60 protein-coding genes (2 of these 60 only partly in view) are annotated in these 54,839 nt (G+C 66.0%); 7 read left to right on the plus strand and 53 right to left on the minus strand.

The genetic code is table 11. The features are described from left to right. From mutY to ACTCB7_RS01605, 3 genes are all read right to left on the minus strand, one after another. Nucleotides 1-659: the 5' portion of an A/G-specific adenine glycosylase gene (gene mutY, locus ACTCB7_RS01595; RefSeq protein ID WP_463005310.1), read on the minus strand. It extends 439 nt beyond the left edge of the window; the window shows 659 of its 1,098 coding nt (coding positions 1-659); the start codon lies at nt 657-659; the stop codon falls past the left edge of the window. A 61-nt stretch (nt 660-720) separates the two neighbouring features. After that, on the minus strand, nt 721-3,042 hold the full coding sequence (locus ACTCB7_RS01600; RefSeq protein ID WP_463005311.1) for an AsmA family protein: 2,322 nt from the start codon (nt 3,040-3,042) through the stop codon (nt 721-723). Continuing rightward, a complete protein-coding gene (locus tag ACTCB7_RS01605; protein ID WP_463005312.1) occupies nt 3,039-3,485 on the minus strand; it encodes an acetyl-CoA sensor PanZ family protein in 447 nt (148 codons plus the stop codon). The genes ACTCB7_RS01600 and ACTCB7_RS01605 overlap by 4 nt, the downstream gene beginning before the upstream one ends. A gap of 189 nt (nt 3,486-3,674) precedes the next feature. Between ACTCB7_RS01605 and hisB the strand changes: the two genes are divergently transcribed. The 4 genes from hisB to hisF all read left to right on the plus strand — a co-directional run bounded on the left by hisB (nt 3,675) and on the right by hisF (nt 6,532). Beyond that, on the plus strand, nt 3,675-4,268 hold the full coding sequence (hisB, locus tag ACTCB7_RS01610) for an imidazoleglycerol-phosphate dehydratase HisB (protein WP_463005313.1): 594 nt from the start codon (nt 3,675-3,677) through the stop codon (nt 4,266-4,268). A gap of 22 nt (nt 4,269-4,290) precedes the next feature. Next, nucleotides 4,291-4,932 carry an imidazole glycerol phosphate synthase subunit HisH gene (gene hisH, locus ACTCB7_RS01615; RefSeq protein ID WP_463005314.1) on the plus strand — a complete coding sequence of 214 codons (642 nt, stop codon included), beginning with the start codon at nt 4,291-4,293 and terminating at the stop codon, nt 4,930-4,932. 71 nt (nt 4,933-5,003) lie between these two features. Continuing rightward, nucleotides 5,004-5,753: a 1-(5-phosphoribosyl)-5-[(5-phosphoribosylamino)methylideneamino]imidazole-4-carboxamide isomerase gene (gene hisA / locus ACTCB7_RS01620; protein ID WP_463005315.1), complete on the plus strand. Its 750-nt coding sequence runs from the start codon at nt 5,004-5,006 to the stop codon at nt 5,751-5,753. Between the two features lie 5 nt (nt 5,754-5,758). After that, nucleotides 5,759-6,532, plus strand: coding sequence for an imidazole glycerol phosphate synthase subunit HisF (gene hisF / locus ACTCB7_RS01625; protein ID WP_463005316.1), 774 nt, complete (start codon nt 5,759-5,761; stop codon nt 6,530-6,532). Nucleotides 6,533-6,558: 26 nt separating this feature from the next. Here hisF and ACTCB7_RS01630 read toward each other — a convergent pair whose 3' ends face one another. The 3 genes from ACTCB7_RS01630 to ACTCB7_RS01640 are packed head-to-tail and all read right to left on the minus strand — an operon-like array spanning nt 6,559 to nt 8,291. Beyond that, nucleotides 6,559-7,341, minus strand: coding sequence for a CHAD domain-containing protein (locus ACTCB7_RS01630; RefSeq protein WP_463005317.1), 783 nt, complete (start codon nt 7,339-7,341; stop codon nt 6,559-6,561). A gap of 27 nt (nt 7,342-7,368) precedes the next feature. Next, the gene (locus ACTCB7_RS01635) at nt 7,369-7,968 is read right to left on the minus strand and encodes a YjaG family protein (protein ID WP_463005318.1); all 600 of its coding nucleotides are present in this window, start codon (nt 7,966-7,968) and stop codon (nt 7,369-7,371) included. Between the two features lie 26 nt (nt 7,969-7,994). Further along, a complete protein-coding gene (locus ACTCB7_RS01640) occupies nt 7,995-8,291 on the minus strand; it encodes an MGMT family protein (RefSeq protein ID WP_163648126.1) in 297 nt (98 codons plus the stop codon). Nucleotides 8,292-8,426: 135 nt separating this feature from the next. Here ACTCB7_RS01640 and ACTCB7_RS01645 point away from each other — a divergent pair, with 135 nt between their 5' ends. Continuing rightward, a complete protein-coding gene (locus tag ACTCB7_RS01645) occupies nt 8,427-9,110 on the plus strand; it encodes a type 1 glutamine amidotransferase (RefSeq protein WP_163648125.1) in 684 nt (227 codons plus the stop codon). Between the two features lie 31 nt (nt 9,111-9,141). Here the strand turns inward: ACTCB7_RS01645 and mnmH are convergent, their stop codons facing one another. From mnmH to hmpA, 6 genes are all read right to left on the minus strand, one after another. Then, complete coding sequence (gene mnmH, locus ACTCB7_RS01650; RefSeq protein ID WP_463005319.1) at nt 9,142-10,239, minus strand: tRNA 2-selenouridine(34) synthase MnmH; 1,098 nt, start codon at nt 10,237-10,239, stop codon at nt 9,142-9,144. Further along, nucleotides 10,236-11,273, minus strand: a complete 1,038-nt coding sequence (gene selD, locus ACTCB7_RS01655; RefSeq protein WP_463005320.1) for a selenide, water dikinase SelD — start codon at nt 11,271-11,273, stop codon at nt 10,236-10,238. The genes mnmH and selD overlap by 4 nt, the downstream gene beginning before the upstream one ends. 235 nt (nt 11,274-11,508) lie before the next feature. Continuing rightward, entirely contained in the window at nt 11,509-12,891 is a 1,383-nt protein-coding gene (gene radA / locus ACTCB7_RS01660) for a DNA repair protein RadA (RefSeq protein ID WP_463005321.1), read from the minus strand. A gap of 261 nt (nt 12,892-13,152) precedes the next feature. Then, nucleotides 13,153-13,626 carry a copper resistance protein NlpE N-terminal domain-containing protein gene (locus ACTCB7_RS01665; protein WP_463005322.1) on the minus strand — a complete coding sequence of 158 codons (474 nt, stop codon included), beginning with the start codon at nt 13,624-13,626 and terminating at the stop codon, nt 13,153-13,155. Between the two features lie 98 nt (nt 13,627-13,724). Then, the gene (locus ACTCB7_RS01670; protein WP_463005323.1) at nt 13,725-14,822 is read right to left on the minus strand and encodes an alkene reductase; all 1,098 of its coding nucleotides are present in this window, start codon (nt 14,820-14,822) and stop codon (nt 13,725-13,727) included. A 132-nt stretch (nt 14,823-14,954) separates the two neighbouring features. Continuing rightward, on the minus strand, nt 14,955-16,133 hold the full coding sequence (gene hmpA / locus ACTCB7_RS01675; RefSeq protein WP_463005324.1) for an NO-inducible flavohemoprotein: 1,179 nt from the start codon (nt 16,131-16,133) through the stop codon (nt 14,955-14,957). Nucleotides 16,134-16,367: 234 nt separating this feature from the next. Here hmpA and norR point away from each other — a divergent pair, with 234 nt between their 5' ends. Then, nucleotides 16,368-17,939, plus strand: coding sequence for a nitric oxide reductase transcriptional regulator NorR (gene norR, locus ACTCB7_RS01680; protein ID WP_463005325.1), 1,572 nt, complete (start codon nt 16,368-16,370; stop codon nt 17,937-17,939). An 18-nt stretch (nt 17,940-17,957) separates the two neighbouring features. Here the strand turns inward: norR and ACTCB7_RS01685 are convergent, their stop codons facing one another. The 3 genes from ACTCB7_RS01685 to ACTCB7_RS01695 all read right to left on the minus strand — a co-directional run bounded on the left by ACTCB7_RS01685 (nt 17,958) and on the right by ACTCB7_RS01695 (nt 22,303). After that, nucleotides 17,958-20,069, minus strand: a complete 2,112-nt coding sequence (locus tag ACTCB7_RS01685; RefSeq protein WP_463005326.1) for a sensor domain-containing diguanylate cyclase — start codon at nt 20,067-20,069, stop codon at nt 17,958-17,960. A 259-nt stretch (nt 20,070-20,328) separates the two neighbouring features. After that, nucleotides 20,329-20,895: a single-stranded DNA-binding protein gene (ssb, locus tag ACTCB7_RS01690; RefSeq protein ID WP_463005327.1), complete on the minus strand. Its 567-nt coding sequence runs from the start codon at nt 20,893-20,895 to the stop codon at nt 20,329-20,331. 28 nt (nt 20,896-20,923) lie between these two features. After that, a complete protein-coding gene (locus ACTCB7_RS01695) occupies nt 20,924-22,303 on the minus strand; it encodes an MFS transporter (protein WP_463005328.1) in 1,380 nt (459 codons plus the stop codon). Nucleotides 22,304-22,581: 278 nt separating this feature from the next. Between ACTCB7_RS01695 and uvrA the strand changes: the two genes are divergently transcribed. Then, nucleotides 22,582-25,452, plus strand: coding sequence for an excinuclease ABC subunit UvrA (gene uvrA, locus ACTCB7_RS01700; RefSeq protein WP_463005329.1), 2,871 nt, complete (start codon nt 22,582-22,584; stop codon nt 25,450-25,452). A gap of 140 nt (nt 25,453-25,592) precedes the next feature. Here uvrA and rplQ read toward each other — a convergent pair whose 3' ends face one another. The 38 genes from rplQ to rplK all read right to left on the minus strand — a co-directional run. Next, nucleotides 25,593-25,979: a 50S ribosomal protein L17 gene (gene rplQ, locus ACTCB7_RS01705; RefSeq protein ID WP_163648113.1), complete on the minus strand. Its 387-nt coding sequence runs from the start codon at nt 25,977-25,979 to the stop codon at nt 25,593-25,595. A 34-nt stretch (nt 25,980-26,013) separates the two neighbouring features. Continuing rightward, a complete protein-coding gene (locus ACTCB7_RS01710) occupies nt 26,014-27,012 on the minus strand; it encodes a DNA-directed RNA polymerase subunit alpha (RefSeq protein WP_163648112.1) in 999 nt (332 codons plus the stop codon). 90 nt (nt 27,013-27,102) lie between these two features. After that, nucleotides 27,103-27,723, minus strand: coding sequence for a 30S ribosomal protein S4 (gene rpsD / locus ACTCB7_RS01715; protein ID WP_224415923.1), 621 nt, complete (start codon nt 27,721-27,723; stop codon nt 27,103-27,105). Nucleotides 27,724-27,735: 12 nt separating this feature from the next. Beyond that, complete coding sequence (rpsK, locus tag ACTCB7_RS01720) at nt 27,736-28,122, minus strand: 30S ribosomal protein S11 (RefSeq protein ID WP_011505752.1); 387 nt, start codon at nt 28,120-28,122, stop codon at nt 27,736-27,738. A 37-nt stretch (nt 28,123-28,159) separates the two neighbouring features. Further along, the gene (gene rpsM / locus ACTCB7_RS01725) at nt 28,160-28,516 is read right to left on the minus strand and encodes a 30S ribosomal protein S13 (protein WP_163648110.1); all 357 of its coding nucleotides are present in this window, start codon (nt 28,514-28,516) and stop codon (nt 28,160-28,162) included. 123 nt (nt 28,517-28,639) lie between these two features. Continuing rightward, nucleotides 28,640-28,753 (minus strand): 50S ribosomal protein L36, encoded by a 114-nt coding sequence (gene rpmJ, locus ACTCB7_RS01730; RefSeq protein WP_031384759.1) that lies wholly within the window; start codon nt 28,751-28,753, stop codon nt 28,640-28,642. Between the two features lie 31 nt (nt 28,754-28,784). After that, on the minus strand, nt 28,785-30,116 hold the full coding sequence (gene secY / locus ACTCB7_RS01735; protein ID WP_463005330.1) for a preprotein translocase subunit SecY: 1,332 nt from the start codon (nt 30,114-30,116) through the stop codon (nt 28,785-28,787). Then, nucleotides 30,117-30,551 (minus strand): 50S ribosomal protein L15, encoded by a 435-nt coding sequence (gene rplO, locus ACTCB7_RS01740; protein ID WP_463005331.1) that lies wholly within the window; start codon nt 30,549-30,551, stop codon nt 30,117-30,119. Between the two features lie 3 nt (nt 30,552-30,554). Next, a complete protein-coding gene (gene rpmD, locus ACTCB7_RS01745) occupies nt 30,555-30,737 on the minus strand; it encodes a 50S ribosomal protein L30 (RefSeq protein WP_129141347.1) in 183 nt (60 codons plus the stop codon). Nucleotides 30,738-30,743: 6 nt separating this feature from the next. Next, on the minus strand, nt 30,744-31,244 hold the full coding sequence (gene rpsE, locus ACTCB7_RS01750; protein WP_224415924.1) for a 30S ribosomal protein S5: 501 nt from the start codon (nt 31,242-31,244) through the stop codon (nt 30,744-30,746). An 11-nt stretch (nt 31,245-31,255) separates the two neighbouring features. After that, nucleotides 31,256-31,606 (minus strand): 50S ribosomal protein L18, encoded by a 351-nt coding sequence (gene rplR / locus ACTCB7_RS01755; RefSeq protein WP_224415925.1) that lies wholly within the window; start codon nt 31,604-31,606, stop codon nt 31,256-31,258. A 9-nt stretch (nt 31,607-31,615) separates the two neighbouring features. Next, entirely contained in the window at nt 31,616-32,146 is a 531-nt protein-coding gene (rplF, locus tag ACTCB7_RS01760) for a 50S ribosomal protein L6 (protein WP_163648105.1), read from the minus strand. Nucleotides 32,147-32,155: 9 nt separating this feature from the next. After that, the gene (gene rpsH / locus ACTCB7_RS01765; RefSeq protein ID WP_163648104.1) at nt 32,156-32,548 is read right to left on the minus strand and encodes a 30S ribosomal protein S8; all 393 of its coding nucleotides are present in this window, start codon (nt 32,546-32,548) and stop codon (nt 32,156-32,158) included. 31 nt (nt 32,549-32,579) lie between these two features. Next, nucleotides 32,580-32,885 (minus strand): 30S ribosomal protein S14, encoded by a 306-nt coding sequence (gene rpsN, locus ACTCB7_RS01770; RefSeq protein ID WP_163648103.1) that lies wholly within the window; start codon nt 32,883-32,885, stop codon nt 32,580-32,582. Nucleotides 32,886-32,895: 10 nt separating this feature from the next. Next, the gene (gene rplE, locus ACTCB7_RS01775; RefSeq protein ID WP_163648102.1) at nt 32,896-33,435 is read right to left on the minus strand and encodes a 50S ribosomal protein L5; all 540 of its coding nucleotides are present in this window, start codon (nt 33,433-33,435) and stop codon (nt 32,896-32,898) included. 18 nt (nt 33,436-33,453) lie between these two features. Then, a complete protein-coding gene (gene rplX, locus ACTCB7_RS01780) occupies nt 33,454-33,771 on the minus strand; it encodes a 50S ribosomal protein L24 (RefSeq protein ID WP_163648101.1) in 318 nt (105 codons plus the stop codon). 14 nt (nt 33,772-33,785) lie between these two features. After that, on the minus strand, nt 33,786-34,157 hold the full coding sequence (rplN, locus tag ACTCB7_RS01785; RefSeq protein ID WP_031384770.1) for a 50S ribosomal protein L14: 372 nt from the start codon (nt 34,155-34,157) through the stop codon (nt 33,786-33,788). A gap of 50 nt (nt 34,158-34,207) precedes the next feature. Next, nucleotides 34,208-34,468, minus strand: coding sequence for a 30S ribosomal protein S17 (gene rpsQ / locus ACTCB7_RS01790; RefSeq protein WP_163648313.1), 261 nt, complete (start codon nt 34,466-34,468; stop codon nt 34,208-34,210). Between the two features lies 1 nt (nt 34,469). Further along, the gene (gene rpmC / locus ACTCB7_RS01795) at nt 34,470-34,661 is read right to left on the minus strand and encodes a 50S ribosomal protein L29 (protein WP_019020535.1); all 192 of its coding nucleotides are present in this window, start codon (nt 34,659-34,661) and stop codon (nt 34,470-34,472) included. Next, on the minus strand, nt 34,661-35,074 hold the full coding sequence (gene rplP / locus ACTCB7_RS01800; RefSeq protein WP_163648100.1) for a 50S ribosomal protein L16: 414 nt from the start codon (nt 35,072-35,074) through the stop codon (nt 34,661-34,663). Before rplP ends, rpmC begins: the two co-directional genes overlap by 1 nt. Nucleotides 35,075-35,089: 15 nt before the next feature. Continuing rightward, the gene (rpsC, locus tag ACTCB7_RS01805) at nt 35,090-35,791 is read right to left on the minus strand and encodes a 30S ribosomal protein S3 (protein WP_163648099.1); all 702 of its coding nucleotides are present in this window, start codon (nt 35,789-35,791) and stop codon (nt 35,090-35,092) included. A gap of 11 nt (nt 35,792-35,802) precedes the next feature. After that, nucleotides 35,803-36,135 carry a 50S ribosomal protein L22 gene (gene rplV, locus ACTCB7_RS01810; RefSeq protein WP_163648098.1) on the minus strand — a complete coding sequence of 111 codons (333 nt, stop codon included), beginning with the start codon at nt 36,133-36,135 and terminating at the stop codon, nt 35,803-35,805. A gap of 18 nt (nt 36,136-36,153) precedes the next feature. Then, on the minus strand, nt 36,154-36,429 hold the full coding sequence (gene rpsS, locus ACTCB7_RS01815) for a 30S ribosomal protein S19 (protein ID WP_009098993.1): 276 nt from the start codon (nt 36,427-36,429) through the stop codon (nt 36,154-36,156). Nucleotides 36,430-36,451: 22 nt separating this feature from the next. Further along, entirely contained in the window at nt 36,452-37,279 is an 828-nt protein-coding gene (rplB, locus tag ACTCB7_RS01820; protein WP_163648097.1) for a 50S ribosomal protein L2, read from the minus strand. Nucleotides 37,280-37,296: 17 nt separating this feature from the next. Beyond that, nucleotides 37,297-37,593 carry a 50S ribosomal protein L23 gene (rplW, locus tag ACTCB7_RS01825; protein ID WP_163648096.1) on the minus strand — a complete coding sequence of 99 codons (297 nt, stop codon included), beginning with the start codon at nt 37,591-37,593 and terminating at the stop codon, nt 37,297-37,299. After that, nucleotides 37,590-38,195, minus strand: a complete 606-nt coding sequence (gene rplD, locus ACTCB7_RS01830) for a 50S ribosomal protein L4 (protein ID WP_463005332.1) — start codon at nt 38,193-38,195, stop codon at nt 37,590-37,592. Before rplD ends, rplW begins: the two co-directional genes overlap by 4 nt. Before the next feature lie 13 nt (nt 38,196-38,208). Further along, nucleotides 38,209-38,847 carry a 50S ribosomal protein L3 gene (rplC, locus tag ACTCB7_RS01835; protein WP_163648094.1) on the minus strand — a complete coding sequence of 213 codons (639 nt, stop codon included), beginning with the start codon at nt 38,845-38,847 and terminating at the stop codon, nt 38,209-38,211. 145 nt (nt 38,848-38,992) lie between these two features. After that, nucleotides 38,993-39,304 carry a 30S ribosomal protein S10 gene (gene rpsJ, locus ACTCB7_RS01840; protein ID WP_011505728.1) on the minus strand — a complete coding sequence of 104 codons (312 nt, stop codon included), beginning with the start codon at nt 39,302-39,304 and terminating at the stop codon, nt 38,993-38,995. 160 nt (nt 39,305-39,464) lie between these two features. Further along, nucleotides 39,465-40,658, minus strand: a complete 1,194-nt coding sequence (gene tuf / locus ACTCB7_RS01845; protein ID WP_163648093.1) for an elongation factor Tu — start codon at nt 40,656-40,658, stop codon at nt 39,465-39,467. A gap of 29 nt (nt 40,659-40,687) precedes the next feature. Further along, on the minus strand, nt 40,688-42,808 hold the full coding sequence (gene fusA, locus ACTCB7_RS01850) for an elongation factor G (RefSeq protein WP_224415928.1): 2,121 nt from the start codon (nt 42,806-42,808) through the stop codon (nt 40,688-40,690). 18 nt (nt 42,809-42,826) lie between these two features. Next, entirely contained in the window at nt 42,827-43,297 is a 471-nt protein-coding gene (gene rpsG / locus ACTCB7_RS01855) for a 30S ribosomal protein S7 (protein ID WP_224415929.1), read from the minus strand. Between the two features lie 115 nt (nt 43,298-43,412). Then, nucleotides 43,413-43,787, minus strand: coding sequence for a 30S ribosomal protein S12 (rpsL, locus tag ACTCB7_RS01860; protein WP_026300677.1), 375 nt, complete (start codon nt 43,785-43,787; stop codon nt 43,413-43,415). Nucleotides 43,788-43,926: 139 nt separating this feature from the next. Continuing rightward, a complete protein-coding gene (rpoC, locus tag ACTCB7_RS01865) occupies nt 43,927-48,144 on the minus strand; it encodes a DNA-directed RNA polymerase subunit beta' (RefSeq protein ID WP_463005333.1) in 4,218 nt (1,405 codons plus the stop codon). An 83-nt stretch (nt 48,145-48,227) separates the two neighbouring features. Then, complete coding sequence (gene rpoB, locus ACTCB7_RS01870; protein WP_463005334.1) at nt 48,228-52,304, minus strand: DNA-directed RNA polymerase subunit beta; 4,077 nt, start codon at nt 52,302-52,304, stop codon at nt 48,228-48,230. Nucleotides 52,305-52,551: 247 nt separating this feature from the next. Beyond that, nucleotides 52,552-52,923 carry a 50S ribosomal protein L7/L12 gene (rplL, locus tag ACTCB7_RS01875; RefSeq protein WP_163648088.1) on the minus strand — a complete coding sequence of 124 codons (372 nt, stop codon included), beginning with the start codon at nt 52,921-52,923 and terminating at the stop codon, nt 52,552-52,554. A gap of 90 nt (nt 52,924-53,013) precedes the next feature. Continuing rightward, nucleotides 53,014-53,514: a 50S ribosomal protein L10 gene (gene rplJ, locus ACTCB7_RS01880; RefSeq protein ID WP_463005335.1), complete on the minus strand. Its 501-nt coding sequence runs from the start codon at nt 53,512-53,514 to the stop codon at nt 53,014-53,016. 239 nt (nt 53,515-53,753) lie between these two features. Next, nucleotides 53,754-54,446, minus strand: a complete 693-nt coding sequence (rplA, locus tag ACTCB7_RS01885) for a 50S ribosomal protein L1 (RefSeq protein ID WP_163648086.1) — start codon at nt 54,444-54,446, stop codon at nt 53,754-53,756. A gap of 2 nt (nt 54,447-54,448) precedes the next feature. Continuing rightward, nucleotides 54,449-54,839 carry the 3' portion of a 50S ribosomal protein L11 gene (gene rplK, locus ACTCB7_RS01890; RefSeq protein ID WP_133484167.1) on the minus strand. 41 nt of this gene lie beyond the right edge of the window, so only the last 391 of its 432 coding nucleotides appear in the window; the start codon falls outside the window, past its right edge; it ends in the stop codon at nt 54,449-54,451.

The following is a 54,839-nucleotide window of genomic DNA, read 5'->3' on the forward strand; positions in this document are numbered from 1 at the left end:
TGGGCCGCGCAGGCGTCGGCGAAGGGGCAGATCAGGCAACTGGGCTTGCCCCGGGTACAGACCGTCGCCCCCAGGTCCATCATCGCCTGTGAGTAGTCGGCCAGCCGCGAGTCGGGCGTGTAGCGCTCGGCGAGCCGCCACAGCTCGCGACTCACCGCGGTCCTGCCGGGCCAGCCCTCGACGGCGTGCAGCCGCGCCAGCACCCGCTTGACGTTGCCGTCGAGAATCACCGCCCGGCGCCCGGTACTGATGCTGATGATCGCCCCGGCCGTGGACTGGCCGATACCCGGCAGCGCGGCCATGGCCTCGAGGCTGTGCACCGGGAATTCGCCGCCGTGCTCGTCGACGACACATTGCGCGGCACGATGCAGGTTGCGGGCCCGGGCGTAGTAGCCTAGCCCGGTCCACAGGTGCAGCACCGCGTCGACCTCGGCGCGCGCCAGCGCCTCGACATCCGGAAAGCGCGCCATGAAGCGCTCGTAGTAGGGAAGCACCGTGGCGACCTGGGTCTGCTGGAGCATGATCTCCGACACCCAGACCCGGTAGGGCGTCTTGTCCTGCTGCCAGGGCAGGCTCTTGCGCCCGTGGCGGTCGAACCAGGCGAGCAGGCGCTGCTGGAACGTTTCGGGCGTCAGTTCGGCGGGACGGGGCGACGTCACGACGGCCCTCCATAAAAAAGCGCCGACGCGAAGGTCGGCGCAGGACTGGCTTGCATGATCATCACTTCAAGAGACCACGGATCGCGTTGCGAAGTTCCTCGGAGGACTTGCCACCGAGTTTTTCATCGAGTTTCTCGTTCAGCTTGTCGACGGCCTTTTTCTTGGCTTCGTCCCTGGCAAGGCGGGTCAGCGACTTCTGGAAGGCCTTGCGGTCGAACGCGCACCACTGGCCCGGCTCGCCGGACAGGTCACCTTCACAGTGCACCGGCAGCGGCACTTTCTCGAGGCGCGGATTGACCTTGCAGGCGGCATCCGCGGTATCGACGAAGCGCGCCCGGGCATCGTAGTCGAAGCGCTGGGTGGGCAGGTTGACCTGGCCCTTGCCGGTCATCTCGATGCCGGGCAGCGTGATCAGCAGGTCATCGTTGTGGGCGACACCGTCGACGACCCGGGCACTGCCCTTGAGCTGGTCGAAGCGGGTGTCCGGGCTCCAGTCACGCTGGGTGGCCTCCCCCTCCAGGGCCGCCACGGCGGTACACAGCTCCTTCGAGACGTTGACGTTGAACACCGCCCCGTCGACGACGCGGAAGTCGGCCTTGCCGTTCAGGTTGCGCAGCAGCGTGTCGGCTTGGTTGGTCCGCGAGGTGAAGCTGCCGGACACATTGAGCCGGCCCCGCAGCGGCGAGGGCTTGCCGCTGTAGTCCTCGACCAGCGGCACCAGCTGCACGCCGTCGAGCGCGTCGCTGAAGCGCCAGTGAATCGGTGTCCGGCGCACATCGAGGCCGGCCTCGGCATGCAGCGTGCCGTCGTAGAGGCGGGCATCGAGACGCTGCAGCGTGAACTGCCCGTCACGCCCATGCAGCGCCAGCGAGGACTGCTCGAGGGTCATGCCCTTGACTACCAGCGAATCCAGGGACAGCTTGCCGTCCACTGCCAGCGTGCGCAGCGTGTCCACCGGCACCAGGTCGGCGCCCTGGGCGGCTTCGGTGGCCGCATAGGCCGGCGCCACACCCAGCGCATTCAGCAACGCCGCGGTATCCGCCTGCTTGCCCGGCGTCGTCTCCGGCGGCGGCAGGTAGCGGTCCAGATCGAGCGCGCCCCCCTGCAGATCGGCAGTCAGCGACTGCCCGTCGAGACCGGCGCCCAGCGAGCCGGTGAAGGTGGTGTCGTCAACGACCAGCTTCAGGCTGGTCAGTGTGGCCTGCTGCATATCGCCCTGGATCGGGCTGTTCAGCGCAACCTTGCTCAGTGCCTTGTCATCCGCGGTCGCCGGCGGCAGGCCCATCCGGGTCAGCCAGGGGCGCAGCGACAACGGCGCCAGCTCGATCTTGCCGGTATAGCGCGGTGTCGTGTCGAGCCGGCTGACCGCCAGATTGCCGTTCAGCTCGAGGCCGTCGTCCCCGCTGACGGCCAGGTCGTTCAAGCGCGCGGTCGCGGCGTCGGTATCCGCCTCGGCGGCGAAGGTGGCCTTGAGCGACAGCGGCGACTCCCCTAGCGCCGGATGCGCAAGACTCGCGTCCACCTCGGCGCCGTCGAGCCGGTAACGCCCCTGGCGGGTGTCGGCAATCAGCGAGTCGGCATCCAGGTCGAGCGTCTGCTGGCGATCCGGATAGGCCGGCAGATCGGTGGTGGTCTGCAACGCCAGCCCCTCGAGGACATAGCGCCCGTGCTGAAGCCCCAGCCGGGCCTTGCTCTTGAGCTTCACCTGACTGCGCACCGCCGGCTGGGTGCCGTCGATGACGAAATTGGCTTGCAGCGGGAAGGCACTGGCGGGATTGACATCGCTGGCATCCAGCGCAAAGTCCCGAACCGTGACATCCAGACCACTGCGCCGATCCAGATAGTGGACCTGGCCGTCACGCACCGCGATGCTGGCGATATCCAGCGCCACGCTGGGGGCGCCCGCTCCCTGCATGGCCGGGCCCGACGAGGCCGGCGCCAGCGCTTTGCGCGGCTGGCCCTCGGCATCGCCGAAGCGCTCGAGCAGCTGCTCCCAGTTGCCGTGCCCCTGCGCATCACGTTCCAGCGACAGCCGCAGGCCGTTCAGGGTCAGGCCGTCGATGGCGATCTCGCCCGACAGCAACGGCGCGAAGGCCAGGCTGACCTCGCCGCGGTCGATCGCCGCGAAGGCCTCGTCGTCGCGCTGCTGGTCGGGCAGCCAGGCGCGGGCATCCTCGACGCTGACGCCGATGCGCGGATAGAAGGACCAGTTGAGCGGCCCGTCCAGCGCCAGATCCAGCCCGGTCTGCTCGTGCACGGCCTCGACAAGGCGCGGCTTGAGCTCGTTGGGATCGAAGAACGTGGTGACGTAGACGACCGCTGCCACGACCACCAGCCCCAGCACGCCGACGGCCGCGAGCAGAATCCGCACCAGCCTCTTCATTGGCTTCCTCCTGCAGGGGGTGTCTTGAGTTCGAAAAAGCCGCCGCCCTCCTCGAGCCGATAGCCCATGCGGACCAGCAGCAGCTGGCTTTCCAGCGGCAGGTGGCGGGTCTCTATGCGCAGCGGCGTCTCCCCCGCCGCCGCGGCGACCAGCGTCATCAACCGTGAACCGACACCACGGCGGCGTGTAGGCCGGCGCACGCAGAAGTGCGACAGCCACCAGGCATCGGGCGACTTGCGCACACTGACCGCGCCCAGCAGGCGGTCGTTGAACAGGGCGGCATGAAAGACGCCGCCCGACTCGAGATGGTCGCGGATGAATGCATCGACGGGCAGCGGCAGCCAGTCGGCCTCGGCATCCTGATAGATACGCGCCAGATCGATCCCCACCTGGGGATCCTCGCCCCAGCGCGCGTGATCGACTTCCTCCAGTGTAACCGGCATGCCTGCTCCCTCCCGTGGTGCCACGAATCCCGCCGTCGATGACCCCGCATTGTAGCGGATGGCCATTGCGATTCTCTATAATGACAGGCTCGGCACGGGACGCGCAGGCCGCCACACTCCGGTTTCCGCCACGCGTCCCGCCAACTTACTGTTGCCCGGCGCGCGAGCGCCCGGAAGGGAGAGCGGCCAATGCCCGAGCGAATCGCCACGGTATCGCGAGACACGTCCGAGACTCAGATCACGGTCACCGTCAACCTGGACGGCCAGGGACGCTTCAATGCCGACACCGGCGTGCCGTTTCTCGACCACATGCTCGACCAGATCGCCCGCCACGGGCTGGTCGACCTGGATATCGTCGCCAGGGGCGATCTGCACATCGACGACCACCATACCGTCGAGGACATCGGCATCACGCTCGGCCAGGCCTTCGACAAGGCGATCGGCGACAAGCGCGGCATCCGCCGCTACGGCCATGCCTACGTGCCGCTCGACGAAGCCCTGTCCCGGGTGGTGATCGACTTCTCCGGCCGCCCCGGACTGGCCATGGATGTCGAGTTCACCCGCGCCAGCATCGGTCGCCTGGACACCCAGCTGTTCTGGGAGTTCTTCCAGGGCTTCGTCAACCACGCCCGGGTGACGCTGCATATCGATAACCTCAAGGGGTTCAACGCGCACCACCAGGCCGAGACCATCTTCAAGGCCTTCGGTCGCGCCCTGCGCATGGCCGTCGAACCGGACCCGCGCATGGCCGGGCAGATGCCGTCCACCAAGGGCAGCCTTTGATCAGTAACCGCGAGGAGCGAGCATGACGATCGCCGTCATCGACTATGGCATGGGCAATCTCCACTCCGTGGCCAAGGCCCTGGAGCACGTCACCCACGAACACGTGGTGATCACCCGCGACGCCCGCTCGATCCGTGGCGCCACACGCATCGTGCTGCCCGGCCAGGGCGCCATCCGCGACTGCATGGGCGAGCTGCAGCGCACCGAACTGCAGGGCCTGGTCAAGGAACTGCTGGACGATGAGGGCAAGCCGCTGCTGGGCATCTGCGTCGGCCAGCAGATGCTCATGGAGCACAGCGAGGAGAACGGCGGAGTCACCTGCCTGGGCTACCTGCCGGGCAGCGTGCGCCGTTTCAGCCAGGAGATGCACGACGCAGACGGCCGCCGCCTGAAGATCCCCCACATGGGCTGGAACCAGGTCACTCAGCATCATCCGCACCCGCTCTGGGAAGGCATCAGCGACGGTGCCCGCTTCTACTTCGTGCATGGCTACTACGTCGAGGCCGAGCGCGACGAGGACGTCTTCGGCACCACCCGCTACGGTGATGTCACCGCCCATGTAGCCACCGGCCGCGACAGCGTCTTCGCCGTGCAGTTCCACCCCGAGAAGAGTGCCGACGCAGGACTGCGCCTGCTGGAAAACTTCGTCAACTGGACGCCCTGAGCCCGGCGTTCACCGCCGTCACACTGGATAGATCGCGCTCCGGCCCAGCCGGGCGCTCACGAGGACACGACATGCTGGTTATTCCCGCCATCGATCTCAAGGACGGCCAATGCGTCCGCCTCAAGCAGGGGCGAATGGACGACGCCACCACCTACGGCGACGACCCGGTCGCCATGGCCGCGCGCTGGGTCGAGGCCGGTGCCCGCCGTCTGCACCTGGTCGATCTCAACGGCGCCTTCGAGGGCAAGCCGGTCAACGGCGAGGCGGTCACCGCCATCGCCCGCGCCTACCCCGAGCTGCCGATCCAGATCGGCGGCGGCATACGCAGTGCGCAGACCATCGAGCACTACCTCGAGGCCGGCGTGTCCTACGTGATCATCGGCACCCAGGCGGTCAAGCAGCCGGCCTTCGTCACCGAGATGTGCCGGCTGTTCGAGGGCCACGTGATCGTCGGCCTCGACGCCCGCGACGGCTTCGTCGCCACCGACGGCTGGGCCGAGGTGTCGACGCTCAAGGCCACCGAACTGGCCAAACGCTTCGCCGACGACGGCGTGTCGTCGATCGTCTACACCGACATCGCCCGCGACGGCATGATGCAGGGCGTCAACCTCGACGCCACCGTCGATCTGGCCCGCGAGGGCGGCCTGCCGGTGATCGCCTCGGGCGGGGTCACCAACCTCGACGACATCCGCGGCCTGGCCGAGGTCGCCGACCAGGGCATCCTCGGCGCCATCACCGGCCGTGCCATCTACGAAGGCAGCCTCGACGTCGCCGCGGCCCAGCGCCTGTGCGACAGCCTCGACACAACCCGCAAGGAGTGATCACCATGGGTCTGGCCAAGCGCATCATCCCCTGCCTCGACGTCGACGCCGGCCGTGTGGTCAAGGGCGTCAACTTCGTCGGCATCCGCGACGCCGGCGACCCGGTGGAAATCGCCAAGCGTTACAACCAGCAGGGTGCCGACGAGATCACCTTCCTCGATATCACCGCCAGCCACGAGGACCGCGCAACCACCGTCGAGATGGTCGAGCGCATCGCCGGCGAGGTGTTCATACCGCTGACCGTGGGCGGGGGCATCCGCACCTGCGAGGATATCCGCACCATGCTCAACGCCGGCGCGGACAAGGTCTCGATCAACACCGCCGCGGTGACCAATCCCGAGTTTGTCCGCGAGGCCACCGAGCGCTTCGGCAGCCAGTGCATCGTGGTGGCAATCGACGCCAAGCGTGTCAGCGCCGAGGGCGAGGCGCCGCGCTGGGAGATCTTCACCCACGGCGGACGCAAACCCACCGGGCTCGATGCCATCGACTGGGCGCGCAAGATGGTCAACTACGGCGCCGGCGAGCTGCTGCTGACCAGCATGGATCGCGACGGCACCAAGGCCGGCTTCGACCTGGAGCTGACCCGCGCGATCTCCGAGGCCGTGGCGGTGCCGGTGATCGCCTCCGGCGGGGTCGGCAATCTCGACCACCTGGTGGAAGGCGTGACCCAAGGCGCCGCGGACGCGGTTCTCGCCGCAAGCATCTTCCATTTCGGCGAATACACCATCCCCGATGCCAAGCGCTACATGAACGAACACGGTATCGAGATGCGCCTGTAACGACGATCGCCGCCTTCGTCTCGACCCTATTGCCAGCCGAGGCGCGACGCCTCCTTCAGGGCCTTGTCGAGCTGCGCCTCGGCAAGGCCCTGCAATTCGTCCGCCAGCGCCTCGCGCTGCGCCGACTCCAGTGGCATCGCCTCGCTCTCCGACCCGGCCAGCCACGCCGCCAGATTGATCAGGTCATGCTGACGGCCGAGGCGCTTGGCCAGCCGCTTGAGCCGCCGCGGGTCGACTCGGGGCGGCTCGCCCTTCACTCGTTCACGCAATTCCTGCTGATAGGTCAGATACTTCACCCACTTGCGCCAGCGATGGCAGCGCGCCGGATCGCGTGACGCGGCACACGTCTCGGCCAGACGACGCGCCTTGCGCCGGGTGCGACGGTAGCCCGCCTTGACCTGACTGCCTGTCAGCGGCTCGGCCCGCCAGTTGGCCGCCTCGCGGACGAATTCCGCCTCGAGCACTTGGCGATCCGCACCGGCGGTCTCGTCGAGCGACGCCACCAGGGCGGCACGCAGCCGGGCCACGACGGGGCGCAATTCAGGGCTCAGGCGTGGCAGCGCCCAGCCCAGCATGGCGTGGCGCACCCGCGCCTCGCGAGGGCCTTCCAGGCGCTTGGCAATCGCCCGGGGCGTGGCCTCACGGGCCTTGATCGCCGCTTTCGGGCGCTCGGCGCGCTGCAGCTGGCGGGCGGCGCGCAGACGCTTGCAGGTCAGGCGCAGCTCGTGGACGTCGTCATCGTCAAGCGGCGTGGCCAGTCGCCGGCGCGCCTCATCGATGCATACCAGCGGCCACTGACGGTACTTCATGCTTGCCTCCCGGCGCCCCCGTGGGCGTCACTCCAGGCTCAGGCCGAGGTTGCTGACGCCGTCGTTGCGCCCCAGACGACGCAGCGCCTTGAGCGCCTCGCGGTCGAGCCGCGCCTCGGCGGCTTCCAGCACCGCTTCCTGGAAGTCGCGCTCGTCGGCCATCAGCGGGTGCTCGCGCAGGCGCGTGGCGGCCCGCTCGGCGTCGTCCTCCTCGGCCTCCTCGGTCATCTCGACGACGGCCTGCACCCCGCTCTTCGACAGGCCGCTGATCGTCAGCGGCGCATCGGGCGTCTCGCCCTGCAGCGCGTCGAGCAGGGTCGACAGGGCCATCATCACCTCCACGGCCCGGCGCGCCCCGAAGCTCTCGTCATCCTCGGGGGGCTCCGCCTCGCTCAGCTTGTCCGCCTGACGGGCGAAGTCGATCTTCGCCTCGCGCACCATCAGCGATTCCCAGGCCAGATCGAGCACCACGCGCAGCGTCCCGGGGTCACCCTGCCCGGTCATCTGTGCGTACAGGCCGTAATTGGGCAGCAGCCGTTCGCACAGCGCCGCCATGAACGCGATCTGCTGGCGGCGGCTCAGGGCGCGCAGGCGGGCCTTGAAGCCCTCTCGGGGGGTCGCTGTCATGGGGTCTCCTTGTTATCCGCGGCCGATCATGGCCAGAACAGCTCGGCGCTCACCCGGCCGCCGGCGTCGAAAACGATGCCTTCGGCACGCAACCGCTCGCGCTGGCGCACGGCGCCGCCATGCTCGGTGACGCGTCGCGAGGCATTGATCACCCGGTGCCAGGGCAGGCCGTGGCCATCAGGCAGGTGGCGCATGGCACTGCCGACCATGCGTGCCGTGGCGCCTTCGGTCATCTTCGCCACCCGGCCATAGGTGGTCACCCGGCCTTCGGGAATCTGGGCCACGATGGTGTAGATCTGTTCGAGCAGGTCCGCGCGGGGCATGTCCGACTCCATGGTTCCTCAGGCTGTCGGCCCCATTATGGCACCACCAGCCGGACGCGGGGACCACCAACCACCGCCCCCGCGGGCGACGAGATTCACTGGACGCCGGTGGAGCGCGTATCCGATGATGGCCGCATGCATATCTACTTCCTCCAGCATGCCGCCCACGCCGGGCCCGCCCGTCTCGCCGACTGGCTCGCCGGCATGGGGCACAGCCACAATACCTGCCATCTGTACGCCGACGAGGCCCCGCCACGCCTCGAGGACTGCGACGCGCTGATCCTGCTCGACGGCCCCCAGGCCCACGACGACACCGCGGCCCACCCCTGGCTGAAACGGGAGACCAAGCTGCTCGACCGGGCGCTGAAGAGCGGCAAGCCGGTTCTGGGCATCGGCCTCGGGGCGCGGCTGATCGCCGCCCGGCTCGGTGCCATCATCTCCCGCGGCACCCACGCCGAGGCCGGCTGGCAGACCGTGACCCTGGCTGCGGAGAGCCCCTTCGACCTGCCCGAGCAGTTCGAGGCCTTTCTCTGGCACCGCGACATCTTCGGCCTGCCCGAGGACGCCCTGCCGCTGGGCGGCACCGCGGCCAGCCCGGTGCAGGGCTTCGCCTGGGACGCCGGCCGGGTTGTCGCCCTGCAGTGTCATCTGGAAGCCACCGCCGCCAGCGCCACCGCCCTGCTCGACCATGAACCCCTGCCCGCCGAAGGCCCCTACGTGCAGAGCCGCGAGGCGATTCTCGCCGACCCGCGGCGCTTCGACCGGCTGGCGCCGCTGCTCGACCGGGTGCTGAGTCGCTGGCTCGTCGGCGCCTCCTGAGCGCAGGCCCGCCCGAGCCTCGGCGCTGCCGCTACTGGCGTGTCGGTGCCGCCTGCCATGCCTCGGCGAAGGCCAGGCAGCTGTCCCAGTCGCCGACGTGCAGGAAGTGCTGATCGTCGTGCTTCTCCAGCTGATAGCGGTACATGGGGTCGTAGTATTCGGTCAGCAGCGGCGCCAGCCAGGCCTCGTGGGCCTGGCGGTTGCCGCGCTCGTGCTCGCGGAAGGCCAGTTCCTGCAGCCGCGCCAGCCGCGCCAGCCGGGCGCCGCCGAGACGCTTGCGCAGGCGTCGCAGGGCGCCGGAAAGCTGCTTGCGCATCAGCGCCCAGCCCAGCCATTCACCGTACTGCGTGGCATAGATCGCCCACAGGTCCTCGATGTAGTCCTTGTGGATACGCGCCAGCCGCCAGTCCAGCGGCATCTCGACGCGGATGCGCGGGGCCCGCTCCATCCCGCGCCAGAAGCTCAGCGGAATGTTGGCATTGCCGATGTGGCGCGACTCGTCCTCGACCACGCAGGCGCCGTCCCGCGCCAGCAGCCCGAGGCCCATGGCGTGCTCGAAATCGATCTGGCTCGGCGCCGGCAGCGGGTGCCGGCCGAAGGCCGAGCCCTTGTGGCGGGCACAGCCCTCCAGGTCGAGACCGTGGCTCAGCCGCTGGATCAGTTCGGTCTTGGCGCAGCCGGTCAGCCCGCCGACCACCAGCAGCGGCTGCTCGGCGGCGGCGTCGATGCGCCGGCACAGCGCCTGGCGCATGGCCTTCCAGCCGCCGCGGATGCGCGGGCGCGTGACCCCCGCCTCGGCCAGCCACTGCTGGGCGATCTGCGAACGCAGCCCGCCGCGGAAGCAGTAGAGCAGGGCATCCGGGTGCGCCTCGACCACGCGCCGCCAGGCGGCCACCCGCTCGCGGCGCAGACGCCCGCTGACCAGTTGCTCGCCCAGCGCGATCGCCGCATCCTGACCGTGGGTCTTATAGTGGATGCCGACCCGGTGGCGCTCCGCGTCGTCCATCAGCGGCAGGTTGATCGCGCCGGGCAGCGCGCCCTGGGCGAACTCCACCGGCGCGCGCACGTCGATCAGCACCCGCCCCTCGGCCAGCCAGCCCAGATCGGGCTCGACCGTCGGCAGGGTCATCGCCGGACCTCGATCAGTGCCTCACCCTCGGCCTTCAGGCACTCGCCGAACGGCGCGAGCGTGACCCCGTGGGCCCGGCCGATGCGTTCCACGTCGTAGGCATAGGCCGGGTCCACCGCCAGCAGCAGGCCGCCGGAGGTCTGCGGGTCGCACAGCCACTGCCAGTGGGCGTCGTCCATCGTCGGCAGGCTCGTGCCCAGCGCCTGGCGGTTGCGCGCGCTGCCACCGGGCACCGCGCCCTGGCGGCGGTACGACTCGGCCTCGGCCAGCCGCGGCAGGCGGCGGAAGTCGATGCGCGCCTTGACGCCACTGGCGCTGCACACCTCGCTGAGATGCCCGGCCAGGCCGAAGCCGGTGACGTCGGTCATGGCATGCACGCCGGCCACCTTGGCCAGATCGACGCCCATGTCGTTGGCCTTGAGCATGGTTTCCCGCGCCAGCCCCTGATGCCCGGGCTCGAGCAGGCCGCGCTTTTCCGCCGTGGTCAAAAGCCCCACGCCCAGCGGCTTGGTGAGATACAGCAGGTCCCCCGGCCGGGCACCCTTGTTGAGCTTGAGATGCTCGAGGTCGACCAGGCCGTTGACCGACAGCCCGAAGATCGGCTCCGGCGCGTCGATCGAATGCCCGCCGGCCAGCGCCAGCCCCAGCTCGCGACATACCGCCTGAGCGCCGGCCACCACGTCGCCGGCGACGTCGGCGCCGAGCTTGTCGAGCGGCCAGCCGAGGATACCCAGCGCCATCACCGGGCGCCCACCCATGGCGTAGACGTCGCTGATGGCGTTGGTGGCGGCGATGCGGCCGAAGTCGAAGGGATCATCGACGATCGGCATGAAGAAATCGGTGGTGGCGATCAGCCCGCGGCCGTCGCCCAGATCGTACACCGCCGCGTCCTCGCGACCCTGATTGCCGACGATCAGCCGGGCGTTGCTGGCTCCCGGGCCCGCCTTGGCAAGGATGCCGTCGAGCACGTCGGGGGCGATCTTGCAGCCGCAGCCGGCTCCGTGGCTGTACTGGGTCAGGCGAATGGCGCTCATGCTGTTCTCCTCGTTCGAACCTGTGACAATTCTACGTCAAGCGCGTCGGCGGCGGGATGGCTATAGCAGGGCTATCACAGATAGCTGCAGCATCGCTCGGGCTGACCGGCGGCCGGTCTACGAGGGGCGCTATGAACCCTTCCATGGGCGCTACTTTGGCCATCCATGGCCAAAAACCCCCTCTACGACCTGCCCCCGGCGCCCTCGACATAGCCAACGGTGATTACTCTGATGGCTACAGGGCTTCCAGGGCATCGGCCAGCTTGTCCACGGCGATCACCTCCATCCCCTCGGGCGACTGCCGCGGGGCGTTGCCGCGGGGCACGATGGCCCGGGTGAAGCCGTGCTTGGCGGCCTCGACGATGCGCTCCTGGCCGCTGGGCACCGGGCGAATCTCGCCGGACAGCCCGACCTCGCCGAATACCACCAGCTCGCGCGGCAGCGGGCGGTTCTGCAGGCTCGACACCACCGCCAGCAGCACCGCCAGGTCGGCGCTGGTCTCGAGCACCTTGACCCCGCCGACCACGTTGAGGAAGACGTCCTGATCGCCGGTGAACAGCCCGCCGTGGCGGTGCAGCACGGCCAGCAGCATGGCCAGCCGGTTGGGATCGAGCCCCACCGCGACACGGCGCGGATTGCCCAGCGCCGACTCGTCGAGCAGCGCCTGCACCTCGACCAGGATCGGCCGGGTGCCCTCCCAGACCACCATCACCAGGCTGCCGGCGGCCTGCTCCTCGCCCCGCGAGAGGAAGATCGCGCTGGGATTCTTGACCTCCTTGAGGCCCTGCTCGAGCATCGCGAACACACCCAGCTCATTGACCGCGCCGAAGCGGTTCTTCTGGCCGCGCAGGGTGCGAAAGCGCGAGTCGCTGCCGCCCTCGAGCAGCAGCGAGGCGTCGATCATGTGCTCGAGCACCTTGGGGCCGGCCAGCGAGCCGTCCTTGGTGACATGGCCCACCAGCAGCAGCACGGTGCTCGAGCCCTTGGCGAAGCGCGTCAGCGCCGCCGCCGACTCGCGCACCTGGGCCACGCCGCCCGGCGCCGAGGAAATGTCCTCGAGGTGCATGGTCTGGATCGAGTCGATGATCAGCACGTCGGGCCGTTCGCGCTCGGCGACGCCGAGAATCGTCTCGATGCTGGTCTCGGCGAGCATCTTCAGCCCCTGGGTGGGCAGCTGAAGACGGTGGGCGCGCATCGCCACCTGCGACAGCGACTCCTCGCCGGTGACGTAGAGTACGCTGCGCTGCTGGGCCAACTTGCAGGCGGTCTGCAGCAGCAGGGTCGACTTGCCGGCGCCGGGGTGACCGCCCAGCAGCACCGCCGAGCCGGGCACCAGTCCGCCGCCCAGAACCCGGTCGAACTCGCCGAAGGTGGACGAGAAGCGCGGCACCTCGCTGAGATCGACGCTGCCCAGGTCGACCACCTCGCGGGACAGCGCCCCGGCATAGCCGCCACGGCCGGTCGCCCCGGCGGTACTCGCCGTCGCGCCCGGGCGCGCGGGCGCCAGGCGCACCTCGCTGAGCGTGTTCCACTCGCGGCAGCTCGAGCACTGCCCCTGCCACTTGGTGTATTCGGCACCGCACTCGGTGCACACGAAGGCACTCTTCGCTCTGGCCATGACGACTCTTGATCAGCGGAATGGGCGGGAAACGGGCACGCAACGACAGGGGCGGCCCGCAGGCCGCCCCGTCATGCGCTACCAACCGGGTCTGAAACTCTTTTCACAATTCATCAGGCGGGAGTGGGCTTTCCCGGCTGCAAGGCTTCGCGAGGGCGCTGTAAACCCATCCTTGGGCGCTACCTTTGCCATCCATGGCAAAGGACCCTCGTTCCGCCTTGCCCCCGGCGCCCATCTCCGAAGGAAACTGGGAAAAGGGTGTTACTGGCCGGTCTGGCTGCCCTGGCGCGTCAACCGCAGCGCCTCGCCGTTCTGGAAGCGGCGCTTCTGCGGGTCGATCAACTCCAGGGTGTCGGGGTTGAGCTTGAGGAAGTAGTAGACCTGCCCCTCGCCGTCCGGCGTCAGCTCGTAGACGGTGGCCTCGGGGTCGCTGTCGGTGCCGCTGAGCACGTCCCACTGCCCTTCGTAGTGCTCGGTGGGCGGATTCTGCGGGTGCTCGCGATAGCTGGCATCCAGCTGGAAGGTGCGATCGGCATCGCTGGCCTGCTCGTCACCCTTGAGCGCGACCGTGATGTCGATGCCCGCGCAGTTGCGGCACGGCAGCGTCCCCTCGTAGACGGCCGCCTGTTCGGCTGTGGCCGGCGCGCCCGGCGCCGTGCCCTGCTGGGTACCGGTGGCACACCCTGCCAGCAGCGCCAGCATCGCGGAACCGGCCAGCAACGTCCTGATCTGCATGTGAGTCCTCCTAACCTGTGAGCGTGAGCCGCCGTGGCGACATCCTGCCCACAGGATAGCGGCAAGCCACGCGGCTGGACAGCCCCGTGGCCGCCGGGTCAATCGAGCGTCGGGTAATCGGTATAACCTTCGGCGCCGCCGCCGTAGAAGGTTGCCGGGTCCGGCTCGTTGAGCGGTGCCTCACGGCGGAAGCGCTCGACGAGATCCGGGTTGGCGATGTAGGGCCGACCAAAGGCCGCGGCGTCCCCCAGACCGTCGCCGATCAGCACCTCGGCCCGCTCGGCGGTGTAATGACCGCAGTAGATCAGCACGCCGTGGAAGCGCTCGCGCAGGTCGCGCCGGAAGGCGTCGGTCAGCTGCGGGCCTTCGCCGGTCCAGTCCGGCTCGTTGATGTGCAGATAGGCGATGCCGCGCCGCGAGAGCTGCTCGGCCAGGTAGTGCATCATCGCTTCCGGCTCATCGTCGGACAGGCCGAAGATCTCGATGAACGGCGACAGGCGGATGCCCACCCGGTCGGCGCCCATCACCTCGCTGACCGCGTCGACCACCTCGAGCACCAGCCGCGCGCGATTGACCACGCTGCCGCCGTAACGGTCGGTGCGCCGGTTGGCGCCGGTGGCCAGGAACTGCTGCAGCAGGTAGGCGTTGGCGGCATGCACCTCGACCATGTCGAAGCCGGCGCGCTTGGCGCGTCTGGCCGCCTGACGGTAGTCGTCGATGAGCGCCGGAATCTCGTCGAGTTCCAGCGCCCGCGGAGTGCTCACCGGGTAGCGTCCGGCGCTGCCGTCGGGGAATTCGGCGAAGCATTCGGCCCCTTCGCCGCGCAGGGCGCTCGGCGCCACCGGCTGACGCCCTTCGGGCTGGACAATCTCGTGGGAGACTCGGCCCACGTGCCAGAGCTGCAGCGCCATGCGGCCGCCGGCATCGTGCACGGCCTTGACCACCTTGCGCCAGCCGGCCTCCTGGGCATCGGTATAGATCCCCGGGGTATAGACGTAGCCCCGCGCGGTGGGCGAGATGTTGGTGGCTTCACTGATGATCAGCCCGGCGCCGGCGCGCTGGGCATAGTACTCGGCCTGCAGGTCGCCGGGCACGCTGTCCGGGGTGCGGGCACGGGTCAGCGGCGCCATGATCACCCGGTTGGGCAGGGTCAGGCGGCCGATGTCCAGGGGGGAAAGCAGTGTCTCGTGCGCCATGGTCTCTCCTTGGCCAGTCTCGTCATGAGTGGTGGAGGGAACATGGCGCTCGTTAGAGCCCTAATCAATGGCCGGCCATCATAGTTTTTTCCTATCCCGTGATCGGGTGGCACCATGAGGCCGGCCGGCGCCTTACGCCGCCAACGGCTGGGTCGGGCCGAAGGTCTCGAAGCGACGCTTCGCCTCGGGCACGTCCAGCGCGGCCAGTTCGGCGTTGACGTGGCTCATGAAGCCCTGCGGACCGACGATGTAGCACAGGGTCTGCTGCCCCGGCAGGTAGCGGGCCAGCAGCGCGCGGTCGACGAAACCGGCGTGATCCGGGGCATCGCTCTCGCGCGGCGCCTCGTAGAGGGTGACGGCCTTGAACTGCTGCGGATAGCGCGCCTCGAGGGCGGCCACTTCATCGGCAAAGGCGTGCACGCTGCCGTCGCGGGCGGCATGCAGATAGGTGACCTGGCGACCCTGTGCCAGCGCCTCGTCGGCCAGCGACAGCATCGGTGTCTGGCCCACGCCGCCGCTGATCAGCATCACCGGTTCGGCCCCTGCCTCCAGCGTCAGGTCGCCCGACGGCGGCAGCAGCTCGAGCCGCGCACCCTCGCTCATCGCTTCATGGAAGTGCTGGCTGACCCGGCCGCCCGGCTCGCGCTTGATCGACAGCCGGTAGGTCTTGCCGTTGGGCGGCGCGGACAGGCTGTAGTGGCGGTACACCGGCTCACCGTCGATGGTCAGCTTGACGCCGATGAACTGCCCCGGACGGAAGTCGGCCACCTGGCCGCCGTCCTCGGGCGCCAGAACGAAGGAGCGGATCTCGGCGCTCTCGTCACGGGTCTCGGCGACGCGGAAGGCGCGGGCCCCCTGCCAGCCGCCGGGGCGCGAGGCGAATTCCTGATAGGCTTCCGCCTCCAGCTCGATCAGCAGGCCGGCCAGCTCCTCGTAGACGCCCTGCCAGGCGGCGGCGATCTCGGGCGTGACGGCATCACCCAGCACCTCGCCGATCGCCGCCATCAGGCACTCGCCGACGATCGGGTACTGGTCGGGGCGGATGCCCAGCGAGATGTGCTTGCCGACCACCAGCGACAGTGACGCCTTGGCCTGCTCGCGATCGCCACGCAGCTGCACGTAGCGCAGCACCGAGCCGGCCAGGGCGCGCGGCTGGCCACCGCTGGCCTGGTGGGCGGCGTTGAACAGCGCCTTGACTTCCGGGTAGCGCTCGAACATCAGCGGGTAGAAGCGCGAGGTGATCGCCTCGAGATTGGCGGCGACGACGGGGGCGGTGGCGGCGACCAGCTCTTCCTGTTGCGGGGTCAGCATGCGTGAAACTCCTGAACTGAGGATGATGACGCCCTACCCTTCGCAAGGCACGTGCCATCCCCCAGGCCCCGCGACAGCCTGCCGCAGCCTGCCTTGCAGGCCGCGTGCCAACGGCGCTGGAACGGCGCGAGGGGCCGGGCACCCGGCGGCGCGGGCCACATGCCAGGCTCGTTGCTGTACAAATGACAGCCTTTTTGTTGTCATTCCGACAGAAACACCGCAAGGAGTGTCAGAATGACACGCTTCTATCAGGCACTGCGGGCGCTGCTGACCCGGCTGGCCGACGGCGCCCCGCCCGAGACTCTGCCCGACGGCTGGTCGGATCTGCTCGGCACCCTGGTGGGCGACTACCCGGCCGATGCCAGCACCCTGATGGTCGCCACCGATACGGGACTGCAGCCGGTGGCGGTGCTGGGCCTGCCCGCCGACGTGCGCGGCCGCCACTTCGCCCTCGCCGACCATCCGCGCCTGGCCGCCATCGCCAGCCACGACGCGGTGTGCCGCTTCCCGCCCGACAGCCCCCTGCCCGACCCCTTCGACGGCCTGCTCGACGAGGCGCTGAGCACGGTGCACGACTGCCTGGGTGTGGCGCTGCGCGACGGCGAGCGGTTGCTCGGGGTGCTGACGCTGGATGCCCTCGAGGCCGGACGGCTCGAGACGCTCGACGACGAGGAGCTGCTGGCCAAGGCGCATCTGCTGGCTACCTGCCTGCGCCTGGCCAGCCAGCTCAATCAGACCCGCTCGCGGCTCAGCGAGGCCCTCGACCAGGAGCGTCAGCCGCAGCCGGCCATGCACTGGAACAGCCCGGCCATGCGACGCCTCGACGAGACTATCGATCTGGTGGCGCCCACCGACATGTGCGTGCTGCTGCAGGGCGAGACGGGGGTCGGCAAGGAGCGCGTGGTACGCGCCCTGCACGCCCGCTCGAACCGCCACCAGGGCCCGCTGGTCCAGGTCAACTGTGCCAGCCTGCCGGAGTCGCTGATCGAGAGCGAGCTGTTCGGTCACCGGCGCGGCGCCTTTTCCGGGGCGATTCAGGACCATCGCGGCCACTTCGCCATGGCCGACGGCGGCACGCTGATGCTCGACGAGATCGGGGAACTGCCGCTGGCCCTGCAGCCCAAGTTGCTGCGCGCCCTGCAGGAGGGCGAGATCCAGCCGCTGGGCAGCGAGCGCGTGCAGCGCGTGGATGTGCGGGTGATTGCCGTGACCAACCGCGACCTGGCCGCGGAGGCCGCCGCCGGGCGCTTTCGCGAGGACCTCTACCACCGGCTCAGCGCCTTCCCCCTCCAGGTGCCGCCGCTGCGCGAGCGCCGCGAGGATCTGCCGCTGCTGGCCGGTCACTTCCTCGCCGACAACCGGGTGCGCCTGGGCATCGGCAACCTGCGCCTGTCGGCCGACGCCGAGGCGGCACTGGCGGCCTGGCACTGGCCCGGCAACGTCCGTGAGCTGGAACACACCCTGGGACGTGCCGCGCTGCGGGCGCTGGGCGACAGCCTGGGCGAGGCCGGCGGACGGGACCCCGATACCCGGCGTCAGGCCGTGGTGCGCATCACCCGCGAGCACCTCGACCTGCCCGACACGGCCGCACCGGCACCGGCCGCGCCAACAGCCGCCGAGCGGGGGCCGGCCGGCACGACCGACAGGCCCGACGAGCCACTGCGCCCGGCCACCGAGCGCTTCCAGCGGCGCTACATCGCCGCGGCCCTCGACGCCCACGACGGCAACTGGTCGGCCACTGCCCGCGCACTGGGTGTGGACGGCGGCAACCTGCACCGCCTCGCCCGGCGCCTGGGGCTCAAGTAACCCTTCTCTCCCCCGGGGTCAGGCCCCCGGGCGTGCCGCCTCGTTGACGCGATCGGCCTGGCTCACCACGCGATTGCGCCCCTGGCGCTTGGCCCGGTACATGGCCCGGTCGGCACGGGCGACCAGCGACTTGCGGTCATCCCCCGGACGCCACGCCGCCACCCCCAGGCTGACGGTCACGTGCTCCGGGTAGCCGTCGATCTCGAGCCCGGCGATCAGCGCCCGCAGGCGTTCCGCCAGCCGGCAGGCCTCGCTCAGCGAGGTGCTCGAGGCCACGATCACGAACTCCTCGCCCCCCCAGCGCCCCAGGTAGTCGCAGCCGCGCAGGGCGCCGCTGACGGCCTCGGTGAGCGCGATCAACACCCGGTCGCCCGCCTCGTGCCCGTGGACATCGTTGACCTGCTTGAAGTGGTCGACATCGAACAGCAGCAGCGCGCAATCACGGGCATAGCGCTGTGCGGCACTCAGCTCGGCGTCGATGGTCTGCTCGATGCGGTAGCGGTTGTAGGCGCCGGTCAGCGGGTCGCGCAGCGCCAGCCGCTCGAGCCGCCGGTTGGCCTCGGCCAGCGCGGCCTTCTCCTGGCGCAGCTCACGGTTGAGGCCAGCGATCTCGTGGGCCGAGGCGACGATCGCCAGCACCTCGGCCAGGTCCATGGCGGCCAGCCGTTCGATGCGCTTCCAGACATCGCTGCTGTCCCGCACCGCGCGCTGCCAGGCGGCCAGCGCGGCACGCATCGCCGGGTAGGCCGAGGGGCTGGCGGCGGGCCGGGCGCTGCCCGGCATGCCCGACCAGCTGTGGCTGTCGTCCTGGGCGGCGCGGAACAGCATCAGCCAGTCGCGCCCGCTCTCGGTGGGCAGGGGAATCGCCAGCAGGCCGCAGGCCGGGGCCAGCGGCAGACCCGCGGTCATGGGATGATCGGCCAGGCTGTGGGTGTGCCAGGGGCCGACATGCTGATGCTCGCCGGCCAGCCGCTCGGCGAGGGTGTCGATCAGCGCCGCCGACGGCACCGTGCCGAGGGTGGCCAGTTCGCGGCCGTGAATCAGCACCGCCCCGGCGGCACGGAACAGCCCCAGCCATTCGCGGCCGTGGGCCTCCAGCAGAGCATGGGGCGACTGCGGCTGTCCGCGCTGTTCGGAAAGCAGGTCACGGCTGTCGCGCACCCGTTGCAGGAAGCCCGCCTCGACCCGCGCCTTGAGCAGGAACAGGCGCTGGGTGGCCATCTGCACCAGCGTATGGGTGGCGTCACGCCGCGTCGGGCTCAGCGACACGGCGGTATCGCTGTGGCACACCAGCATGCCCCAGACACCGGCATCACCGGGCATGCTCACCGTCAGCAGCGAGGTGACATCGATGGCATCGAGAAAGCGCCGCAAGGCGGTCGAGGGGGCCCGCAGCGGGCTGGCCTGGGGCTCGAGGCGACCGCCCTGCAGGGGGTCGCGCTGCGGCGTCAGCGATACCGCAGGCGCGGCCGCGTCGGGCAGATAGTAGACCGGGAAATCGCCATCGCAGCCCTGCAGGTGCGGCGGCAGGGCGTCGGCCGCGAAGCGTTGTCCCAGCAGGGCCGGGTATTCAGCATGGCGCGACTCGGCCACCGCGGCGACGTGCCCCAGGCCATCGAAACCGTAGACTACCACCCGCGGATAGCCGGTCATGTCGCGCACGCCGGCCACCAGCACCTCGAGCAGGGCGTCGGGATGATTGGCGCCGGCGACCCGGGTCAGCCACTGGTTGACTCCGCCCAGCAGCCGACGCCGGCCGCTGCCCGTCAGCGGTTCCAGCTCCAGCATCACCCGCTCGCCGTAGCGGTGCGCCATCAGCTGCAGGCGCTGGTTGCGACCGCCAACCCAGCGGCTGAAGGTCAGCGGGGCCGTGAGCCGGGTCTCGCCCTGCAGCTCGAGGCGCAGGCGGTGGGTCAGGCGGGCGCCGATCACCTGCTCCAGCGGCCGGTCCATCGCGTCGTCGGGCACCATGCCCAGCAGCACGGAGAGATTACGGCTGGCCTGCAGAACCCGCCGCGCCTCGGCATCGGCCACCAGCAGGGCGCCGTAGGGCTGAATCGTCAGGCCCGCGTCGGCGTCGGTGGACATCGGCTCGGGAAGGGAGGTGATCATCGGTTGCATCAGGGCCATGCCTCCATGTCCGGGCTGCGAACGAGCACCGGACCGGTCAAGGCCATCATTCGGCAGGAGGGCGGCCCGAGATGACGGCATTTCGCGCCCGGGAGGGGCGCCGCGAAGAATGCGCATAGCCTCGACAAATTCGCCGCCGAGTCAATGCCACCTTGGTTCAACAAAAATGAAATTAGCCGCCCCGCCGACGCCGCCAACGAAAAGACCCCGCCAGGAGGCGGGGCCGATACGGGGCATTCGAGAAACGCGCGACGCGCCCTCAGAACGGGATCTCGTCGTCGAAGTCGTCGAAACCGCCGGGCTGGGGCGCCCCGTAGTTGCCACCGCCCTGCTGCTGACCGCCCTGGGCCGGGGCCTGCTGGGGCGGGCGCTGCTGCGGGGCATTGTTGCCATAGCCGCCCTGGGGCGCACCGCCGGGCTGGCCATAGCCACCGCCCTGCTGACCGCCGAAGTTGCCCGGCTGCTGTTGCGGAGCGAAATCGCCGCCACCGCGCGAGTCGAGCATCTGCATATCGTTGCAGACGATCTCGGTGGAGTAGCGATCCTGGCCGTTCTGGTCCTGCCACTTGCGCGTCTGCAGCCGCCCTTCGATATACACCTTGCCGCCCTTCTTCAGGTACTGCTGGGCGATCTCGGCGAGCTTGTTGAACAGCACCACGCGGTGCCACTCGGTCCGCTCCTGGCGCTGACCGCTCTGGCGATCCATCCAGGTGTCGGTCGTCGCCACGTTGAGGTTGGCCACCGCCGTTCCCGACGGCGTAAAGCGCACTTCAGGGTCCTGACCCAGATTGCCGATCAGGATGACCTTGTTCACACCACGGGCCATGTTTGACTCCTTGCTGTTGGCCGGGCGCTCAGGCGCCCGATGTATCGTGTCGGGTACCGGCCACGCGGGCCAGTGCGTCGGTATCCAGGCGCTGCCGGTCGACCTTGAGATAGGCGACCCGCTCGTCGGGCACCACCATCACGTCCTCGACGCCGGCCACCTCGGCGAACCGGGACATCAGGGTATCCAGCGTATCGGGATGGTCGTCGATCGCCACTACCTCGCTGGACAGATGCCGCGGCGCGGGCATCTTCCAGATTACCGCCAGCCACACGGCCCCCAGCAGGGCGGCGCCGAGGAATACCGCATCATAGCCGAAATGCGACGACAGGGCGCCGCCCAGCACGCCGCCCAGGAAGGCGCCGAGGAACTGGCTGGTCGAATAAACGCCCATGGCGGTGCCCTTGGCGCCGGCCGGGGCCAGCTTGCTGATCATCGACGGCAGGGTGGCCTCGAGCAGATTGAAGACCACGAAGAACGCCCACAGCAGGCCCAGCAGCGTCCAGCGCTGGTGGCCGAGTTCGCCCAGCGCCAGCAGGATCAGGGTCATGCCGGCCACCGCGCCGACGAAGGTGGCCTTCATCCGCCGCTTCTTCTCGGCGATGATCACCAGCGGCACCATGCAGACGAAGGCCAGGCCCATAACGCCCAGGTAGAACCAGCCCTGATGCGAGGCCTGGATGCCCACGTCGACCAGCCGGAAGGGCACGGCGACGAAGGCGGCGGTAAGGATCAGGTGCAGGGAGAAGATCGAGAAGTCCAGCCGCAGCAGGCTGGTGCTGGACAGGGTGCTGCGCAGCTGGTCGCGGTCGAGCCCCACGTCGCGGTGGCGGACCAGCCGCGGCGCGGCGGGGACGAGCTTCCACAGTACCAGCAGGCTGACCACGGCGAGCACCGCGGTCAGCCAGAACACGCTGGTCAGGCCGAAATGGGCGGCGACCAGCGGGCCGACGACCATGGCGATGGCGAAGGCCACGCCGATCGACAGGCCGATGGTAGCCATCGCCGCGGTGCGCACTTCCTCGCGGGTCTGGTCGGCGAGCAGCGCCATGATAGCGCCGGCCACCGCGCCACTACCCTGCAGGCAGCGCCCGAGGATGATCTGATAGATGGTGTCGGCCTCGGCGGCGAGCACACTGCCCAGCATGAACAGCAACAGGCCGCCGGCGATCACCGCCTTGCGGCCGACACGGTCGGAGAGCAGGCCGAAGGGAATCTGCAGCACGGCCTGGGTCAGGCCATAGGCACCGAGCGCCACGCCGACGAGCAGCGGGGTGGCCCCGCTCAGGTCCTTGGCGTAGAGCGCCAGTACCGGCAGCACCATGAAGAGTCCGAGCATGCGCGTGGCATAGAGGCCGGCCAGGCCGGTGATGGCACGGCGCTCGGTCGTGAGTAGTCGAGCAGTCATTGGCAGGTTCGCAGTCTGGGTGAACGGGATGGGGGAACAGCTTGCGAGCGCGGGGCCGCCTCGTGACGACGGCGACACCCGACCCGACCATTCTACCGGTTCGGGCCAGAGAGGGGAAAGCGCCGCTCCCGTGACCGGGCAATCGCAGCTGGCTCTGGTAAGGGGTACCGGGGACAGGTCGAAGAGGGGGTCTAAGCCATAACCGGACAACCCAGGTTGTTAGAGCCCGGGCCGGCCAGCGCGTATACTGGTTCTTTTGCGCTGTGCACGAGGTGGCAATGGACAGGATCCAGGTTAGGGGAGCCCGCACCCACAACCTCCAGAACATCGACGTCGATCTGCCGCGCGACAAGTTGATCGTGGTCACCGGACTGTCGGGCTCCGGCAAGTCCTCGTTGGCCTTCGACACGCTCTACGCCGAGGGCCAGCGACGCTACGTCGAGTCGCTGTCCACCTATGCCCGGCAGTTCCTGTCGATGATGGAAAAGCCCGATGTCGATCACATCGAGGGGCTGTCACCGGCGATCTCCATCGAGCAGAAGTCCACCTCGCACAACCCGCGCTCGACGGTGGGCACCATCACCGAGATCTACGACTACCTGCGCCTGCTGTTCGCCCGTGCCGGCACGCCGCGCTGCCCCGAGCACGGCAACGATCTCGAGGCGCAGACCGTCTCGCAGATGGTCGACCAGGTGCTGGGGCTGCCCGAGGGCAGCCGGCTGATGCTGCTGGCACCGGTCGTCAAGGGCCGCAAGGGCGAGCACCAGCAGCTGATCAGCGAACTGCGCGCCCAGGGCTTCGTGCGGGTGATGGTCGACGGCCGGGTCTGCGAGTTCGACGAGATCCCGCCGCTCGACAAGAACAAGAAGCACGACATCAGCGTGGTGGTGGATCGCGTCAAGGTACGCGACGATCTCCAGCAGCGCCTCGCCGAATCGTTCGAGACCGCACTGAACCTCTCCGACGGCATCGCCATCGTCCACTTCATGGACGGCGAGCGCGAGGATCTCACCTTCTCGGCGCGCTTCGCCTGCCCGGTGTGCGGTTACTCGATCGCCGAACTCGAGCCGCGGATGTTCTCGTTCAACAATCCGGCCGGCGCCTGCCCGACCTGCGACGGCCTGGGCAGCCAGCAGTACTTCGACCCGGACAAGCTGATCAGCCATCCCGAGCTGTCACTGGCCGAGGGCGTGATCAAGGGCTGGGACCGGCGCAGCGTCTACTACTTCAACCAGCTGCAGGCGGTCGCCCGCCATTACCGCTTCGAACTCGAGACGCCGTGGAACGCGCTGGCCCGCCACGAGCGCGACATCGTTCTCCACGGCAGCGGCCACGATGCCATCGCCTTTTCCTACGTCAACGACCGCGGCCGCAAGGTGACCCGCGAGCATCCCTTCGAGGGCGTGCTGCCCAACATGCAGCGTCGCTACCGCGAGACCGACTCGAGCATGGTCCGCGAGGATCTCGCCAAGTATCTGGCCGTCCAGCCCTGCCCGAGCTGCCACGGCACCCGCCTGCGGCGCGAATCGCGTCACGTCTATATCGACGAGCACAGCCTGCCGGATCTCGTACGCCTGCCCATCGGCGAGGCCTGGGGCTACTTCAAGGCGCTGGAGCTGCCCGGCCGCAAGGGGGAGATCGCCGCCAAGATCGTCCGTGAGATCCACGCTCGACTGGAGTTCCTGGTCAATGTCGGACTCGACTATCTCAACCTGGAGCGCAGCGCCGACACCCTCTCCGGCGGCGAGGCCCAGCGCATCCGCCTGGCCAGCCAGATCGGCGCCGGCCTGGTGGGCGTGATGTACATCCTCGACGAACCCTCGATCGGCCTGCACCAGCGCGACAACGACCGCCTGCTCAAGACCCTCGAGCACCTGCGCGACCTGGGCAACACGGTGATCGTCGTCGAGCATGACGAGGACGCCATCCGCGCCGCCGACCACGTGCTCGACATCGGCCCCGGCGCCGGGGTGCACGGCGGCCGCATCGTCGCCCAGGGCACGCCGGCCGAGGTCGAGGCCAGCGATGCGTCGCTGACCGGTCAGTACCTGGCCGGCACGCGGCGCATCGAGGTGCCGCCGTATCGCATTCCGGGCAACCCCGAGAAGGTCGTGCGGCTCACCGGCGCCCGTGGCAACAACCTCCAGGACGTCACCCTCGAGCTGCCGCTGGGGCTGTTCGTCTGCGTCACCGGGGTCTCGGGCTCGGGTAAGTCGACGCTGATCAACTCGACGCTGATGCCGATCGCCGCCCGCGAACTCAACCGGGCCTCGACCCTGACGCCGGCGGCACATACCGCCATCGAGGGGCTCGATCAGCTCGACAAGGTCATCGACATCGACCAGAGCCCCATCGGTCGCACGCCGCGCTCCAACCCGGCCACCTACACCGGCATCTTCACGCCGATCCGCGAGCTGTTCGCCGGCACCCAGGAGGCGCGCGCCCGCGGCTACAAGCCGGGCCGCTTCTCGTTCAACGTCAAGGGCGGGCGCTGCGAGGCCTGCCAGGGCGAGGGCATGATCAAGGTCGAGATGCACTTCCTGCCCGACATCTACGTGCCCTGCGATGTCTGCAAGGGCAAGCGCTACAACCGCGAGACGCTGGAGATCACCTACAAGGGCCGGAACATCCACGAGGTGCTGGAGATGACCGTCGAGGAGGCACTGGCGTTCTTCTCGCCGGTGCCGGCGATCGCCCGCCGCCTGCAGACGCTAATGGACGTGGGGCTGTCCTACGTGCGCCTGGGCCAGAGCGCCACCACGCTCTCCGGCGGCGAGGCGCAGCGTGTCAAGCTGGCCCGCGAGCTGGCCAAGCGCGATACCGGCAAGACCCTCTACATCCTCGACGAACCCACCACCGGGCTGCACTTCGAGGACATCCGCCAGCTGCTGACGGTGCTGCATCGCCTGCGCGACCACGGCAACACCATCGTGGTCATCGAGCACAACCTGGACGTGATCAAGACCGCGGACTGGCTGATCGACCTGGGCCCCGAGGGCGGCTCCGGGGGCGGACGGATCATCGCCGAGGGCACCCCGGAGCACGTGGCGACGCTCGAGCACTCGCACACCGGACGCTTCCTCAAGCCGTTGCTGGAGAAGCAGTCGGCAAGCCGCGAACCACGGGCCACCAGCGCCGCGGAGACCTGATCCGGGCTCATCGCTCGCAGCTCGGCTTCCTGCCTTCAGGCGCGAAGTCGAGCCCTTCCCGCCTTCCGTTCATAAAAAAAGCCGGCCCCCGAGGGGGCCGGCTTGCGGCGTCGCTGATGGCCGGGAAGCCTGGCGGAGGATCACTCCTCGCCGGCAGCTTCCTCGACGGCCGGCCGATCGACCAGCTCGACGTAGGCCATGGGGGCGTTGTCGCCGGCGCGGAAACCGCACTTCAGCACACGGACGTAGCCGCCCGGGCGATTGGCGTAACGCGGACCCAGCTCGTTGAAGAGCTTGCCGACCGCTTCCTTGGAGCGGGTGCGGCTGAAGGCCAGACGACGGTTGGCGACGCTGTCCTGCTTGGCCAGGGTGATCAGCGGCTCGATATGACGACGCAGCTCCTTGGCCTTGGGCAGGGTTGTCTTGATCACCTCATGCTCGACCAGCGACACGCTCATGTTCTTGAACATGGCCTGGCGGTGCGAGCTGTTGCGGTTCAGATGACGACCACTCTTACGATGACGCATGGTTTTGTTCCTTAACTGGGACTCGAGTCGACGCTCACGCGGAGGCCTTGTCGTCCTTGAGGCTGGCCGGCGGCCAGTTCTCAAGCCGCATGCCCAAGGAGAGACCGCGCGCTGCCAGGACGTCCTTGATTTCGTTCAGGGACTTCTTGCCGAGGTTCGGCGTCTTCAGCAGCTCCACCTCGGTGCGCTGGATCAGATCGCCGATGTAGTAGATGTTCTCGGCCTTCAGGCAGTTTGCGCTGCGTACGGTCAACTCGAGATCGTCTACGGGGCGCAGCAGGATGGGATCGATGTGATCCTCTTCCTCCTCGACTTCCTGTTCCTTGTCGGCTTCCAGGTCGACGAACGCGCCCAGCTGCTCCTGCAGGATGGTCGCGCTGCGACGGATCGCCTCTTCCGGATCCAGGGTACCGTCGGTTTCCAGGTTGATGACCAGCTTGTCGAGGTCGGTGCGCTGTTCGACACGCGCGGCCTCGACGGCATAGGAAACGCGACGCACGGGGCTGAAGGTCGCATCCAGCTGCAGGCGACCGATGGCCCGGGATTCGTCATCCGCGCTGGCACGAGTATCCGCCGGCTCATAGCCACGCCCGCGGGCGATCTTGAGCTGCATCTTCAGCTCGGCGCCCTCGTTGACGTGAGCGATTACGTGCTCGGGATTGACGATCTCGACATCGTGATCCGTGGCGATGTCACCGGCAGTCACGACGCACGGCCCCTGCTTGTTCAGCGAGAGTACGGCCTCGTCACGGCTGTGCATCTTGATCGCCACGTCCTTGAGGTTCAGGAGGATTTCGATGACATCTTCCTGGACCCCTTCGATCGCGCTGTACTCGTGGTCGACACCGGCGATTTCCGCCTCCACCACGGCGCAGCCGGGCATGGAAGACAGCAGGATGCGACGCAGAGCATTCCCCAGGGTGTGACCGAAGCCGCGCTCGAACGGCTCGAGCACGATCTTCGCGTGGTGCGCGCTGATCTCTTCGACCTTGATGTCGCGAGGACGGAGAAACTCTGTCACTGAACGCTGCATATGAACACCTTTTCAGGCTGCCAAACGGATACTCGGTACTCTGCACCGGGCCCGCCCGAGGGCGGGCCCGGCATCACGCGGTGGCGATGCTTACTTCGAGTACAGCTCGACAATCAGGTTTTCGTTGATGTCGGCAGACAGGTCGCCGCGTTCCGGGACAGCCTTGAAAGTGCCTTCCATCTTCTTCGAGTCGACATCGACCCAGCCGATGTCGCCGCGCTGACCGGCCAGCTGCAGGGCGCTCTGGATGCGCACCTGGTTCCTGGCCTTCTCGCGGACGGAGACGACATCACCGGGGCGAACCTGATAGGAAGCCACGTTGACGGTCTTGCCGTTGACGGCGATCGCCTTGTGGCTGACCAGCTGACGCGCCTCGGAGCGCGTCGAGCCGAAGCCCATGCGGTAGACGACGTTGTCCAGTCGGGATTCGAGCAACTGCAGCAGCAACTCGCCGGTCGCGCCCTTCAGGCGGGCCGCTTCCTTGTAGTAGTTGCGGAACTGCTTCTCGAGTACGCCGTACATGCGACGTACTTTCTGCTTCTCGCGAAGCTGCAAGCCGTAGTCGGAAAGACGCTGACGGCGCTGGCCGTGCACACCCGGGATCTGCTCGGATTTGCACTTCTTCTCGAAGGGAGTGACACCGCTCTTGAGGAAGAGGTCGGTGCCTTCACGACGAGACAGTTTGCACTTCGGTCCAATATAACGAGCCATGAGTCTGTCTCCTTAAACGCGGCGTTTCTTCGGCGGACGGCAGCCGTTGTGGGGAACGGGCGTCGCGTCGGTGATGCTCTGCACGCGGAAACCGGCGGCATTCAGTGCGCGCACGGCGGACTCACGGCCCGGACCGGGGCCTTTGACCAGCACGTCGACGTTCTTTACACCATACTCGGCTGCAGCAGTCGCTGCACGTTCGCTTGCCACTTGAGCAGCGAACGGGGTGCTCTTGCGAGAACCACGAAAACCCGAACCACCGGCAGTCGCCCAGGAAAGAGCGTTGCCCTGGCGGTCTGTGATCGTCACGATCGTGTTGTTAAAAGAGGCATGGATGTGGGCAACCGCATCCACTACCTGCTTTTTCACCTTTTTACGGTTACTACGCGGGTTAGCCATGTTGATGTTTCCTGTCTAAACGCCAGAACGTACGTGATTATTTGCGAATCGGCTTGCGCGGGCCCTTGCGGGTACGCGCATTGGTCTTGGTGCGCTGGCCGCGCAGCGGAAGACCACGACGATGGCGCAGACCACGATAGCAACCCAAGTCCATGAGACGCTTGATATTCAGCGTCGTGTCACGGCGAAGGTCGCCCTCAACGGTGTATTTGCCGACTTCAGTACGCAGGGCATCCACCTGTTCGGCGGACAGCTCCTGAATCTTGGTGGTCGGCGCAATACCGACCGCAGCACAGATGTCCTGTGCACGAGTGCGGCCAATCCCGAAGATATAGGTCAGCGAGATCGCCGCATGCTTGTTGTCCGGGATATTGACGCCTGCAATACGGGCCATCAGCTTTCTCCGAAATTTGAGCGGCTTGCTCGATTGGTCATCTACAAAGGGCGCAACAGCTTACACCTTTGTCCCCCCCGGGACAAGGGCGTAAGCCGGCGCCCGCATTGAAACAGCGGCAGATCAGCCCTGGCGCTGCTTGTGCCGCGGTTCGGTGCAGATGACGCGAACCGCGCCATTACGCCGAATGATCTTGCAGTTGCGGCACATTTTCTTGACGGAAGCTCGAACTTTCATCGTTCTCTCCATTACGCGGCAGGCGCGATGCTCAGCGCATCAGGCCGCCGCTTCCGTAGCCTTTCAGGTTGGACTTCTTCATCACCGACTCGTACTGGTGCGACATCAGATGCGACTGAACCTGCGCCATGAAGTCCATGATGACCACGACCACGATCAGCAACGAGGTTCCGCCGAAGAAGAACGGAACGTTCCATGCAATGATCAGGAACTGGGGCATCAGGGAAACGGCGGTGATGTAGAGGGCACCGAACAGCGTCAGGCGCGTCATCACCTTGTCGACGTAGCGAGCGGTCTGCTCGCCGGGACGGATACCCGGCAGGAACGCACCAGACTTCTTGAGGTTGTCGGCAACGTCCTTGGGATTGAAGACCAGCGCCGTGTAAAAGAAGCAGAAGAATACCACTGCCGCGGCGAAAAGCAAGATGTACAGCGGCTGCCCCGGCCCCAGGGACTGGGAGATCGTCTGCAGCCACTCGAAGCCCTTGGCCGACCCCAGCCACTGGCCGATCGAGGCCGGGAACAGCAGGATGCTCGAGGCGAAGATCGCGGGGATGACCCCGGCCATGTTGACCTTGAGCGGCAGGTAGCTGCTCTGCCCGGCATACATCTTGTTGCCCACCTGACGGCGCGGGTAGTTCACCGTGATGCGGCGCTGACCGCGCTCGATGAACACCACGAACGCCACGGTGGCGATTGCCAGCACGGAAAGCGCCAGCAGCGGCAGGACATTCCACGCGCCATCGTTGCGCGCCAGTTCAAAGGACTGACCGATCGCACCGGGAAGCCCGGCGACGATCCCCGAGAAGATGATCAGCGAAATGCCGTTGCCGATGCCTTTCTCGGTAATCTGCTCGCCCAGCCACATCAAAAACACCGCACCGGCCACGAACGAGACGATCGCGGTGAAGTAGAAGCTGAAGTCGCTGGTATAGGTCACGCCCTGTCCGACCAGACCGACTGCCATGCCGGTCGCCTGGATCAAGGCCAGTATCACGGTGCCGTAGCGGGTGTACTGGCTGATCTTGCGCCGGCCGGCCTCACCTTCCTTCTTCAGCTGCTCGAGCTGGGGCGAGACCGCCGTCAGAAGCTGCATGATGATTGACGCGGAGATGTAGGGCATGATCCCCAGCGCCAGGATACTCATGCGAGACAGTGCACCCCCGGAGAACATGTTGAACATGCCCAGGATGGTGCCCTGATTTTCCCTGAACAAGGCAGCGAGCTGGTCAGGATCGATACCGGGAACGGGAATGTGGGCACCGATGCGGTACACCACGATGGCGATGAACACGAAGCGCAGCCGCGCCCACAGTTCACTCAAGCCGCCTCCCGTTGCCGGCATGTTTCCTGACTTAGCCATTTAGTCCTCGACCTTGCCGCCGGCGGCTTCGATCGCGGCACGGGCACCCTTGGTGACCTTGAGACCGCGCACGGTGACCGCCTTGTTCAGTTCGCCGGAAAGGATGACCTTCGCGAAGCGCGTGGCATCCTTGAGCACGTTGGCCTTCTTCAGCGTCTCCAGGTCGGCGACGTCGCCATCGACCCGTGCCAGCTCGTCCAGGCGCACCTCTTCGGAAACCAGCGATTTCGCGGAGGTGAAGCCGAACTTCGGCAGACGACGCTGCAGCGGCATCTGGCCGCCCTCGAAACCGGGCTTGACGCCGCCACCGGTACGAGACTTCTGGCCCTTGTGGCCGCGGCCGCCGGTCTTGCCCAGACCGGAGCCGATGCCACGGCCGACACGCTTCTCGGCGTGCTTGGAACCCGGAGCCGGGCTCAGGCTATTGAGTTTCATGGATTACTCTCCCTCAACACGCACAAGGTAGTTAACCTTGTTGACCATACCGCGTACGGCAGGGGTGTCTTCCAACTCGACGGTGTGACCGATGCGGCGCAGCCCAAGGCCGCGCATGGTGGCCTTGTGCTTTTCCAGAACGCCGATGGTGCTGCGAACCTGGGTAACCTTGATCTTCGCTGCCATGGTGCCTTACCCCGCGATCTCTTCGACGGACAGACCGCGCTTGGCGGCGATGTCTTCCGGCGCTTGCATGGAGGCCAGGCCGTTGATGGTCGCGCGGACCACGTTCACCGGATTGGTGGAGCCGTAGCACTTGGCCAGAACGTCATGGACACCGGCCAGCTCGAGTACGGAGCGCATGGCGCCACCGGCGATGATCCCGGTACCTTCGGAAGCCGGCTGCATGAACACCTTGGAGGCGCCGTGACGGGCCTTCACCGGGTACTGCAGCGTGCTGCCACGCAGGCTGACCTTGACCATGTTGCGGCGGGCCTGGTCCATCGCCTTCTGGATCGCGACCGGCACCTCGCGGGCCTTGCCGCGACCGAAACCGACGCGGCCGTTGCCGTCACCGACGACGGTCAGTGCGGTGAAACCGAAGATGCGGCCGCCCTTGACCACCTTGGCGACACGGTTGACCTGCACCAGCTTTTCCTGCAGGTCGCCGCCTTTCTGTTCGATATTCGCCATCGTAAAACCCTTTAGAATTCCAGGCCGCCTTCACGTGCGGCATCGGCCAGGGCCTTGACGCGACCGTGATACTTGAAACCGGCACGGTCGAAGGCTACCTGGGTGATACCCGCTTCCTTGGCGCGTTCGGCAATCATCGCACCAACCTTGGCGGCGGCGTCAGTGTTGCCGGTACCGCCCTCGCGCAGGCTCTTGTCGAGCGTGGAGGCGCTGGCCAGCACGCGGTCGCCTTCCGGCGAGATGATCTGCGCGTAGATGTGGCGCGGCGTACGGTTGACGCACAGGCGATACACGCCCAGCTCGCGGATCTTGGCGCGAGCGCGGCGGGCACGACGGAGACGAGATTCTTTCTTCGCGTTCATAACCCTGCCTTACTTCTTCTTGGCTTCTTTGCGGCGGACCTGTTCGTCGCCGTACCGGATACCCTTGCCCTTGTAGGGTTCGGGCGGACGGAAGGCGCGAATTTCCGCTGCCACCTGGCCGAGACGCTGCTTGTCCGCGCTCTTGAGCACGATGGTGGTGTTCTTGGGCGTTTCCGCCGTGACACCCTCGGGCAGCGCGTATTCGACCGGATGAGAGAAGCCGAGTGTCAGGTTGAGCGTCTTGCCACTTGCCTGGGCACGATAGCCGACGCCATTGATCTCGAGGGTCCGGGAGAACCCTTCGGACACACCGGTGACCATGTTCTGGACCAGTGCGCGGGTGGTGCCTGCCATCGCCCAGCTCTTGGCCGACTCGCTCGGCGCAAAGGTCAGCTGGCCTTCTTCCTGGCCGATCACCACATCGGGGTGAACGGTCATGGACAGCGTGCCCTGACCGCCCTTGACGGTCAGCTGGTCGCCGTCGAGCTTGAACTCGACGCCGCTCGGCAGTTTAACCGGATATTTGGCTACGCGGGACATTCGTCACTCCTAGAATACGGTGCAGATGACTTCACCGCCGACACCGGCCTGCCGCGCCGCACGATCGGTCATCACGCCCCTGGAGGTGGAAACGATCGCGACGCCCAGGCCATCAGCGACCTTCGGCAGCTCGTCCTTGCCCTTGTAGCTGCGCAGGGACGGCTTGGAGGCGCGCTGGATGTGTTCGATGACCGGCTTGCCCTCGAAGTACTTGAGGACCACGGACAGTTCCGGCTTGGCGCTTTCGGCCACGGTGTAGTCGGTGATGTAACCCTCTTCCTTCAATACGCGGGCCACCTCGACCTTGAGCTTGGAGGACGGCATGGAAACCGCCTCCTTGGTGGCCATCTGCGCATTGCGGATACGGGTGAACATATCCGCCAGCGTATCTTGCATGCTCATTACGTTGCGCTCCTGATGATTCTACGTGGCGTTACCAGCTGGACTTCTTGAGTCCGGGTACGTCGCCACGCATGGCGGCTTCACGCAGCTTGTTGCGGCCGAGGCCGAACTTGTTGTAGTAGCCGTGCGGACGGCCAGTGATCCGGCAGCGGTTGCGCTGACGGACCGGACTGGAGTCGCGCGGCAACGACTGCAGCTTCAGCTGGGCGTCGAAGCGCTCTTCATCGGAAGCGTTGACGTCATAGATGACGGCCTTGAGCTCGGCACGCTTGGCGGCGTACTTGTCGGCCAGCTTCGCGCGCTTGAGCTCACGCTCTACCATGCTTTTCTTTGCCATGATCCCACCCTTATTTCTTGAACGGGAAGTTCAGCGCGCTCAGCAGCGCACGGCCTTCTTCATCGCTGTTGGCAGTGGTGGTGATGGTGACATCGAGACCACGAATCCGGTCGATCTTATCATATTCGATCTCCGGGAAGATGATCTGCTCACGCACCCCCATGGAGTAGTTGCCACGGCCGTCGAAGGACTTCGGGTTCAGGCCCCGGAAGTCGCGAACGCGCGGAATCGCCACGTTCACCAGACGGTCGAGGAAATCCCACATGCGCTCGCGACGCAGAGTGACCTTGATGCCGATCGGCCAGCCCTCACGGACCTTGAAGCCTGCGATGGACTTGCGTGCCTTGGTCACCATCGGCTTCTGACCGGAGAGCTTCTCCAGGTCGCCGATGGCGTTGTCGATCAGCTTCTTGTCGCTGGTCGCATCGCCGATACCCATGTTCAGGGTCACTTTGGTGATCCGGGGTACCTGCATCACGTTGGCATAGCTGAACTGCTCCTGCAGTTTAGCCATCACCTCGTTCTGATAACGTTCTTTCAAGTTCGCCATTTTGCTATCCGACTCGCGTTAGGCGTCGATCTGCTTTTGCGTCGACTTGTAGATACGTACCTTGGTACCGTCTTCCTGAACCTGGAAGCCGACGCGATCCGCTTTGCCGGTCTCCGCGTTGAAGATGGCCACGTTGGACGCGTGAATCGGAGCCTCGCGCTCGACGATACCCCCCTGGTTGCCCAGCATGGGGTTGGGCTTGGTGTGACGCTTGATCATGTTCACACCAGAGACGACGTAACGGCCGTCCTTGAGGACACGCTTGATGGTGCCCCGCTTGCCCTTGTCCTTGCCGGCGATGACGACCACTTCATCGTCACGTTTGATCTTTTGCATATCCGCCTCGCTCCTTACAGCACTTCGGGCGCCAAGGAAATGATCTTCATGAACTTCTCGGTGCGGAGCTCACGAGTGACCGGCCCGAAGATACGGGTGCCGACCGGCTGTTCGTTGGTGTTGTTCAACAGAACCGCCGCATTTCCGTCGAAGCGGATCAGCGAACCGTCGTTACGACGGACGCCACTGCGGGTGCGAACCACAACCGCCTTCATGACCTGGCCCTTCTTGACCTTGCCACGGGGGATGGCTTCCTTCACCGTTACCTTGATGATGTCACCCACGCGGGCGTAGCGGCGATGAGAACCGCCCAACACCTTGATGCACTGCACCCGGCGCGCCCCGCTGTTGTCGGCGACATCCAGCATTGTCTGAGTCTGAATCATCGGTTTTCTCCAAACCTAATCTGACTGCACTGGTTTCAGGCGCGAGCCGTTCAGCCCTTGGCCTGCTCGACGACCTCGACCAGCGTCCAGGACTTGCGCTTCGACAGCGGACGGCATTCCTCGATGGAAACCGTGTCGCCCAGCTTCGCCTGGTTCGCCTCGTCGTGGGCGTGCAGCTTGGTGGAGCGCTTCATGTACTTGCCGTAGATCGGATGGCGCACGCGGCGCTCGATCATGACGACAATGGACTTGTCCATCTTGTCGCTCACCACCTTGCCGGTGAGCGTACGAGCTTTCTTCTCTTCAGCCATCTCAGTCACCTGCCTTCTCGTTGAGCACCGTCTTCACGCGGGCGATGTCCCGGCGTACCTGCTTGAGCAGATGCGTCTGGCTCAACTGGCCGGTGGCCTTCTGCATGCGCAGGTTGAACTGCTCGCGGAGGAGTTCGAAAAGCTGCTCCTGCAGCGCTTCGACCGATTTTTCACGAATTTCCTGGGCTTTCATCACATCACCGTCCGTTTCACAAAGGTGGTCGAGACCGGGAATTTCTGGGCGGCCAGCGCAAAGGCTTCACGCGCCAGCTCTTCGGAGACCCCTTCGATCTCGTAGAGCACCTTGCCGGGCTGGATCTGTGCGACCCAGTACTCGACGGAGCCCTTACCTTTACCCATACGGACTTCCAGCGGCTTGTTGGAAATCGGCTTGTCAGGGAAGACCCGAATCCAGATCTTGCCGCCACGCTTGACGTGACGAGTGATGGCACGACGGCCGGCCTCGATCTGGCGCGCAGTCACGCGGCCGCGACCGGTGGCCTTGAGGCCGTACTCGCCGAAGCTCACCTTGCTGCCGCGATGCGCCAGGCCACGGTTGCGGCCCTTCTGCACCTTGCGGAACTTCGTACGCTTGGGTTGTAACATCGACTACATCTCCCCTTACTTGGAACCTTTCTTCTTGGGTGCGCCCTGGTTCTGCTGCTGCTTCTGCTTGGCGCGCACCTCTTCGATGCCCCCGAGGATTTCACCCTTGAAGATCCACACCTTGACGCCGATGACGCCGTAAGTGGTGTGGGCTTCGTAGGTGGCGTAATCGATGTCCGCACGCAGGGTGTGCAGCGGCACACGGCCTTCGCGGTACCACTCGGTACGGGCGATCTCGGCACCGCCGAGACGACCGGACAGCTGGATCTTGATGCCGCCGGCACCCAGGCGCATGGCGTTCTGCACGGCACGCTTCATGGCGCGACGGAACATCACGCGACGCTCGAGCTGGCCGCAGACGTTCTGCGCGACGAGCTGGGCGTCGAGTTCCGGCTTGCGGACTTCCTCGATGTTGACGTGCACCGGCACGCCCATCATCTCGGTGACTTCGCGACGCAGACGATCGACGTCCTCGCCCTTCTTGCCGATCACGATACCCGGACGTGCGGTGTGAATCGTGATGCGTGCATTGTTGGCGGGGCGCTCGATGGTGATGCGGCTCACGGAGGCGTTCTTGAGACGCTGCTCCAGGAAGCGACGCACTTCGAGATCGTTGTTCAGCTTATCGGCGTAGGCACCGCGCTCGGCGTACCAGACGGACGTGTGGTCCTTGACGATACCCAGCCGAATGCCTGTCGGATTTACTTTCTGACCCATCTGGTCGACTCCTACTTCTCGGCTACCTTGACGGTGATGTGGCAAGTGCGCTTCAAAATGCGATCCGCACGGCCCTTGGCGCGCGGCTGGATGCGCTTGAGCGTCATGCCCTCATCGACGCAGATGGTCGAGACACGCAGCTCGTCGATGTCCATGCCGTTGTTTTCTTCCGCATTCGCGATGGCGGACTGCAGCACTTTCTTGACCAGCTTGGCGGCCTTCTTCGGGGAGAAGGTCAGCAGGTCGAGTGCCTCGGCGACCGGCTTACCGCGCACCTGGTCAGCCACCAAACGGGCCTTCTGGGCGGATAAGCTAGCGCCACGCAGCTTTGCTGTGACTTCCATCTCTAATCCTCTCTCGGCTTACCGTTTGGCTTTCTTGTCCGCCGCGTGGCCGCGATAGGTGCGGGTGGCAGCGAATTCGCCCAGCTTGTGGCCGACCATTTCCTCGGAGACGTGCACCGGGACGTGCTGGCGACCGTTGTGGACCGCAATGGTGAGCCCGACCATGTTGGGCAGGATCATGGAACGACGCGACCAGGTCTTGATCGGTTTGCGGTCGTTCTTCTCCACTGCAGCCTCGACCTTCTTCAGCAGATGAAGGTCGATAAAGGGACCTTTCTTCAGTGAACGTGGCACAGCCGTTACCTCTTAATGTCTGTTACTTGGCCTTGCGGCGACGAACGATCAGCTTGTCGGTGCGCTTGTTCTTGCGGGTCTTGTGGCCCTTGGTCGGAACCCCCCACGGCGTCACCGGATGGCGACCACCGCTGGTACGACCTTCACCACCACCGTGCGGGTGATCCACCGGGTTCATGGCGACACCGCGAACGGTCGGGCGCACACCCCGCCAGCGCTTGGCACCGGCCTTGCCGAGTTGACGCAGGCTGTGCTCGGAGTTGCTCACCTCTCCCAGGGTCGCGCGGCACTCGGCCAGCACCTTGCGCATCTCGCCGGAGCGCAAACGCAGGGTGGCGTAGTTGCCTTCGCGGGCGACCAGCTGAGCACTGGCACCGGCGCTGCGCGCGAGCTGGGCACCCTTGCCGGGCTTGAGCTCGATGCAGTGGACGGTGGAACCCAGCGGAATGTTGCGCAGCGGCAGCGTGTTGCCACGCTTGATCGGTGCGTTCACGCCGGACTCCAACTGGTCGCCGGCACTCACGCCCTTGGGCGCGATGACGTAGCGACGCTCACCGTCCAGGTACTTCAGCAGCGCGATGTGGGCGCTGCGGTTGGGATCGTACTCCAGGCGCTCGACGATGGCCGGAACGCCATCCTTGGTGCGCTTGAAGTCGATCACACGGTAGTGGTGACGATGACCACCACCGACATGGCGCGTGGTGATGCGGCCATGATTGTTACGTCCGCCGGACTTGGACTGCTTCTCGAGCAGCGGCGCATACGGCCGGCCCTTGTAGATCTCGTCGCTGACAACCTTGACCAGGTGGCGGCGACCGGCGGATGTGGGTTTAGTCTTGACTACTGCCATGATCCGTACTCCTGCCCTTATTCGGCGCCAGAGAAGTCTTCGAGGGTCTCGCCCGCGGCCAGCGTGACGTAGGCCTTGCGGTAGCCCTTGCGCAGACCCGTGCCATGCAGGGTGCGCTTGGTCTTGCCCTTCACGTTGAGGACCTGGACGCTATCGACCTTCTTGCCGAACAGCGCTTGGACGGCCGCCTTGATCTCCGGCTTGGTCGCGTCGCTGGCCACCTTGAACACGTACTGGTTGTTCTCGGCGGCCATGGCAGCCTTCTCGGTCACGTGCGGTCCGAGCAGAACCTTGAATAGGCGTTCCTGGTTCATGCCAGCTTCTCCTCGAATTTGCGCAGGGCGGAGACGGTGACCAGCACCTTGTCGAAGGCGACCAGGCTCACCGGATCGGCGGCGGGGACATCGACGACATCCACGTTGGGGATGTTGCGCGCGGCCAGGTAGAGCTTCTCGTCGACCTCATCGGTGACGATCAGCGCCTTCTCGAGGCCCAGCTCCTGGAGCTTGGACACCAGCTGCTTGGTCTTGGGCGCCTCGACGGCGAACTCCTCGACCACCACCAGGCGCTCCTGGCGAATCAGCTCGGACAGGATCGACCGCATCGCCGCACGATACATCTTGCGGTTGACCTTCTGCGTGTAGTCCTGCGGACGCGCGGCGAAGGTCACGCCGCCGCTACGCCACAGCGGCGAGCGGATGGTGCCGGCGCGAGCACGACCGGTACCCTTCTGGCGCCACGGCTTCTTGCCGCCGCCACGCACGTCGGAGCGGTTCTTCTGGGCACGGGTACCCTGACGGCCGGCCGCGAGGTAGGCGGTGACGACCTGGTGGACCAGCGCTTCGTTGAATTCTTTGCCAAAGGTAGCGTCGGCGACTTCGACGGTGCCGCCAGCACCTGCAAGATTCAGATTCATCGGTCTTTACCCCTCAGCGAGCTTTAACGGCACGGCGGACGATCACGTCGCTGCCCGGCGCGCCCGGAACGGCGCCCTTGACCAGCAGCAGGTTGCGATCGGCATCGACGCGGACGACTTCCAGGCTCTGAACGGTCACGCGCTCATTGCCCATCTGTCCGGCCATTTTCTTGCCCTTGAAGACACGCCCCGGGGTCTGACACTGGCCGATGGAGCCAGGCGCACGGTGGGACAGGGAGTTACCGTGGCTGTTGTCCTGGGTGCGGAAGTTCCAGCGCTTAACGGCGCCCTGGTACCCCTTACCCTTGGAGGTGCCGGTCACATCGATCTTCTGACCAGCCTCGAAGAGGGACACGGAGAGTTCGCCACCCACGTCCGGAGCTTCCTCGCCTTCTGCCAGGCGGAACTCCATCAGTGAACGACCGGCCTCGATACCCGCCTTGGCGTACTGACCGGCAGTCGCCTTGGTGAGATGCTTGGCCTTGCGGGAGCCGGTTGTCACCTGAACCGCGCTGTAGCCGTCGCTTTCGACGGTCTTGACGCGAGTCACGCGGTTGGGCTCAACCTCGATCACGGTTACGGGCACGGAAGTGCCATCTTCGGTGAAGACGCGGGTCATGCCGCTCTTCTTACCGACCAAACCGATAGTCATGTTCAGTCTCCTATAGTGTACGGGGCTATCACCCGCTATGGCTGCCCTTTCCAGAGCATTCCACTAGCACGTTGTGTGACGCCATCCCGGCGTGGCGGCTGCTGCTGACTCCAGGCCAGCGCGGTGCCGCGTGTGTCTAGTGTTATCAGTCGAGCTTGATCTGTACGTCCACGCCGGCGGCGAGGTCGAGCTTCATCAGCGCGTCGACGGTCTTCTCCGTCGGCTCGACGATGTCGAGCACGCGCTTGTGCGTGCGAATCTCGTACTGGTCGCGTGCGTCCTTGTTGACGTGCGGCGAGATCAGCACGGTATAGCGCTCGCGATTGGTCGGCAGAGGGATCGGACCCCGCACCTGTGCACCTGTCCGCTTCGCGGTATCCACGATTTCCTGGGCGGACTGGTCGATCAGGCGGTGATCGAAAGCCTTCAGCCGAATGCGAATCTTCTGGTTCTGCATTAGCCCTAAACTCCAATGGATGTCGACGGCGATCGCCGCTTACCCACGCATTCAAAGGATGCGCATTATAGGCATGCAGGAACTTCGCGTCAAACGAAGCCCGACATGCGCAGAAAGGGGGCTCCTCGCGGAGCCCCCTTCGATCATCGCAGGATACCGCTTACTCGATGATCTTGGCGACGACGCCGGCGCCCACGGTACGGCCACCTTCGCGAACCGCGAAGCGCAGGCCGTCTTCCATGGCGATCGGCGCGATCAGGGAAACGGTCATCTGGACGTTGTCGCCCGGCATGACCATCTCGACGCCTTCCGGCAGTTCACAGGTACCGGTCACGTCAGTGGTCCGGAAGTAGAACTGCGGACGGTAGCCCTTGAAGAACGGGGTGTGACGACCACCTTCTTCCTTGGACAGGACGTAGACTTCCGCCTCGAACTTGGTGTGCGGCGTGATGGTGCCCGGCTTGGCCAGGACCTGACCACGCTCGACCTCGTCACGCTTGGTGCCACGCAGCAGGGCGCCGATGTTCTCGCCGGCACGACCTTCGTCGAGCATCTTGCGGAACATTTCGACACCGGTAACGGTGGTCTTGGTGGTGTCCTTCAGACCCACGATCTCGACTTCGTCGCCGGTGCGGACGATGCCGCGCTCGACACGGCCGGTGACCACGGTGCCGCGACCGGAGATGGAGAACACGTCCTCGATCGGCATCAGGAACGGCTGGTCGATGGCGCGCTCCGGCTCCGGGATGTAGTCGTCCAGGGCCTTGATCAGGTTGGCAACGGCGGTGGTGCCCATGCCGTTGTCGTCCTTGCCTTCCAGCGCCATCAGCGCAGAGCCGATGATGATCGGGGTGTCGTCACCCGGGAAGTCGTACTCGTTGAGGAGTTCACGAACTTCCATCTCGACCAGCTCGAGCAGCTCTTCGTCGTCGACCATGTCGGCCTTGTTCAGGAACACGACGATGTACGGAACGCCGACCTGGCGAGACAGCAGGATGTGCTCGCGAGTCTGCGGCATGGGGCCGTCGGCAGCGGAACAGACCAGGATCGCGCCGTCCATCTGAGCGGCACCGGTGATCATGTTCTTGACGTAGTCGGCGTGCCCCGGGCAGTCGACGTGCGCGTAGTGACGCGTTTCGGACTGGTACTCGACGTGGGCGGTGGCGATGGTGATACCACGCTCGCGCTCTTCCGGCGCATTGTCGATGGTATCGAAGGCACGCCAGTCACCACCGAAGACCTCGGCGGAAACGCGGGTCAGAGCCGCCGTCAGCGTGGTCTTGCCGTGGTCGACGTGACCAATGGTACCGACGTTGATATGCGGTTTGGAGCGTTCAAACTTTTCCTTAGCCACTGCTATAACCTCTTTACGTTAGCTAACGGTTAACCGTTCTGGTTGATGACGGCTTCTACGACGCTGGAGGGCGCCTCTTCGTAATCCGCAAACTCCATGGTGTAGCTTGCGCGGCCCTGGGTCTGAGAACGCAGATCGGTCGCGTAACCGAACATCTCAGCCAACGGAACCGTGGCGCGAATGATCTTGCCTGAGGAAGAGTCATCCATGCCCTGTACAAGGCCACGGCGGCGGTTAAGGTCACCCATGACATCACCCATGAACTCCTCGGGGGTCACGACCTCGACCTTCATCACCGGCTCGAGCAGCACGGCCTTAGCCTTGCGAGCACCTTCCTTGATCGCCATCGACGAGGCGACCTTGAACGCGGTCTCGTTGGAGTCCACGTCATGGTAGGAACCGTCGAACAGCGTGACCTTGACGTCAATCATCGGGTAACCCGCGATGACACCGTTCTGCAGCTGCTCGAAAGCCCCCTTCTCGACGGCCGGCACGTATTCCTTGGGAACCACACCGCCGACGATCTCGGACGCGAACTTGAAGCTCATGTCTTCGTCCTCGCCCTTGTCTTCCGCGGTCAGCGGCTCGATGCGCAGCCACACGTGACCGTACTGGCCGCGACCGCCCGACTGACGCACGAACTTGCCTTCCTGCTCGACCGACTGGCGAATGGTCTCGCGGTAGGCAACCTGCGGCTTGCCGATGTTGGCCTCGACCTTGAACTCGCGACGCATGCGGTCGACGATGATGTCGAGGTGAAGCTCGCCCATGCCGGAGATGATGGTCTGGCCGGTTTCCTCGTCAGTCTTGACCTGGAAGGACGGATCCTCCTGGGCCAGCTTGCCGAGGGCGACGCCCATCTTCTCCTGGTCGGCCTTGGACTTCGGCTCCACGGCAACCGAGATGACCGGATCCGGGAACTCCATGCGCTCGAGAACGATCTTGTCGTTCAGGTCGCACAGGGTGTCGCCGGTGGTGACATCCTTGAGCCCGATGCAGGCGGCGATGTCGCCGGCATAGACTTCCTTGATCTCCTCGCGGGAGTTGGAGTGCATCTGGACGATACGGCCGACGCGCTCCTTCTTCTGCTTGACCGAGTTGTAGACACTGTCGCCGGACTTCAGCACGCCGGAGTAGACGCGGATGAAGGTCAGCGTGCCGACGAACGGGTCGGTGGCGATCTTGAAGGCCAGGGCAGCGAAAGGCGCATTGTCGTCCGCCTCGCGCGTGGCGATGGTGCCGTCCTTGTCGTCCAGCTCGCCCTCGATGGCCTTGACCTCGGTGGGCGACGGCATGTACTCGATGACGCCATCCAGAACGGCCTGCACGCCCTTGTTCTTGAACGCGGAGCCACAGGTGACCAGGACGATCTCGTTGTCCAGGGTGCGACGACGCAGGCCGGCCTTGATGTCGGCCTCGGGCAGGTCACCTTCCTCGAGGTACTTGTCCATCAGCTCTTCGGACGCCTCGGCAGCGGCCTCGACCATCTGCTCGCGGTACATCTCGGCGGTTTCCTGGAGCTCGGCCGGGATGTCGACCAGCTCGTAGTTCATGCCGAAGTTGTCCTCGTCCCAGAGGATGGCCTTCATCTGGATCAGGTCGATGACGCCCTTGAACTCGTCCTCGGCCCCCCAGTTGATCTGGATCGGGACGACGTTGGCGCCCAGCTTCTGCTTGAGCTGGTCGAGCACCATGAAGTAGTCGGCACCGGCGCGGTCCATCTTGTTGACGAACACCATGCGCGGCACTTCGTACTTGTTGGCCTGACGCCAGACGGTCTCGGTCTGCGGCTGCACACCGGAGGAGCCGCACAGCACCACGACGGCACCGTCGAGCACACGCAGGGAACGCTCCACCTCGATGGTGAAGTCGACGTGCCCCGGGGTGTCGATGATGTTGATGCGGTGCTCGTCGAACTGCTTGTTCATGCCCTGCCAGAAGCAGGTGGTCGCCGCGGAGGTGATCGTGATGCCACGCTCCTGCTCCTGCTCCATCCAGTCCATGGTGGCGGCGCCATCATGGACCTCGCCGACCTTGTGGGAAAGGCCGGTGTAGAACAGGACACGCTCGGTAGTGGTGGTCTTCCCGGCGTCGACGTGGGCAACGATACCGATATTGCGGTAACGCTTGAGCGGAGTCTTGCGTGCCACGGATGAAACCTCCGTAGATTAGAAGCGGTAGTGAGAGAAGGCCTTGTTGGCTTCTGCCATGCGATGCACGTCTTCACGCTTCTTCACGGCAGCACCCTTGCCTTCGGCGGCGTCCAGCATTTCACCGGCCAGACGCTGCACCATGGTCTTTTCACCACGGTTGCGGGCGGCATCGACCAGCCAGCGCATGGCCAACGCCTGACGACGCGAGGGACGCACCTCGACCGGCACCTGGTAGGTCGCACCACCTACGCGGCGTGACTTGACCTCGACCATCGGCTGGATGGCTTCCAGCGCCTTGTCGAACACATCCAGCGGTGCTTCCTGGGCACGCTCGGCAACACGGTCCAGCGCACCATAGACGATGCGCTCAGCTACGGACTTCTTGCCGCTGATCATCAGATGGTTCATGAACTTCGCCAAACGCTCGCTGTTGAACTTCGGATCCGGCAGGATCTCGCGCTTGGCGGCAATGCGTCTTCTAGGCATGATAAGCCCTCGTCGAAGGGTCCTTCAGGTAAACCCGAGACTCCCGCCCCGTCGGGCGACGCTCGACCTTACTCTTATCCGACCATTGTTACGTAAAGATCTCGGTGTCCCGGCCTCAGGCCTTGGGACGCTTGGTGCCGTACTTGGAACGGCCCTGCTTGCGGTTCTGCACGCCGGAGGTGTCCAGGGCGCCGCGCACGGTGTGATAACGCACACCCGGCAAGTCCTTGACTCGGCCGCCGCGGATCAGCACCACGGAGTGCTCCTGCAGGTTGTGGCCTTCACCACCGATGTAGGAGGTCACCTCGTAGCCGTTGGTCAGACGAACACGGCACACCTTGCGCAGTGCGGAGTTCGGCTTCTTCGGCGTGGTGGTATAAACGCGGGTGCAAACCCCACGACGCTGCGGGCAGGCCTGCAGCGCCGGCACGTCACTCTTGGCGACCGGGCGCTTGCGCGGCTTGCGCACGAGCTGGTTGATCGTTGCCATAGTCTGTAGCTGTCTCCAGTGATTGCCTCGCCTCAACAGCAGGCACGGGCGCACCCACCCCACTGTTAAAGGCTGCGCATTCTAAAGTCTCATGATGAGCGGCGTCAAGGCCGGCACCCCGCGGGGCGCCGGCTGCAGCTCACAACTCGTCGTCATCGGCATCCAGCGCGGTGAGCTGGGCGCCCAGCTCCTGCTCGACCTCGAAGGCCGAGGGATGCAGGGTGCGCTCGGCGTCCTCGCGCTTGCGCCGACGCTCGGCGTGGTGCGTCAGCCCGGTACCCGCCGGAATCAGGCGGCCCACCACGACGTTTTCCTTCAGGCCGCGCAGGTAATCGCGCTTGCCGGTGACCGCCGCCTCGGTCAGCACCCGCGTGGTCTCCTGGAAGGAGGCCGCGGAGATGAACGACTCGGTGGCCAGCGAGGCCTTGGTGATACCCAGCAGGACGCGTCCGTACTTGGCCGGGAACTTGTCCTCCGTGGCCAGCCGCGCGTTCTCCTCGAGCACGCGCACCAGCTCGACCTGATCGCCGGGGATGAAGTCGGCGTCGCCGGCGTCGGTGATCTCCACCTTGCGCAGCATCTGACGCACGATCACCTCGATGTGCTTGTCGTTGATGCCCACGCCCTGGAGGCGGTAAACCTCCTGGATCTCGGCGGTGATGTACTTGGCCAGTTCCGCCACGCCGAGCAGCCGCAGGATGTCGTGCGGGTTGCTCGGGCCGTCGGAAATCACCTCGCCCTTCTCGACGGTCTCGCCCTCGAAGACGCTGATCTGACGCCATTTCGGGATCAGCATCTCGAACGGATCGCCGGATTCCGGGGTGATCGTCAGACGACGCTTGCCCTTGGTTTCCTTGCCGAAGCTGATCACGCCGCTGATCTCGGCGAGGATCGACGGTTCCTTGGGCTTGCGCGCCTCGAACAGATCGGCGACGCGCGGCAGACCCCCGGTGATGTCCTTGTTGCCGGACGCCTCGACCGGAATACGGGCGATGACCTCACCCACGCCGATCTGCGCACCGTTCTCGGCGGACACTACCGCATTGCCGGGCAGCAGATACTGCACGGGGGTGTTGGAGCCCGGCAGGGTGATGTGCTCGCCGGCTTCGTCGGTGAGCATGATCATCGGCCGCTTGTCGCGTCCCGCCGCCGGCCGCGAGGCCGACTCGATCACCTCGATGGAGGACAGGCCGGTCATCTCGTCCACGCTGCGGTGGATGGTGATGCCCTCGTCCATGTCGATGTACTGCGCCTTGCCCTGGACCTCGGCGATGACCGGGTGGGTGTGCGGGTCCCACTTGGCCACGGCCTGGCCGCCTTCGACATGGTCGCCGTCCTTGACGGACAGCTCGGCGCCGTAGGGCAGCTTGTAGTACTCGCGCTCACGGCCATGCTCGTCGGCCACCGCCAGGGCGCTGGAGCGGGATACCACCACCAGCTTGCCGTCGGCACGCTCGACGTGCTTGATGTTGTGCAGGCGCACCTTGCCGCCGTGCTTGACCTGGACGCTGTCCTGCGCGGAGGCCCGCGAGGCGGCACCGCCGATGTGGAAGGTCCGCATGGTCAGCTGGGTGCCCGGCTCGCCGATCGACTGCGCGGCGATGACGCCCACGGCCTCGCCGATGTTGACCTGGTGACCGCGCGCCAGGTCGCGGCCGTAACAGGCCGAGCAGACGCCGTGCGAGGTCTCGCAGCTGATCGCACTGCGCACCACGATCTCGTCGACGCCCATGGTGTCGAGCTGTTCGCACCAGGCCTCGTCGAGCAGCGTGCCGCGCGGGATCAGCACCTCCTCGGTCGCCGGATCGATGACGTCCTGGGCGACCACGCGGCCCAGCACGCGCTGCGCCAGGGAGACGATGATGTCGCCGCCCTCGATCACCGGGTGCAGGGTCAGCCCCTCCTCGGTGCCGCAGTCGGTCTCGGTGACCACCAGGTCCTGGGCGACGTCGACCAGACGACGGGTCAGATAACCGGAGTTGGCGGTCTTGAGCGCCGTGTCCGCCAGCCCCTTGCGCGCGCCGTGGGTCGAGATGAAGTACTGGAGTACGTTCAGACCCTCGCGGAAGTTGGCGACGATCGGCGTCTCGATGATCGAACCGTCCGGCTTGGCCATCAGGCCACGCATGCCGGCGAGCTGGCGGATCTGCGCGGCGCTACCCCGCGCGCCCGAGTCGGCCATGATGAACACGCTGTTGAACGAGTCCTGCTCGACCCGGTTGCCGTCGCGGTCGGTGACGGTCTCCTTGGAGATGCCCGTCATCATCGCCTTGGCCACCTTGTCGTTGGCCTTGGACCAGATATCGATGACCTTGTTGTACTTCTCGCCGGCGGTCACGAGACCCGAGGAGAACTGATCCTCGATCTCCTTGACCTCGTCCTCGGCGGCCTCGACGATCTCGCGCTTCTCGTCGGGGATGACGAAGTCGTTGACACCGATCGACGCCCCGGACCAGGTCGCCAGGCGGAAGCCGGTGTACATCAGCTGGTCGGCGAAGATCACCGCTTCCTTGAGACCGGCACTGCGGTAGACCTCGTTGATCAGCCGCGAGATCGCCTTCTTCTTCATCGGCTGGTCGACCAGCGCGAAGGGTGCGCCCTTGGGCAGGATGCGGAACAGCATCGCCCGGCCCACGGTCGTGTCGTACAGCGCCGTCTTAGGCGTCAGTGCACCACTTTCCTCGTCGCGCTCGTACTCGGTCATGCGCACCTTGACCCGGGCGTGCAGCGACACGCTCTGGGTACCGAAGGCACGCTCCACCTCATCGAGGTTGGCGAACACCATGCCCTCGCCCTGGGCACCGATGCGCTCGCGGGTCATGTAGTACAGACCCAGCACCACGTCCTGGGACGGCACGATGATCGGCTCGCCGTTGGCCGGCGACAGCACGTTGTTGGTGGCCATCATCAGTGCGCGCGCCTCGAGCTGGGCTTCCAGCGTCAGCGGCACGTGCACGGCCATCTGGTCACCGTCGAAGTCGGCGTTGTAGGCGGCACACACCAGCGGGTGCAGCTGAATCGCCTTGCCCTCGATGAGCAGCGGCTCGAAGGCCTGGATGCCCAGACGGTGCAGGGTCGGCGCACGGTTGAGCAGCACCGGGTGTTCGCGGATGACATCGGCGAGGATGTCCCACACCTCGGGCAGCTCGCGCTCGACCATCTTCTTGGCGGCCTTGATGGTCGACGCCTGGCCGGTGGCCTGCAGCTTGGAATAGATGAACGGCTTGAACAGTTCGAGCGCCATCTTCTTGGGCAGACCGCACTGGTGCAGGCGCAGGGTCGGGCCCACGGTGATCACCGAGCGGCCGGAATAGTCGACGCGCTTGCCCAGCAGGTTCTGGCGGAAACGCCCCTGCTTGCCCTTGATCATGTCGGCCAGCGACTTCAGCGGACGCTTGTTGGACCCGGTGATGGCCCGGCCGCGACGACCGTTGTCGAGCAGCGCATCGACCGACTCCTGCAGCATGCGCTTCTCGTTGCGCACGATGATGTCCGGCGCATTGAGGTCGAGCAGCCGCTTGAGGCGGTTGTTGCGGTTGATCACGCGACGGTAGAGATCGTTGAGATCCGAGGTCGCGAAGCGGCCGCCGTCGAGCGGCACCAGCGGACGCAGGTCCGGCGGCAGCACCGGCAGCACTTCCATGACCATCCACGCCGGGGCGTTGCCGGACTTGTAGAAGGCCTCGAGCAGCTTGAGCCGCTTGGACAGCTTCTTGATCTTGGTCTCGGAGTTGGTCTGCGGAATCTCCTCGCGCAGACGTTCGATCTCCTCCTCGAGATCGATGTCCTTGAGCAGCGCCTGCACCGCCTCGGCACCCATGCGGGCGTCGAAGTCGTCACCGAACTCCTCGAGGGCCTCGAAGTACTGCTCGTCGTTGAGCAGCTGGCCGCGCTCCAAGGTGGTCATGCCCGGATCGATGACCACGAAGCTCTCGAAATAGAGCACACGCTCGATGTCGCGCAGGGTCATGTCGAGGAACATGCCGATACGCGACGGCAGCGACTTGAGGAACCAGATGTGCGCGACCGGGCTGGCCAGCTCGATGTGGCCCATGCGCTCGCGGCGCACCACCGCCTTGGTCACCTCGACGCCGCACTTCTCGCAGATGATGCCGCGATGCTTCATGCGCTTGTACTTGCCGCACAAGCACTCGTAATCCTTCACCGGGCCGAAGATCTTGGCACAGAACAGGCCGTCACGCTCGGGCTTGAACGTCCGGTAGTTGATGGTCTCCGGCTTCTTCACTTCGCCATACGACCAGGAGCGGATCATGTCCGGCGAGGCCAGCGAGATCTTGATCGCATCGAACTCGTCGGACTGTGACTGCGATTTGAGGACTTTCACCAAATCTTTCATGGGGTCGCTCCGTTGCGGAGTTGTCATGAGCGGGGCCCGGTTCTCGGGGCCCCGCGGACCGTCATTGGCAAGCGTCGGGCGTTTCAGCCTTCCAGCTCGATATCGATGCCCAGCGAGCGGATCTCCTTCACCAGCACGTTGAAGGATTCCGGCATGCCGGCCTGCATGCTGTGGTCGCCGTCGACGATGTTCTTGTACATCTTGGTACGCCCTTCCACATCGTCGGACTTGACCGTGAGCATCTCCTGGAGGGTGTAGGCAGCCCCGTAGGCCTCGAGTGCCCACACCTCCATCTCGCCGAAGCGCTGACCGCCGAACTGCGCCTTGCCGCCCAGCGGCTGCTGGGTGACCAGGGAGTAGGAGCCGGTGGAGCGCGCATGCATCTTGTCATCCACCAGGTGGTTGAGCTTGAGCATGTACATGTAGCCCACCGTCACCGGACGGTCGAACTTCTCGCCGGTACGGCCATCGTAGAGATCCATCTGGCCGGAATCCGGCAGATCGGCCAGCCGCAGCAGGCCCTTGATCTCCTGTTCCTGGGCGCCGTCGAACACCGGCGACGACATCGGCACGCCGCCGCGCAGGTTCTTCGCCAGCGCGATCACATCCTCGTCACTCAACGAGTCGATGTCTTCCTGGCGGGTGCCCGGCGTGTTGTAGACTTTGCCGAGGAACTCGCGCAGCTCGGCAAGCTGCTGCTCGCGAGCATCGCGCAGCATGGCATCGATCTTCACGCCCAGACCGCGGGCGGCCATGCCCAGGTGGGTCTCGAGGATCTGCCCGACGTTCATGCGCGACGGTACGCCCAGCGGGTTGAGCACCACGTCGACCGGTTCGCCCTGATCATCGAACGGCATGTCCTCGATGGGCATGATCGCCGAGATGACACCCTTGTTACCGTGACGACCGGCCATCTTGTCGCCCGGCTGGATGCGACGCTTCACCGCCAGGTAGACCTTGACGATCTTGAGCACGCCCGGTGCCAGGTCGTCGCCCTGGGTGAGCTTGCGCTTCTTGTCCTCGAAACGCTCGTCCATCTCCTTGCGACGGTTCTCGAGCTGCTCGTCGGCCTGGGCCAGCAGCTCGTTGAGCGACTCGTCCTGCAGACGCAGCTTGAACCACTGCTGACGCGGCAGTTCGTCGAGGTACTCCTCGCTGAGCACGTCGTTCTTGTTCAGCTTGGGCCCGCCGTTGACCGGCTGGCCGGTGAGCTGACGCTTGAGACGCTCGAAAGTGGCGTCCTCGGCGATGCGGTAGGTCTCCTGCAGATCCTTGCGCACCTCGTCGAGCTGCATCTGCTCGATGGACAGCGCGCGGGCGTCCTTCTCGACACCGTCACGGGTGAACACCTGGACGTCGATGACCGTGCCCTTCATGCCGGTCGGGGCACGCAGGGAAGTGTCCTTCACGTCGGAGGCCTTCTCGCCGAAGATCGCGCGCAGCAGCTTCTCTTCCGGCGTCAGCTGGGTCTCGCCCTTGGGCGTGACCTTGCCGACCAGGATGTCACCGGCACCGACCTCGGCGCCGATGTAGACGATGCCCGCCTCGTCGAGCTTGGACAGCGCCGACTCGCCGACGTTGGGAATGTCCGAGGAGATCTCCTCGGCGCCCAGCTTGGTGTCGCGCGAGACGCAGGTCAGCTCCTGGATGTGGATGGTGGTGAAGCGGTCTTCCTGCACCACGCGCTCCGAGACCAGGATCGAGTCCTCGAAGTTGTAGCCGTTCCAGGGCATGAAGGCGATACGCATGTTCTGGCCCAGCGCCAGGTCGCCCATGTCCACGGACGGGCCGTCGGCGAGGATATCACCGCGCGCGACCACGTCACCCGGGCGCACGATCGGCCGCTGGTTCATGCAGGTGTTCTGGTTGGAACGCACGTACTTGGTGAGGTTGTAGATGTCGACGCCGGCTTCGCCGCCGATGATCTCGTCCTCGTTGATACGCACCACGATGCGCTTGGCATCGACCGAGTCGATCACCCCGCCGCGCCGCGCCACGGCGCAGACGCCGGAGTCACGGGCGACGAAGCGCTCCATGCCGGTGCCCACCAGCGGCTTGTCGGCGCGCAGGGTCGGCACCGCCTGACGCTGCATGTTCGCCCCCATCAGGGCGCGGTTGGCGTCGTCGTGCTCGAGGAACGGGATCAACGCCGCGGCCACCGACACCACCTGGCGCGGGGAGACGTCCATCAGGGTCACCTTGTCCGGCGCCATGAAGGTGGTCTCGCCCTTGTGGCGGACCTGCACCAGGTCGTCGACCAGCCGGCCGGCCTCGTCCACGGTGGCCGAGGCCTGGGCGATGACGAAGTCACCCTCCTCGATCGCCGACAGGCGCACCACGTCGTCGGTGACCTGGCCGTTCTCCACCTTGCGGTACGGCGTCTCGAGGAAGCCGTAGCTGTTGGCGTGGCTGTAGGTGGCCAGCGAGTTGATCAGGCCGATGTTCGGGCCTTCCGGCGTCTCGATCGGGCACAGGCGACCGTAGTGGGTGGCGTGAACGTCACGCACCTCGAAGCCGGCGCGCTCGCGGGTCAGACCGCCCGGCCCGAGCGCGGAGACACGCCGCTTGTGGGTGACCTCGGACAGCGGGTTGTTCTGGTCCATGAACTGCGATAGCTGGCTGGAACCGAAGAACTCCTTGACCGCCGCCGCCACCGGCTTGGCGTTGATCAGGTCCTGCGGCATCAGGCCTTCGCTCTCGGCCATGGACAGGCGTTCCTTGACCGCACGCTCGACGCGCACCAGGCCCACACGGAACTGGTTCTCGGCCATCTCGCCGACGCAGCGGATGCGGCGGTTGCCCAGGTGGTCGATGTCGTCGACGTCACCGAAGCCGTTACGGATGGCGATCAGCTCCTTGAGCACGGCAACGATATCGCCGTTGTCAAGCACGCCGGGGCCGGTGTCGGACTCGCGACGCAGCCGGCGATTGAACTTCATGCGCCCGACCGAGGACAGGTCGTAGCGGTCCTCGGTGAAGAACAGGTTGTGGAACAGCGTCTCGGCCGCTTCCTTGGTGGGCGGCTCGCCGGGGCGCATCATGCGGTAGATCTCGACCAGCGCCTCCAGCTGGGAGCGCGTGGTGTCGAGCTTCAGCGTGTCGGAGATGAACGGGCCGCAGTCGAGATCGTTGGTGTAGAGGGTCTCGAGCCGGGTAATGCCGGCCTGGGCCAGCTTCTCCAGCACCTCCGGGGTGATCTCAGTGTTGCACTCGCAGACCAGCTCGCCGGTGTTGGGGTCGACCTGATCCTTGGCCAGCACCTTGCCGTACAGGTACTCCATCGGCACCTCGAGACGCTCGAGGCCCGACTTTTCCATCTGCCGGATGTGCTTCTGAGTGATACGACGCCCTTCCTCGACGATCACGCTACCGTCGGCATCCTTGATGTCGAAGGTCGCGGTCTCGCCGCGCAGGCGCGACGGCACCAGCTCCACCGAGAAGCCGGACTTCTCGATGTGGAAGGTGCTGGTGTCGAAGAAGATATCGAGGATCTCCTCGGCGCTCATGCCCAGCGCACGCAGCAGGACGGTCGCCGGCAGCTTGCGGCGGCGGTCGATGCGCACGAAGACACTGTCCTTGGGATCGAACTCGAAATCCAGCCAGGAGCCGCGATACGGGATCACCCGGGCGGAATACAAAAGCTTGCCGGAGGAGTGGCTCTTGCCCTTGTCATGGTCGAAGAACACGCCCGGCGAGCGGTGAAGCTGGGAGACGATGACCCGCTCGGTACCGTTGACCACGAAGGTACCGTTCTCGGTCATCAGGGGGATTTCCCCCATGTAGACTTCCTGCTCCTTGATATCCTTGATCGCCTTGTTCGCCGAGTCCTTGTCGTAGATGATAAGGCGAACCTTGACCCGCAGCGGTGCCGAATAGGTGACGCCGCGCAGCTGGCACTCCTTGACGTCGAAGGCCGGAGTACCGAAACGATAGCTGACGTACTCGAGGGCGGCGTTGCCGGAGAAGCTCTCGATCGGGAACACGGACTTGAAGGCGGCGTGCAGGCCGACCTCGAGGCGCTCCTGGGGCGCCCGGTCCTGCTGGAGGAAGTCGTAGTAGGAATCAAGCTGGATGGCCAGCAGGTAGGGCACATCCATCACTTGGGGCAGTTTGCCGAAATCCTTGCGGATGCGTTTTTTCTCAGTGTATGAGTAAGCCATCTGTATTCCCCAGCTTGTTCACCATGGGTGACCGATGCGTGGTCGGCGCCACCTGACGGGGGCGTCCCTGTCAGGCGCTGACGGCAAGCCCCCTCGGGAGGCTCGCCGTCGGAATTCGCCTAGCGTTCGAATCGTCAGTGATGGGTACACGATAGGACGCTAGTGACAACAGAAAAAGGCCGGCAGCGGGCATCCCGCCACCAGCCATGGAAGCTTACGCAGCGCGTGAAGCCTTGGGGCACAAGGGTTACTTGAGCTCCACGGACGCGCCGGCTTCTTCCAGCTTCTTCTTGGCTTCTTCGGCGTCATCCTTGCTCATGGCTTCCTTGAGGGTCGCCGGAGCGCCGTCGACGGCACCCTTGGCTTCCTTCAGGCCGAGGCCGGTGATCTCGCGAACCACCTTGATGACGTTGACCTTCTTCTCGCCGGCGCCGGTCAGCACCAGGTCGAACTCGGTCTGCTCTTCGGCAGCAGCGGCTTCACCGCCACCCGGGCCGGCCACGACGGCGGCCGCGGCGGTCACGCCGAACTTCTCTTCCATCGCCTCGATCAGCTCGGCGACTTCCATCACGGTCATGTCGGCGACGGCGTTGATGATGTCTTCTTTGGTCAGTGCCATGATTGCTTTCCTAAACTTTGCGGAGCGCCCCGAACCGGTATCGGCGCTCGGTAACTGGGTAGACGATGTCGGCTGCGGTCAGCAGGGGCCTCAGGCGGCCTCTTCCTTCTGATCACGCAGCGCGGCGAGGGTACGCACCAGCTTGCCGGCAGAAGCTTCCTTCATGACGGACATCAGCTTGGCGATCGCCTCGTCGTACGTCGGCAGTGTTGCCAGACGGTCCAGCTGGGCGGCCGGGATGAACTCACCTTCGTAGGCCAGCGCCTTGACTTCGAAGTCCTTCTCGTTCTTGCCGAACTCCTTGAACAGGCGGGCGGCGGCGCCCGGATGCTCGTAGGAGAAGGCCAGCAGAGTCGGACCCACGAACGTCTCGTTCAGGCACTCCCAGGGAGTACCTGACAGGGCGCGACGTGCCAGCGTGTTGCGCACAACACGGATCTGCACGCCATTCTCGCGCGCCTGCTTGCGCAGGTCGGTCATCGCGCCAACGTCGACGCCGCGAGAGTCGGCCACTACAACGGAGAGAGCGTCCTTGGCTGCTTCACTGACCTCTGCAACAATCGCTTTCTTGTCTTCGAGACCTAGTGGCACAGTGTTCACTCCTTCGTGCCGAGGGGCTTGCCGGGCAAGACCACCTCGGAGGTTACCTTCTCGACCCGCCGCGGGCGGCGGATCGCGGAATGATGGTGCTCACCAGCGAACTGGCGGGGCGCACCATCTGCGCAGGCGACCGGGGGCCATTAAGTCACCCGAGGGCGACACCTGCGGTCTTTGACGGCGCCCCGCCCGCAAGGGCCGGGGACCGCAAAGTGACTGCTTGGTTTGACACGTCAGACGAACGCGGAGTGGTCGACGGTCAGACCCGGGCCCATGGTGGTGGACAGGGTCATTTTCTTGAAGTAGACGCCCTTGGACGTGCTGGGCTTGAGACGCTTGAGGTCGTTGACCAGCGCCTCCAGGTTGCCGCGAATGGCATCCGCCGGGAAGTCGACCTTGCCCAGCGTGGTATGGATGATGCCGTTCTTGTCGGTACGGAAGCGCACCTGACCGGCCTTGGCATTCTTCACCGCAGTGGCCACGTCCGGGGTCACGGTGCCGACCTTGGGGTTCGGCATCAGGCCGCGCGGACCGAGGATCTGACCCAGCTGGCCGACCACGCGCATGGCGTCGGGCGAGGCGATGACCACGTCGAAGTTCAGGTTGCCCTTCTTGACGTCTTCGGCCAGTTCTTCCATGCCGATGATGTCGGCACCGGCTTCCTTGGCCGCATCGGCGTTGGCACCCTGGGTGAAGACAGCAACACGCACGTCCTTGCCGGTACCGTTGGGCATGACGGTGGCGCCACGCACGACCTGGTCGGATTTACGCGGATCGACGCCCAGATTGATGGCGACGTCGAGCGACTCCTTGAAGTTGACCTTGGAGAGCTCGCCGAGCAGGGCCACGGCCTCGTCGATGGAGTAGACCTTGGTACCGTCGACCTTCTCGCGGATCATCTGTGCGCGCTTGGACAGTTTAGCCATGATCAGAGACCCTCCACGTTGAGGCCCATGCTGCGGGCGCTACCGGCAATGGTACGCACCGCGGCGTCGAGATCGGCAGCCGTCAGATCCGGCTCCTTGGTCTTGGCGATCTCTTCGAGCTGCTCGCGGGTCACGGTGCCGACCTTGGTCTTGTTCGGCTCGCCGGAGCCGGACTTGATACCGGCTGCCTTCTTCAGCAGGACGGCCGCGGGCGGCGTCTTGGTGATGAAGGTGAAGCTGCGGTCGGAGTAGACGGTGATGACCACGGGCGTCGGCAGACCCGGCTCGATGTCCTGGGTCGCGGCGTTGAACGCCTTGCAGAATTCCATGATGTTGACACCGTGCTGACCCAGCGCGGGGCCCACGGGGGGACTCGGGTTGGCCTTGCCCGCT

The organism is Modicisalibacter sp., from assembly GCF_055145905.1.

Bases quoted from the DNA above. Each gene is read 5' to 3' on its own strand.
- ACTCB7_RS01600 (WP_463005311.1), bottom strand. From the start codon at position 3,042: ATGAAGAGGCTGGTGCGGATTCTGCTCGCGGCCGTCGGCGTGCTGGGG.
- ACTCB7_RS01605 (WP_463005312.1), bottom strand. From the start codon at position 3,485: ATGCCGGTTACACTGGAGGAAGTCGATCACGCGCGCTGGGGCGAGGAT.
- hisB (WP_463005313.1), top strand. From the start codon at position 3,675: ATGCCCGAGCGAATCGCCACGGTATCGCGAGACACGTCCGAGACTCAG.
- hisH (WP_463005314.1), top strand. From the start codon at position 4,291: ATGACGATCGCCGTCATCGACTATGGCATGGGCAATCTCCACTCCGTG.
- hisA (WP_463005315.1), top strand. From the start codon at position 5,004: ATGCTGGTTATTCCCGCCATCGATCTCAAGGACGGCCAATGCGTCCGC.
- hisF (WP_463005316.1), top strand. From the start codon at position 5,759: ATGGGTCTGGCCAAGCGCATCATCCCCTGCCTCGACGTCGACGCCGGC.
- ACTCB7_RS01630 (WP_463005317.1), bottom strand. From the start codon at position 7,341: ATGAAGTACCGTCAGTGGCCGCTGGTATGCATCGATGAGGCGCGCCGG.
- ACTCB7_RS01635 (WP_463005318.1), bottom strand. From the start codon at position 7,968: ATGACAGCGACCCCCCGAGAGGGCTTCAAGGCCCGCCTGCGCGCCCTG.
- ACTCB7_RS01640 (WP_163648126.1), bottom strand. From the start codon at position 8,291: ATGCCCCGCGCGGACCTGCTCGAACAGATCTACACCATCGTGGCCCAG.
- ACTCB7_RS01645 (WP_163648125.1), top strand. From the start codon at position 8,427: ATGCATATCTACTTCCTCCAGCATGCCGCCCACGCCGGGCCCGCCCGT.
- mnmH (WP_463005319.1), bottom strand. From the start codon at position 10,239: ATGACCCTGCCGACGGTCGAGCCCGATCTGGGCTGGCTGGCCGAGGGG.
- selD (WP_463005320.1), bottom strand. From the start codon at position 11,273: ATGAGCGCCATTCGCCTGACCCAGTACAGCCACGGAGCCGGCTGCGGC.
- radA (WP_463005321.1), bottom strand. From the start codon at position 12,891: ATGGCCAGAGCGAAGAGTGCCTTCGTGTGCACCGAGTGCGGTGCCGAA.
- ACTCB7_RS01665 (WP_463005322.1), bottom strand. From the start codon at position 13,626: ATGCAGATCAGGACGTTGCTGGCCGGTTCCGCGATGCTGGCGCTGCTG.
- ACTCB7_RS01670 (WP_463005323.1), bottom strand. From the start codon at position 14,822: ATGGCGCACGAGACACTGCTTTCCCCCCTGGACATCGGCCGCCTGACC.
- hmpA (WP_463005324.1), bottom strand. From the start codon at position 16,133: ATGCTGACCCCGCAACAGGAAGAGCTGGTCGCCGCCACCGCCCCCGTC.
- norR (WP_463005325.1), top strand. From the start codon at position 16,368: ATGACACGCTTCTATCAGGCACTGCGGGCGCTGCTGACCCGGCTGGCC.
- ACTCB7_RS01685 (WP_463005326.1), bottom strand. From the start codon at position 20,069: ATGGCCCTGATGCAACCGATGATCACCTCCCTTCCCGAGCCGATGTCC.
- ssb (WP_463005327.1), bottom strand. From the start codon at position 20,895: ATGGCCCGTGGTGTGAACAAGGTCATCCTGATCGGCAATCTGGGTCAG.
- ACTCB7_RS01695 (WP_463005328.1), bottom strand. From the start codon at position 22,303: ATGACTGCTCGACTACTCACGACCGAGCGCCGTGCCATCACCGGCCTG.
- uvrA (WP_463005329.1), top strand. From the start codon at position 22,582: ATGGACAGGATCCAGGTTAGGGGAGCCCGCACCCACAACCTCCAGAAC.
- rplQ (WP_163648113.1), bottom strand. From the start codon at position 25,979: ATGCGTCATCGTAAGAGTGGTCGTCATCTGAACCGCAACAGCTCGCAC.
- ACTCB7_RS01710 (WP_163648112.1), bottom strand. From the start codon at position 27,012: ATGCAGCGTTCAGTGACAGAGTTTCTCCGTCCTCGCGACATCAAGGTC.
- rpsD (WP_224415923.1), bottom strand. From the start codon at position 27,723: ATGGCTCGTTATATTGGACCGAAGTGCAAACTGTCTCGTCGTGAAGGC.
- rpsK (WP_011505752.1), bottom strand. From the start codon at position 28,122: ATGGCTAACCCGCGTAGTAACCGTAAAAAGGTGAAAAAGCAGGTAGTG.
- rpsM (WP_163648110.1), bottom strand. From the start codon at position 28,516: ATGGCCCGTATTGCAGGCGTCAATATCCCGGACAACAAGCATGCGGCG.
- rpmJ (WP_031384759.1), bottom strand. From the start codon at position 28,753: ATGAAAGTTCGAGCTTCCGTCAAGAAAATGTGCCGCAACTGCAAGATC.
- secY (WP_463005330.1), bottom strand. From the start codon at position 30,116: ATGGCTAAGTCAGGAAACATGCCGGCAACGGGAGGCGGCTTGAGTGAA.
- rplO (WP_463005331.1), bottom strand. From the start codon at position 30,551: ATGAAACTCAATAGCCTGAGCCCGGCTCCGGGTTCCAAGCACGCCGAG.
- rpmD (WP_129141347.1), bottom strand. From the start codon at position 30,737: ATGGCAGCGAAGATCAAGGTTACCCAGGTTCGCAGCACCATCGGCGTT.
- rpsE (WP_224415924.1), bottom strand. From the start codon at position 31,244: ATGGCGAATATCGAACAGAAAGGCGGCGACCTGCAGGAAAAGCTGGTG.
- rplR (WP_224415925.1), bottom strand. From the start codon at position 31,606: ATGAACGCGAAGAAAGAATCTCGTCTCCGTCGTGCCCGCCGCGCTCGC.
- rplF (WP_163648105.1), bottom strand. From the start codon at position 32,146: ATGTCCCGCGTAGCCAAATATCCGGTTAAACTGCCGAGCGGCGTCGAG.
- rpsH (WP_163648104.1), bottom strand. From the start codon at position 32,548: ATGAGCATGCAAGATACGCTGGCGGATATGTTCACCCGTATCCGCAAT.
- rpsN (WP_163648103.1), bottom strand. From the start codon at position 32,885: ATGGCAAAGAAAAGCATGGTAGAGCGTGAGCTCAAGCGCGCGAAGCTG.
- rplE (WP_163648102.1), bottom strand. From the start codon at position 33,435: ATGGCGAACTTGAAAGAACGTTATCAGAACGAGGTGATGGCTAAACTG.
- rplX (WP_163648101.1), bottom strand. From the start codon at position 33,771: ATGCAAAAGATCAAACGTGACGATGAAGTGGTCGTCATCGCCGGCAAG.
- rplN (WP_031384770.1), bottom strand. From the start codon at position 34,157: ATGATTCAGACTCAGACAATGCTGGATGTCGCCGACAACAGCGGGGCG.
- rpsQ (WP_163648313.1), bottom strand. From the start codon at position 34,468: ATGGCTGAAGAGAAGAAAGCTCGTACGCTCACCGGCAAGGTGGTGAGC.
- rpmC (WP_019020535.1), bottom strand. From the start codon at position 34,661: ATGAAAGCCCAGGAAATTCGTGAAAAATCGGTCGAAGCGCTGCAGGAG.
- rplP (WP_163648100.1), bottom strand. From the start codon at position 35,074: ATGTTACAACCCAAGCGTACGAAGTTCCGCAAGGTGCAGAAGGGCCGC.
- rpsC (WP_163648099.1), bottom strand. From the start codon at position 35,791: ATGGGTCAGAAAGTAAATCCGACAGGCATTCGGCTGGGTATCGTCAAG.
- rplV (WP_163648098.1), bottom strand. From the start codon at position 36,135: ATGGAAGTCACAGCAAAGCTGCGTGGCGCTAGCTTATCCGCCCAGAAG.
- rplB (WP_163648097.1), bottom strand. From the start codon at position 37,279: ATGGCAGTAGTCAAGACTAAACCCACATCCGCCGGTCGCCGCCACCTG.
- rplW (WP_163648096.1), bottom strand. From the start codon at position 37,593: ATGAACCAGGAACGCCTATTCAAGGTTCTGCTCGGACCGCACGTGACC.
- rplD (WP_463005332.1), bottom strand. From the start codon at position 38,195: ATGAATCTGAATCTTGCAGGTGCTGGCGGCACCGTCGAAGTCGCCGAC.
- rplC (WP_163648094.1), bottom strand. From the start codon at position 38,847: ATGACTATCGGTTTGGTCGGTAAGAAGAGCGGCATGACCCGCGTCTTC.
- rpsJ (WP_011505728.1), bottom strand. From the start codon at position 39,304: ATGCAGAACCAGAAGATTCGCATTCGGCTGAAGGCTTTCGATCACCGC.
- rpsG (WP_224415929.1), bottom strand. From the start codon at position 43,297: ATGCCTAGAAGACGCATTGCCGCCAAGCGCGAGATCCTGCCGGATCCG.
- rpsL (WP_026300677.1), bottom strand. From the start codon at position 43,787: ATGGCAACGATCAACCAGCTCGTGCGCAAGCCGCGCAAGCGCCCGGTC.
- rpoC (WP_463005333.1), bottom strand. From the start codon at position 48,144: ATGAAAGATTTGGTGAAAGTCCTCAAATCGCAGTCACAGTCCGACGAG.
- rpoB (WP_463005334.1), bottom strand. From the start codon at position 52,304: ATGGCTTACTCATACACTGAGAAAAAACGCATCCGCAAGGATTTCGGC.
- rplL (WP_163648088.1), bottom strand. From the start codon at position 52,923: ATGGCACTGACCAAAGAAGACATCATCAACGCCGTCGCCGACATGACC.
- rplA (WP_163648086.1), bottom strand. From the start codon at position 54,446: ATGGCTAAACTGTCCAAGCGCGCACAGATGATCCGCGAGAAGGTCGAC.